Origin of the sequence: Prevotella sp. HJM029 (assembly GCF_000599605.1) — a bacterium.
GTDB lineage: Bacteria > Bacteroidota > Bacteroidia > Bacteroidales > Bacteroidaceae > Prevotella.
The window spans coordinates 26,479-81,448 of record NZ_KK082670.1; the positions used below are offsets into that span (position 1 = coordinate 26,479).

Consider the following 54,970-nt stretch of genomic DNA (forward strand, 5'->3'; position numbering starts at 1 on the left):
TTGTGCTATAGATGAATTTTCATTTGCTTTGGTAGGCGGTATGTACGAACGGCTGGGAGGAACAAGTTGATAGCCTGTATCCGGTTGAGTTTTATTCTTTGCGATCTCGTGCGTCATTATGGAAGCTTTTGTTGTCGTCTCCTTTAATTCGGCTTTATTGTATGATTCAAAGTTCTTTTGCAAGGAACGGTAACCGAATTCCCTGCCGATTTCAGATGCCTTGAACGATTGTCCTGCATATGAGAACTTCAAGCCATATACCTTGCCCTGCTTGTTTTTCAAGCGTTCAATGGTTACACCACTCTTGCTAAGGTCGTAGAGGAACATGGAGTGCCCAGTGATGCCTGTGCCTTTGTACCTATCAAGTAAAGCATAGCATATCTTCTGTACTTGCTGCTTCATTTGTTCTCTTGTCGGATTGGCTTTTGCCTTTTGGTGTGTCCTTTCCGCCTTGACTTCCTTTGCGATGGTCATACCATACTTGCGGCTGAGTTCCTCTGCAACCCTTGCTGCCCTGTTGCTCACAAAGGTGGTGTCATACACTTCTCCGTACAGGCTGATGCGATTGGCAATAATATGGATGTGCATATTATCGGTGTCCTTGTGTGTTACTGCCACCCATTGATGGTTGGCAAGTCCCATGCGTATTGCAAAGTTTGACGCAAGGTTACGGACGGATGCAAGACTCAATCTTTTCTCATCTTGTGGTGCTATGCCGATTTCGATACGCAGGAACTTGTTTCTACACCGTGTATTGTAATCGCTGACCATCTTCATTTCCTCGTAAATCTCCTTTGGCGTAGTGCCGCAGAGATTGTGAAAGAGAAGCGTTTTACCGAGTTTCCCCTCCCTGAAAATATACTCCAGTGCATTGCTGCCATGCGCGATAGCCTTACATTTTCCTATCATTCTCCATCAGATTTAAGAGTTTAATTACCCTTTCCTCAATACGGTATTTGGGATTAAAGAAACGTTTAAAAGCTTCCCTTGCCAGATAGGAAAGGCTTTGGGTAATCAGTACCCACGCATCATCCTTTACCTTGATAAGGTTGGAAATATGCATAAAGAAGTAGGCTGTTCGTCTCAACACCTCTATGGCTTCCTTTTCATTGTCCGTCATCTTGGGAACAGAAACGACCTCTCCACTAAGAAGCATCTCACGGCAGTAATCGGAGAACTTCCGCCCTGCGCTTTCCGCTTTTGATTTGATACGTTGCTTTTCCTCTAAGGTGCATCTTATCTTGATGAACTCCGTCTTGTTCATCCGCAGTTCTTCCTTCTCCTGTTGCTGCCATCGGGCAGTCTTGCTGTTGTATCTGTTCATATAAAAGTCCTCTTTTCTTTGTTTTCAATCTTGCTTAATTCCTGAACACTGACCGATGAGAACGGAGTGATTACGGTCTAATCTCCCCGACAGTCTCACAAGGGGAGCAAGCGCAGTTTGTGGGTACAAACTGACGTCTTGCAATGTCAGTGATAAGACCATTTACGCACGAGGCGTTTTGCAGCCGAAAAGTGAATGCCGTGCATTCTGTGTTTAACTGTGTTCGTGGTGTTCTCATCGTTCAGATGTCTGCTTGCTAAAAATATGATGTCATATTTGCCAAAATATGACGTCTCATTTACGAGAATATGACATCATATTTTAATGCGATAGTAGGATTAGAGCGGGAAATAAATCTTTTGAAATTCATCCCTCGCCCCCCCTCCTGCGGTTTATAACCTCCTCCATTTCTCTATGTCCTCACCGTACTCCTCCAGATGGAGGCGCACGATGTTCTCCACGAAACTTGAGAGGTTGCTGCGCCTGTCACCCAACCTGCGGACGACGAAGTCGGCACGTTCCTGTGTCTCCCTGCTCAGATAAACCGCCTTTCGGTCGTTCAATTTGGACGGAACAAGGAACGCCTGTTTGTAGGCTTCGAGCGTTCCCCGTCTCATCTTGGCACTGATGCGCCGTTGAATGGTTGCATTCTCTGTGTGCAGTGTAGGTTCGGATGGCTCGGAAGCTATTACTTCTCGGCAATCTGTTTCCTTTGATGGCGCTTTTTCCTGTGGTTGTTCTTCCACCTCGTCTTCTGTATCTCCCAAGTAGTATGTAAGACTTCTCCTTTCTGTTCTTTCATTACTTTCCTGTCTGTTCATGTTGAACGCTTCTTTTATGGATTGGTCTATCTCCTCTCTACTTGCTTTCATCTTTTTCATTGCTCTATCGTATTTTTAGTTTGACTTGTTTGGGTTTATTGTTTGTTTTTGGAGCTTTCTCCAGCTTTTTCTGTTGCTCACGAACACGGCTGACATGATACTCGTTGAGGTCTTTGAAGTCTTTGTAATATCGGGATATATCTTCTACCTTAAAACCTGCCTTTATCAGCTCCTGTGTTGCTCTCCGCCCCGCGTCGTCGTTATCAAGGAAAATACGGATAGAAGATACTTGCTGGTTGTTCAGGTAGCTGATACTTCTTCCAATGTTGCTCACAGAGTTTATCACAAGGCAGCGGTTATTCACTTCTTCTTTCATTGAAAGGAAAGAGAGAAAGTCCATAAACCCCTCGAACAGACAGACGGGCTGAGCCTTGTTCTCAAATATCGGAGTGATGTCCTTTGGGGCAATCGTTCCTTTGAACATATTGTCGTCCCGAAGTTCATAACCGCCCGAGAGGTTGACAAAACCGATGGCTTCGTATCTTCTTCCCCTTACCTCATAGCTGATGGATTTGAGAAAGGGCAATGCCTTTTCCAAGTTGATGCAGCGTTCATTTACAAGGTACTCCTGTAAATGTGGCGGCAAGGTGTCTGATACTTCTATCAGTCTCCTTGTCCCATTGGCCATTTTCTCTTTTAGCGGTTTGATACTGCCATTGCTGCTGTATGCCTTCTCCTTTGAGGGTTCGGCATAGTTGCACGCTGTATCAAAGGAAGTGGTCTGCCCCAAACGGCAGATGGCTTCCGAGAGCGTGCAGTTCTCCAATCGCATACAGAGGTCGATGATGCTTCCACCTCTGCCTTCGGCATAGTCTATCCAGAGGTTCTTCTCTGTGTCCACCTTGAAACTCGGATGTGTTTCATCCCTGAGCGGTGAGCGGTACAGCGCATAGGTCGGTGTTCTGCGTACAGGCTTGATGCCTTTCCTTTCAAGATACGCCACGATGGGGTATCGCTTGATAAGTGATAAATCTTCTTCTTTCATTGTCATAAACTTTAAATGGTTGGATAATTCTTATTTGAATAATAATGGTTGGTTTGAATGATATTTGAATGCCGTTTGAATGAAATCCTCTTTTCTAAAGTTTTCCCCTCCAAACTTTTTCATCTTTCTTCTTACTACATACTATTTTAATATAAGTAATTGATAATCAGCAACAGTTAGTAGTATGTGGAGATACTACCCATTCTACTACATTTGGCTACTACAAGTTTGAATGAGTGGACATGGCAAGATTTTTCTAATCTTGTAGACATAGATGGGATTCCCACCGTTTCTTCGCTTACTCACCTTTATATATCCTGCTTTCTTCAAGCTTCGCCCATATGTTTGGCAACAAGTGGCTGGTGGGTATAAATACCCAAATAGGCGAGTATCTCCGTAGTGGTCATTAACAAATAGTTCTCGTCCTCCGTTGGCTTCTCAAAACAACGCAGCAAGAGTTCCATCTCCGTTGTCTGTACTTGGAAGTCCTCGCTTTCCCTGTACAGTTCGGCTATCTCATCATCGTCAAACCAATAGCGAAAACCTGATTTGAGCAAGGCTTTGGCTTCTGCATAGACACTATCCATTGAGATAGCCTTTGCCCTGTTGATGTCAATAGACAAGACCTCAAAGGGCAAAAAACGTCTGCTGCCTGTCGGGTCTGTAAGGAAGTCGTTGCCATTCACCGATGCCACGAAGCTCGCCAAGTGAGGATGTTCCTCCACATATTTGTCATAGGGCATGCGATATTTGACCATCGGACAGGTGATGAGGTTTTTCAGTTCGTTTTCGTCCCGTTTGTTGAGGGCTTTGAGCTGGTCGTCAATGTTTACGATAAGGTTCTGCCCGATATAGGTAAGTGTGTCCTTCTCCTGCGGATATATCTTTCCTGTATAACTGTAACCATGCAGTGCCGGCGGACAGAGTAAGTCAAGGAAGGTCGTCTTGAACTTACCCTGTTCGCCTGTCAGTACAAGGCAGGTGTGGTTGTGGCACTCACGGTCATCCATTGCGTTGGCTACCACTGCCACAAGCCATTTGGTGAGATACGGCAGCCACTTTTGGGAGTTGCGCACGGCAACACAGCTTGCCAAATCGGGAATAGCTTTCAATGAAAGGGAAGCAGGACCATAACCATCTTCACTACCGCCTATATCCATTGATGGCAACCTTTTGAAATACTCCTGTATGGGGTTGATGCGTGGAGAGAAACTGCTCTCGATGATGGAATAGAGATTATCGGAAGATGTGATAATCCCGATGTCGTTGTCTATCTCCCTACGGAGCGTGTTGATTTCATACCGACCGACCTTTACAAAATCGCTGTTAGACTTGCTGTGATATTCAGTTCTTCCCAATACCGTGTTGTATCTGAACTCATAGTGTGTAGAGAGGTAGGCTTCTATCTCTGCATTCTTGGACGAGCTACCCCTGCGATTGTGATTTTGCCTGTCCTTTATATTGCCTGCATCTGCTTCTCTTTTCATTATTTCCTTGAATTGGTTTCCAAGAGTGAAGTTAGGGTGAGAATGCGTAACTTCCAAGCATTCAGAGGCTTCTTGCATAATGTTGCGTCCGTCTGCTGCGAAATTCTTAGGGAAGCAAGCAGAAAAGAAGAGCATTTATTGCCTCATTAAGCAAAAATCGGGAGGTAAGAAGAAAAGGTTGGCTGAAATATCAATGTCGTTGTTTGCTTTCAGATGTAGTATTTTGCCTTGATTATCTTATTATCCTCATTTGTGTAATGGAGAGAATAGCAATCTGTCTCTTTTGTCCCTGCCATAGCGCCACAAGCTGCCAGTTGAATGAAAAGTGATGGAATAAGAAATGTCCTATCTTAATTTTGCAATGAAAGAAAAAAGACGGGGCAGGAAAACGCAAATGCGAACCGATGGAACGGATTGCTCTTTTCCCTATTGTTCCCGACACTTCCCTACTGTCCCCTACTGCTTTGAGAGACGTACATACGCCATTATCTTTGCAGATGTAAACAGGAAGAACCAGAAACAACAAACAATAAAACAAGATAAGATTATGAACTATTACGTCATTACAGAAAGCAATTGGGCAAAGCTGCGAGATGAAATCTTGAGCCTTGCAGAATGTTGCCACCAAGCATTCGGAGAAAAGAGCAAACACACCGATTGGCTACACAACGGAGATGTGTGCAAGCTGCTGAACATCAGCAAGCGCACCTTGCAGCATTATCGTGATACGGGTGTGCTTCCATTTACGCAAATCGGACACAAGTGCTATTACAAGCGCGAGGATGTGAAAGCACTGCTTCTTATGAAGTCGAACAAACCTAAAAACAAAATGATATGATGGAAACAGCAAGAGACTTGAACATGGAGACGGACGAGATGCAGCTGGTTGTCTCGGCGCTAAGAGGTGTGAAAAAAAGAATTTTGGAAGTGGCAGAAACGCACAAGCCGCTATTTGCTGGAGAACTTTTCCTCACGGGTAAAGAAGTGTGCGAGCGGCTGTACATCAGTCCCCGTACCTTGCAGGACTATCGCGACCGAAAGGTTATCCCCTACACGCAGATTGCAGGCAAGATACTCTATAAGGCTTCGGATTTGGAAAAGATGTTGGAGGAGAATTACAAGGATTAGAAAATAATCGTATTCTCTTAGCAGAAAGTTCTGATATTATGCCGATTTCATAGCGGAAATCCGTACCTTTGCAATATTACTAACCCTTTAATTCTAAGCAATATGATAAAGTATGTAATTCAGGCGAAAAAGAATCCGCTGAAGAAGAATGAAGTAAAGTATTAATTGTCCTATAAGACTTTTTGAGAAGTCCTATAAGACAATTTTGAGAGGAATATGGAGAATGGGTATATGATTTTAAAATCATCTACAAAGATATAAAGAGAACCGATATGGATTTTGATGCATTATTAAAACAACTTCAGGATTGGACAAACAAAGTTCCATTACTCGTATTAGGTAGTGGTGCTTCTGTTATGTTTGGACTGCCTTCAATGTGGAAACTTGGCGAACACTTGAAAAACACATTAACTTTTAAAGATGATGCGGATCAAAGACAATTTGAAGCATTTAAGAAAAGTCTTGAAGAGAAAAAAGATTTAGAGAAAACATTATTGAAAATACAGCTCAATGATACTGTCCTAAAATCTGTACTCAAGGCAACTTGGGAATTGATTTCTAAAACAGACCTGGAAGCATACAAACAATTTATTTTGAATGGGGAGAATATGCCATTGGCAGTATTGATGAGGCATTTACTTTCAACAACCAACAGAAAGCTTTCCATAATTACTACCAATTATGATCGTATTGCAGAATATAGTGCAAGTATTGCAAAAGCTTTTATTTGTACAGGATATGCTCACAACTACATTGGACATTTTTCAGACATCATTCATACGAATGCCTTGGCAAATGTAAGAGGATATGACGGACAAATTAATATATGGAAAGTTCATGGGTCATTAGACTGGTTTGAAATACCAAATAAAGGAAATATTCATTTACCTTTGTGTAAAAATATTCCACAAGGTTATAAACCATTGATTGTAACTCCAGGACTGAGCAAGTATGCAGAAACACATAAAGAACCATATAGAACCATTTTCGCACAAGCAGATATAGAAATTCAAAACGCAAATGGTTTTTTGTGTATTGGTTATGGTTTCAATGATGAACACGTTCAGCCAAAACTCATTCAACAGATCAAATCAAAACCAATAATTGTAATCACAAGAGAATTAACACCCAAAACCAAAGAGGCAATCATTTATGGCGAGTGTAAGAATTACATACTAATGGAAGAGAGCGGTGGCAACCATACAAAAATATATTCTTCAAGTCAGGGAGAACAGATTGTTGAAAATAGCTATTGGCAGCTTTCAGAGTACATTAAACTAATAAAATAGAAAATATGGCAATTTTTAGTTTCGAAGAAAACACTTCAATTGGAACAGTTTTCAGTGTTGATACAGCAACGCTTATCGTAAAAGTTGAAGAACTTGATAAGTTAAGAAAGTTACAAGTTAATCATTTAGTAGCAATTCAAAGTTCAAAGGCAGGCCAACACTTAATTGGAATTATAAATCGTATAACCCGTAAGGTTGCTGATGATGAACAACTAGTAGGTGAAGATTTAGGGTTGAATAATTTTCTTTTTACAGAAAATATTCTGAAAGTGAATTTAATTGGGACTTTATTGAATAAGTACGGAGAAAAAGAAAATGTTTTTAAAAGAACGCTTGATACTGTTCCCGAAATTGAGGCCAAATGCTTCGCTATTGACGGAGAGAACATTACAAGATTTATGCAAACTATTTCCACAAAGGAGAATTACGAAATCCCGCTTTCAATTGGAAAGTATTCCATAGATGAAAATGCAGAAGCATTTTTGGATGGAGATAAACTTTTCCAACGGCACGCAGTTATTGTGGGAAGTACAGGTTCGGGAAAATCGTGGTGTGTTGCCAAAATTATTGAGCAGATAGCTAAATTACCAATGGCAAATTCTATTTTGTTTGATATCCACGGAGAATATAGCGGAGAGGACTTTAAGACAGACGGAATACAGCATTTCAGAATTGCCAAGCCTTCTGACTTAGGGAAAAAAGGTAACCTTACAAAGGGCGTTTTAATGCTGCCTTATTGGTTATTGACTTACGAAGAGATGTTAGCAATGTTGCTTGACCGTAGTGACAGCAATGCTCCCAATCAAGCAATGCTATTTTCTAAGGCTGTATTTACAGAAAAACAAAAGTATCTTGATGAAGTGAAAGATACGACTTTCAAAGATAGTATTACTATCGATAGCCCCATTCCTTATAAATTAGAAAAGGTGCTTCAAGAATTGAAACGCCTTGATGAAGAAATGGTGCCTGGAGCAGCAGGAAAAGAAAAGCAAGGTCCTTTCTTTGGAAAGTTGACAAGATTTATTCAACGACTTGAGGCGAAGAAAGATGATAAACGTATCGGCTTTCTTTTCCAAGTTTCAGATGATGAATTACAAATAGAGTGGTTAAATGAATTTTGTAGTGCTTTAATGCTTGGTTCAGAGGTTAATCGTAAAAAGGCAGGTGTAAAAATCATAGATTTCTCAGAAGTACCATCAGATGTCTTACCGCTAGTAATTGGATTGGTTGCAAGAATCATTTTCACCGTTCAACAATGGACAACAAAAGAGAACCAACATCCAATTTGCCTACTTTGTGATGAAGCTCATTTGTACATTCCTGAAAGAACCAATCAAGATGCAGCTTCCGAATTAAGTTTGAAAAGCTTTGAAAGAATTGCGAAAGAAGGCAGAAAATATGGTGTTAGTTTAGTCGTGATAAGTCAAAGACCAGCAGAGGTTAATAGAACTGTTTTGAGTCAATGTAACAACTTTATTTCGTTGCGGCTTTCTAATGCAGAAGACCAAACCGTAATCAAAAGACTTTTACCTGATAATCTGGTAGGATTAACGGAGGTTCTTCCAATTTTAGATATTGGTGAAGCATTGATCGTGGGAGATGCGTCATTGTTGCCAACAAGGATCTTAATTTCAGAACCTAAAATAAAGCCCGATAGTGCGACAGTAAAATTTTGGAAAGAGTGGAGTAATAAGGATGCTAAACAAGATATTACAAATGCTGTAATTGGACTTCGTAAACAATCCAAGTTATGATTATCCTTGTACAGTTTGAAGAACATGTGACCATAGAATTTCGGCTATCAACTAGACCCGAAAAGAACGGATACGGGTGAAGAATAGATTTATAAATAAAAGACAATGGACAAAAGTATCATTCTACAATATAAATCATCGTTTGACAGCATCGCCCGATACATTGAAAGCGACGATGCCAAAGAACAAATAGAAGTGTGGTTTGCCCGCGAACTGCAAGCGATATTGGGTTATGCGCGCTGGGAGAACTTTCTCGTTGCTATACGCCGAGCAGTAGATTCGTGTAAATCGCAGGGAATCAGCATAGATGATCATTTTCGTGAGGCCACGAAAATGATCGAAATCGGTAAAGGTGGAAAACGAGAGGTATCTGACTTCATGCTAACTCGCTATGCCTGCTACCTTATCGCTCAAAACGGTGATCCCAAGAAAGAAGAAATCGCTTTCGCCCAAAGCTATTTTGCCGTACAAACACGAAAGGCAGAATTGATAGAAGAGCGACTAAACCTGCTATCTCGCTTAGAGACCCGCGATAAACTAAGAACAGCAGAAAAACAATTGTCGCAGAATATATATCAACGAGGTATTGATGACAAAGGGTTCGGGCGTATACGTTCTAAAGGCGATACTGCACTTTTCGGAGGGCACACCACCGAAGATATGAAAAACCGTTTGGGTGTGAAATCCAACAGACCGTTGGCAGACTTCCTGCCCACCCTTACCATAGCAGCCAAGAACCTTGCTACGGAAATGACCAACTATAACGTAGAAAACAAAGACCTATATGGAGAACAGCCCATTACTCGGGAACACATACAGAACAACCAAAGTGTGCGCGATATGTTGGGGAAGCGTGGTATCAAACCTGAAGAGCTTCCACCGGCAGAAGATATAAAGAAACTGCAACGCAAGGTTGCCCGAGACGAGAAAAAGCTCGAACAAACTTCACAAAAACTTCCGAAAAACAAGGAATATGAAAGTAATGAATGAATTTATCACTGCTTTGTGTTGCAACACACTAAGCGAGAGAATATCTGAAGAATACGAATTTTGGGGTAGCCTGATAGGTGAATGGAATATTATGTGGAACGACCATTTTGAGGATACCGAACCAAGACGAGTGAAGGGTGAATGGATATTCTCCCGAATTCTGGACGGTACTGCTGTACAAGACCTCTTTATCGTCCCATCCCGTACGGAACGTTTACGAGATAAACAGCCCGATGCCGAATATGGAACGATGCTTCGCATTTTTAATCCCAAGACTATGTCGTGGGATATTTTCTACGGTTGTATGGGCGAAGCTATCCGATTGACTGCTCGTAAGGTTGGCGAAGAAATTATCCTGACCGAAAACACGACAAAGAAGATGAGATATGTATTCTCCGAAATAAAATCTTCCTCTTTTATGTGGAGAAAAGAGCAAAAGAACGAGAACAATGAATGGTTAACTGTAGCGAAAGTAACGGCAGAGAGAAAATAATGGAAATAAGTAACATACTCAATCGAATACTGCAAATAGAGCATGGCTTTCAGCACATCATTGATGGGGCTGATGAAATTCTTTCAGTAGGCTCTAACGAACGATGCTTTGAACTTGCACTCGAACTGTTCAAGAACAAAGCCTATCAAATCCGTATGTTGGCTACGGCAATATTGGGGCGGCTAGCTACGGAAAACAACAATGCTCTCAGTTTTCTCAAAGAGGAGGTGAGTACTGACGGAAATTGGCGTGTGCAGGAAATGCTTGCAAAGGCTTTTGATGAGGTCTGCAAACACAGAGGATATGAAACGTCCTTGCCACTCATCGAAGAGTGGATAAATGACGATAATCCGAATGTTATCCATGCTGTAACAGAAGGGTTGAGGATTTGGACAAGTCGTCCATTCTTCAAAGAAAACCCTTCAATTGCCATTGCTCTAATCGCTAAGCGTAAGGCGCACGAGAGCGAATATCTTAGGAAATCCGTAGGAAATGCTTTGAAGGATATAAGCAAGAAACATTGTGAATTGATACGAGCCGAAGTACTGCAATGGGATTTATCCGATTCACGCGTTCTGTTTACGTATAAACTTGCAACTAAGTTGTTGAAATAAAGATTGCAATGAATAAAGCGATTCTCTTTGTATTTTCTGGGCTACCAGCAGTAGGAAAATCCACGCTTGCAAAGTCTGTTGTAAAGTATTTCGAAGCGGTTTACCTACGCATTGATACCATTGAACAAGGTTTGAAAGACTTATGCCATATCGATGTTGAGGGGGAAGGCTATCGGTTGGCATATCGTATGGCAGCCGACAATCTGCAATTAGGCAACAATGTAGTGGCTGATTGCTGCAACCCTATTGAACTGACAAGGCGAGAATGGGAAGATGTTGCTGTCAATAACAACTGCCGTTTCGTAAACATTGAGGTTGTTTGTTCGGATAAAACAGAACACAAAGAGCGTGCAAAACAGAGAAATGCAGAAGTAGCAAATATGAAACTCCCTGTGTGGAACGACATAGAAAACCGAGAATATCACGAGTGGCACAAAAGCCGCATCATCATTGACACAGCAGGAAAGACCATTAAACAATGCCAAACCGAACTAAAAGAAAAGGTTGCCGATAGTCTTTCGCAAAAAGGAGATGGTCAAGAATATGAAAGCATAGACGATTCGCTGAAAGCAACCATCATAGAAAAGCTCTGTTATACAAAATTTGTGTATGACAGAATAAACCGAAAGCTCGGACTTCATCTATTGCCACAAGAAATAGAAAGTTTTATTTCAGATATTATCAGGCGTACAGACACGAGTCATTTCCTGAGAAAAGGAAAGAACTATTATATAACTAATGATACGGAACATATACGTATCACCGTTAACTCTTGTACATTCAGAGTTATTTCAACTGATAAAATATAAAAAAAACAATGGCACGAGCAACAACAAAAGTGGATTTAATAACATCTGCTAATAGACAATTTGAGAAGATGTGGAAGCTCATAGACAGTATGAGCGAAGAGCTACAGACAGCAACCTTTGCAGAAAAAATGGCTGCAATGGGCAAAGAAGCACATTGGAGCAGGGACAAAAATCTGCGCGATGTACTTGTTCATCTGTATGAATGGCATCAGTTGTTACTGAATTGGATAAACTCCAATCGTGAGGGAGAATGCAAATCTTTTCTTCCTGAGCCTTATAATTGGAAAACATATCCAGTAATGAACGTGGAGTTTTGGAAGAAACATCAAAACACATCACTATCAGATGCAAAGGCAATGTTAAAAGAAAGCCATCAACAAGTAATGGAATTGATTGCAACTTTCTCTGACAACGAACTCTTTAACAAGGGCATATTCGATTGGACGGGCACCTCTACGCTTGGTTCTTATAGTGTTTCAGCAACTTCAAGCCATTATGATTGGGCGATAAAGAAAATAAAAGTACATATTAAAACACAATAAACAAACAATAGAAATCTTATAATAAGGCTAATAAAGAAACGTGGAAAATAAGAAAAAAGTATGGAACTACAAACAAAACGCCTGCTATTGAGAGCATGGAAAGAAAGCGATGCTGAAGCATTATACAAGTATGCACAGAATCCAAACGTTGGTCCGATTGCTGGTTGGACACCGCATACAAGCGTAGAGAACAGTCGTGAAATTATAAAAACAGTACTCTCTGCCCCTGAAACCTATGCAGTTGTGTTGAAAGAAACTGGCGAAGCTGTCGGCAGCGTTGGGATAATGACCGCAAGAAGTGAAATCCACAGTGCAAAAATGGCAGACAATGAGTGTGAAATAGGTTATTGGATTGGTGAACCCTATTGGGGACAAGGCTTGATACCTGAAGCCGTAAACGAATTGCTTCGGTATGCTTTTGAGAACTTACGGCAAACTACGGTTTGGTGTGGGTACTACGACGGAAACAAGAAATCGAAACGAGCACAAGAGAAATGCGGATTCGTTTACAGCCATACAGAAGACAACAAACCTGTTCCATTGCTGAACGAAGTTCGCACAGAGCATTTTACCAAAATCACTTTAGAGGATTGGAAAAAACAACATCGGTAATTTGAAGTAAATAACAAGGGAAGTTATGGCAAGAATAAACTTAATAATGATACTTCTTCCTTTCGTGTTTATGATTCACGAATACGAGGAAATTATTATGTTTAGACATTGGATAGACAGGAATAGGGAAGAATTGAGAAAACGATTCCCTAAAATCGAATCGTTCTTTACCCGACGAGGAGTTTTCGATTATTCCACTTCCACCTTTGCTGTTGGTACTGCTCACGAGTTCATACTTATTTCTGTTGTTTCGTTTTGCTCCGTTTGGACAGGTGAATATCAATGGTGGTTTGCTGCATTGACAGGGTATTCCGTTCACCTTTTAATGCATATCGTGCAGTGGATTGTATATCGAAAATATGTGCCCGTTATCATTACAAGCCTCCTGACATTACCTTACTGCATCTATTCTTTTGCTGAATTCTCAAAAACAACAGTTCTATCCTTCTCGCAAATGGTTCTATGGGCAGCCATTGGCATTGTTCTTACCATACTAAGCTTGTTTTCTGCATTCTTCTTTATGGATAGATTTCAACGTTGGGAAAAAGGTAATAAATAACAAATCAATAAGAAATAAATAATGGAAGATTATTATAAAATAAACAAAGAAACATGGAATGCAAGAACAGAAATTCATCTGCATTCCTCATTTTATGATTTGAATAAATTCAAAAGAGAAGTAAAGTCTGTTCCCGACTTGGATTTATCTTTACTGGGAGACGTTCGAGAGAAGTCTATCTTGCATCTTCAATGCCATTTCGGAATGGATACACTTTCCTTATCAAAGTTAGGAGCTAACGTTGTTGGGGTAGATTTCTCGGAAGAAGCTATACAAACGGCAAAGTCTTTAAACGAGGAATTAGGACTGAATGCGCAATTCTGCTGCTGCAACATCTACGATGCACCTACCGTATTGCAAGGGCAACAGTTTGACATTGTATATACGTCTTATGGTGTTGTCAATTGGTTGCCCGACTTAATCCAATGGGGACAGGTGATTTCACAAATGCTGAAAGACGGAGGGAAGTTCGTTATTGTGGAATTTCACCCCGTATTGTGGATGTTCGATGAAAACTTTTCTCAAGTCCGATATGCTTATTCACGCAAAGAGCCTTACATAGTGGAAGAAGCCACTTATACAGATTCAGAAACCAATAATCGGCAAAAGACCATTACATGGAACCACGGACTGGCTGAAGTTATTAATGGCTTGCTCTGTAACGGCTTGCAGATACAGTCTTTTGGAGAGTATGATTATTCGCCCTTCAATCTGTTTGGAAATATGATTGCCGAAAAGAACGGAACGTTCAAAATAGCAGGAAAGAACGGCGAAATACCGATGCTGTTTTCCGTTGTTGCTGTGAAAAACCTGTAAGAAGATGGTAGCGTGTAGTTAGACTGTAGTAATAGCGATTTCTACTTCCTGACTACACGCTTAACCTTTTTCTTTCACCGTATTTCCTCTCTTTGTAGTTATGTAGTAAGAGAATATCGGTGAAAGAGAAAGAACAGTGTCAACTATCCGTCTTGTCGATTAAGAATATCGGTGTTATGATATTTGCCGGGCGGTGTATTTCCCTGCAAATGTACTTTCTGAACAAATGGGCTTCCGTGCTGTCCAACTGAAAGGACAGGGCAATGATGATTGGAAGCGGGTAAAGCGGTGCATAGCCTTTGGTCGTCCGTTCACGAAAACTTCTTCCTCACCTGCGTCCCTTTCGTCAGGGTGCAGATAAGATGTTTTCAGAAGCAGTTGCAGGTGATAATTGAGTTTCTTCCACGTTACACCGAAGAACCCCACGAGTTCACTCTCCGTCATGGCTATATCGCCATTTCTTTTGCGGACAATTTGCATCTTATCGCCCCATTCGAAATAACTGCGGTCTCTTTTTGCTTGATGGCGATTGACGTTCATATCGCTTCCTCCTTTTGATATTTCCTAATCAGTCTATCCATATCCTCCGAAATCTTATTATCGGTTATCTGTGCATAGATTTGTGTGCTGGCGATAGAGGCGTGCCCCATCATCTTGGCAATACTCTCTATGGGAATACCGGCACTCAGACTCATCGTGCCGAACGTATGTCGCGCCATATGGTAGGATAACCGCTCTCTAATGCCGCAAGCTTTGCCCACAATGCTTAGCTTTGCACTCATCACACTCCGACTGCAATCACAGGGAAAGACAAGGCTGTCTGTCCTTGTTTCAGTTTCACCTTTTTCTTTCACCGATTGAATTCCTCCGTTTCTTTCTTGTTCGGCCTTGCAATGTTTGATAATGACTTCGGCTATCGGATGCAGGGGCACGACAAACTCTACTCTTGTCTTCTGTCGTTCCTTACGGATATATTTCTGTCCGTCCGCTGCCGTTTGGATATGCCCATATTGCAGGTGTTCCATGTCGGCAACAGCCAAGCCTGTAAAGCAAGCGAAGATGAACATCAGTCTTGCCTGTTCCGCCTCCTTGTCGTTTACTTTCAAAGCCATGAGTTTGGCCACATCGTTCTTTTGCAGAAAGCGTATCTTCTGTTCCGTTTTCTCGTACTTGGTATTCTCAAAGGGATTGCAACGAATGAGCCTTTGGCTGACCGCACGGTACATCAACCTACTTAGCCAGCAAAGATAGCGGTTGATGGTTGCAGCTGCCAACCTTTGCTTTTTAAGAAAGAAACGATATTCTTCAAACAAATCTTCCGTAATGACAGTAATGGGTATATCCTCGTTTCCTCTGTCCTTGACAAACTCAGTGAGCATCTTGTCAGAGTAATATAGGTTCTGATAAGTTCCCTCCGTCTTTGACTTCCCCAAGCACTCTTTGACGGATTGCAGTTCCGCCTTGCTCATGGCAAGCATCGTTGTCGGATTTGTGGCAATACCTTGCAAACGGTTCTTGATAAGTTCCACGCTGACCACTCCGTCCCTCGTCAATAAATCCCGATAAGTCTTTTCTACAAGCTCTCTGAGCTCTGTTAACTTTTTGTTTTTTCTTTTGTCGGTAGTCTGTCCTTGTTTGGGGTTCCACTCTGCCGGCAGGCATTCCTCTCCTGTGGTTATGGCGGAACTCTTCCCATCTATGGTAATACGGCAGAGAATGGTAGTCCTTCCGTCTGACTTTGTCTTCTGTCTGTTGATATAGAACAGTATCTTGAATGTACTTCTCATTGTCTTGATGGTTTTGTATGTATATCTTTTATTGAAAATGATGTTGAATGAAAGCAATTGGTCAAATCACCAACTGCAAATCTTCTGTGAAAGAAAGGAAGCGAGCGAACTCCTCAAAGAGTTTTTGCGGTGTCACCTTTGCATAGCGTTCGGTCATACTTACATTCGTATGTCCGAGCATCTTACTCACCGTTTCAATCGGTACGCCTTGTTCAAGCGTGATGAGCGTGGCAAAGGTGTGCCTTGCCGTATGCGTGGTAAAGGAAAACGGGATACCTGCCCGAAGCCGTAGGGCTTTCAGGCAAGATTGATAGGTAGGATATTTGATGAATGGGAGCAATGTTTCCCTTTCATCGCTGTGCATTTTCTCGATTAGTCGGATGGCTTCGGGCAATAATTTGATGCGACAAAGCACCCCCGTCTTCTGCCGATTGAACTTCAGCCATAAATTTCCCTCGTCATCACGGACAAGATAAGATTTGCTTAGTTCCATCAAATCGCAATACGCAGCACCGGTATAACAGGCAAAGAGAAAAATATCCCTTGCCGTTTCCATTTCCTCCTCCAAATCATCAAAGCGGAGAACCTTTAACTTCTCCAAGGCTTCCCTGTTGAGTGCCTTCGGCGTTTTCTTATCTCCTCTTTCTATGTGGGCTTTGTCAAACATCAGCGTATCGGCTATTCCCTCACGGTAAGCCAACCTGCAAACCGTTTTCAAATGTGATGCCACTGCGAAGAAAGAACTTTCTTGGAAGCCACATACCCCCAAGTAGTATTGGCGGAACTCATATATGAAGTTCTCGGTCAATTGGGAGAACGCCATGTCTGAAACATTATACTTCTTCAAAATAAACTCCTGTAATCGTTTTCGAGTGGAATAATAGGCGGACATAGACCCTTTCTTGATGTCTATACCGATATGACTTTCTTTCTCCTTGATGAGCATATCCAATCTTTCGATAAGCATACATCTTGCCTGCACGCTGCCTTGAAACTGCTCCTTTACATCGGTTGCATCAAATGGGCAACCTTTGGTAATCAATAATTGGTAAGCCGATTGAATGGAAAGTAACAAATTCTCCAACTTTCCGTTAATCTCCACTGCCTCACGACTCTTACCGTTCATCCTGCTCTCACGGGGATTCCACAAATCGGGATTACAAGATAGTTTACAACTAAATTGGGTAATGGAACGCCCAATGGTTATTCGTCCCATAATCGGAGCCTTGCCCGACTTGTCCAAACTGCTCTTTTTAAGGTAGAGCAACACCTTCATCTTTTCTGTTTTCATACGCTTTAATATTTGTGGGTAAAGTTACCCGAATTAAAGCGTTCCTCACTTATGCAGAAAACTGCCGGCTACAGCAACAGCCACACGAGCGAAAATAATTCAGTTACCGAATGCTGCACCATCGTTACCTACATCAAAACAAGGTAACACTCTGGCAACTGAACTTCTGCCTAAATCTGCATATTTCTGCCCTTTACAAATAGAGCAGTATTATGCTGATTTATGTATTTCCTCCTCATTATCAGTTAGTTTGCGCCAACTCCTATACTTCTTCATTTTCATTGATTAGTTACGGTGTAAAATGCACCATATTACGGCGTAATATGGATGAGATTATTTTGCAAAAGCGGTGAAATAATTCCCGGTAGGCTGATTATTTCTCCCTATCATCTATCCATTACGCCATTCTTCTAAACTTTTTCTCTAAAATATTTTGAGTGAACAAGAAAAAGTATTAAATTCATCATTGTTAACAAAAATCATTGAATTAACGAACTATTGACGTTATGATGTATTCTAACCTAAAGTGTATTGCACTTGCCATTATGCTTTTTATGACGCTCTCCTCATTCGGACAGCGACAGATTAAATATGGATATGATGGCGCAGGCAACCGTATTAAACGTATGGGGTTTGTAGATAGTATTCCAAAATATGCGCAATCATCACCATTATCACCCTCACCAAGCCTCATCATAGCGGGAGAAAAGAACCCTAACATCCTCGTTTCTACCGATATTACAGGAACAAGCATACAGCTGAAATCGTAAATAAGATCAAGAAACATTACGGGGAATATAGATGAAGATGCAAAAAAGTGTTTGAAGCAAGCTATGATGCGTGGGGTAAACAAACCATTAAACTTAACAAGATTGGTTTACAACGCGGCTATACGGGGCATGAAATGTTGAACGATTTCGACATTATCAACATGAATGGTCGCCTCTATGACCCAGTACTTGGCCGTTTCCTTAGTCCCGATAACTTTGTGCAAATGCCCGACAACGCACAGCGTTACAACCGCTACAGTTATTGTTTGAATAACCCATTGAAGTATACCGATCCATCAGGTGAAGCCTTTGTCATTGATGATGCAACTATCGCCTTTACCATCTTTAGTGTGGCAAGCAGCATGATGCAGGCTGCAGCTACAGGTGGAAACGTTTGGAAAGCAGGTGCGTTTAGCTTGCTGTCATCAGCCGCAAGCTGGGGCATAGGAGGATTGTTCAGCAATGCTACTACGACATTTGGGAATGAATTACTGCGCGCAGGTGCTCATGGTTTAGCCTCAGGTGTGCTCTCCGCTTTAGATAATGGTAGCTTCACAAGTAGCTTTATTGCCGGTGCAGTAGCATCGGGCATAGGGTCTTATGCCAAAGGTATCAAATTAGATAACTCTATTATGATTGCCTCAACCACTGCTATGGGCAGTGTCGTTGCATGGGCAACCGGTGGTGACTTCCTGCAAGGAGCCATGCAAGGGCTGATGATAGGCACATTGAATCATTCCATGCATGGAGATGAGGGAAGTCAACCTGTGAGTGTTTCTGTTGTAACCCATGAAGACGGAACTTATGAAGTTATCGTTGTTGGCGGGCGCCCTGCTTCAAAATTTGGAGTGTTAACGGTTGCTGCTGGTGTAAACACGGTCATAGATGGTATAGGAACATCATTGAAAAAGAATGCAGGAAACTCCACGATTGGTAGCAATGGTCGATTCTATTGGCATGCAGCTAATCAGCAAGGCTTTTATGGTAACCAGTATGTTAGAACAATTCGGTTATCAAAAGCAGGAAGTTCAATTACAAAATGGACGGGGCGAATCGGAGGTTCGATAAATATATATCAAATAGGCTTCGGTGCCTATACAGACTATCAAGACTATACGAACTATGGCTATACGAATGGCTATAATACTATTAGAGCTACAGCAGATGTTGCAAGCGGATGGGCTGGTGCAGCAGCTGGGGGAGCTCTAGGTATGAAAGCAGGTGCAGCTATTGGCATTTGTTTTGGAGGAGGTGGAATTTTCCCTGGTGCTATAATCGGCGGTGCAATCGGTAGTGTTGCAGGTTCTTTCAGTGCAAGTTGGATAGGAACAGGCGCTGTGGATGGCTTATATGGAAGATAAACGTTTTATATGGTATGAATAGAAGTAGGTTTGCATATTTTTTAAATGCAGTACATTACTGTATATGGTTAAATGATATAAAGTTTGGAGACTTTATAGGGCGCATTGTTGATATAGTATTATCACCCATTCCCAAGCTCTTTTTTACAAAAAAATATAGAAAGAAATACGAAAGCCGCTTGCCACAGGCACAAAAAATAATGAATAAGTTTTACTATGATAAAGAAGTGGGCTACCATATCGGTTGGGCAAATCATTGGTTTGGATATTTTTATTCAGGATATCCCGTAGTTTTGTCATTTATCCTGTCGGGTATTGTTTTCCGCTATTGGGGAATGGTTAATAAGATTATAATTTTGTGTATTATAGGTATTCCCATACTTATATGTTATATTCCAGCCTATAAAGCCGTATTTTCAAATGATATTTACCTGAAATATTTCAAAGAATTTGAGAAAGAGGATGAACAATGGCATAAAAAATGGAAACGAAGAACATGGCTATTTTGTATAGGAGGGTGCCTCATGACAATAGTGGGTATCGCTTGCATGTGGGTAGTACTATTAATGTAAAGCCTTCGAAAATAACCTTTAATATATGAATTATTTAGGTTTCGATTTCAAAACCAATGTAGGAAACTTGGGAAATGATAAAATTGTGTTGGCTATCCCAAATGGAGCGGGCGTTTGTGCACCGCCGTGCATGCTTCTTATTGTGTTGTTAATCCTGAATAAAGCCGATGTTTATGCTGCCACGGTGCATATCTCCCGATGTCGCTTTGCCGCAAAGTTAGCCGTTTTCAGTTGAAAATTATTATTATTTATAGCAATGGCTGTTGAAAATCTATTCGTTTTTTTCAATGCGGAGACGCTACTATTAAGGCATAAAATCAAAATACAAAGATTGCACTTAAATAAGTTCAAGGCTCGAACAAATAACATAAGTAATATTTATAAGGATGTATCCTACAGTTAATATTTTTTCTCTTCGTATTTTTTGATGTCTAACCTGCCACAAAAAATAGATTTCTATGCATGTAAGTACGACTACTATCCACAAAAGTATTCCACGAAAATGCATAACCTTGAAATGCTTACTGATGGAGATAACAAGGAAGATGATTATGTTAAGCAGTGATAACGCGTAATAGTTCATGCTATATATATTCAAATTAAAATTCTTGTTTAATATAAAAAATAAAATTGAGCCTCTGCAATTTTTATATTGAGAATGATATTATGAGATTTTTATTGGACAATGCAAAAATAGAATTTTTAATTTTAATTTCAAACAAAAAAAAGGGCTATTTTTATTGATTTTGTAAATATAACAAACAAAATCATACCATTATAATTTTTGTTCTTTAAATTTTTCTTGTTATTTTTGTAAACGGAACTACTCCACTTTCACATCATCATAGGCCGCATCGCGTGCAAACATCTTCACAACATAAGGGCAGACGGCACGCAGTTTCTTTTGATGGAGACGCGCATAGCGTGCCACTTCGTCTAACAACATTTTTGCAATGCCTTTTCCTTGATGGGCTGGTGCTACAACAGTGTGTGTAATTGCCATCACATCACCTTGCCACTCATAGTCGATATGGCCATAGTTTTCATTGTTTGCGCTGATGAAAAAGCGGCCCCCTTGCGGTGTTTCCTCGTGTCTGAACGTCATATTCTTTTTTGTTTGATAATCATTACCTACTCTGTTTTGCAACGCTTGTTTCCACTTTAGTGTTGAAAATGCGTTATTATTTGGGACAAAGGTAGGAAAAGTTCCCTTTCATCAAGCCTTTTTATCGTAGGAATGTGAAACAAGAATGAAATTTATTTCGTACTTTTGCAACATGGACAATAAAGAGGCCACCCTACAGTTAGGAACACAACCCGTTGGAAAATTATTGCTACAATACGCGTTACCCGCTATTGTAGCCATGACGGCTGCATCGCTTTACAACATTGTGGACAGCGTTTTTATTGGCCAACGTTTAGGTCCTTTAGCCATCTCGGGCTTGGCCATCACTTTTCCTTTTATGAATTTGGCCAGTGCCTTTGGTGCAGCGGTGGGCATAGGTGCCGCCACTTCCATCTCGGTGAAGTTGGGACAAAAAGACTATGCTACGGCAGAAAACATCTTAGGGAACACCATCACCTTGAACTTGATTATCGGTATCGCATTTTCGATTGTCACACTTTTATTTCTCGACCCCATACTTTTGTTCTTCGGAGCAAGCCACGCCACGTTGCCTTTTGCACGCGACTACATGGTGATTATCTTAGCGGGTAACGTATTTTCGCACATGTATTTTGGCATGAATGCCATCCTTCGTGCGGCAAGTAAGCCCCGCTTAGCAATGTTTGCCACCATCTTCACCGTGCTGATGAACACGCTGCTCGACTACATTTTTATCATTCTTTTTGACTGGGGCATCGCCGGAGCGGCCTATGCCACGATATTGGCACAGATTATTGCGTTGGTGTGGCAGATGAAAGTGTTTAGCAATTCCAAGGAGTTGCTGCATTTGAAGCGCGGTATCTATAGGCTACGCCGCGACTTAGTGAAGAATATCATCAGCATAGGCATCTCGCCGTTTGCCATGAATGTGTGTGCTACCGTGGTGGTTATCTTCATCAACTTGCAGTTGGTGCATTATGGCAACGACCTCGATGTGGGTGCATTCGGGATCGCCAACCGCATCATTATCATTTTTGCGATGCTCGTAATGGGTGTGACACAAGGCATGCAACCGATTGCTGGATATAATTATGGTGCGCAGAAGTTAGATAGAATGTTGCGTGTGGTGAAGCTATCGATGGTTGCAGCTACCGCCATTATGACCGCCGGATGGCTCATTGCCATGTTTGGCCCCTATTATTGCGCACGCGCATTCACGAAAGACCCCACGCTCATTCAATTGGGCATCAAGGCCATTCGTCTCGCCATGTTGGTTTATCCTATCGTGGGCTGCCAGATGGTCATCACAAACTTCTTCCAAAGTATTGGCAAAGTGAAGGTGAGCATCTTTCTCTCTTTGTCCAGACAATTATTGATTTTACTTCCTTGTTTGGCCATTCTGCCCCTGTTTTATCATGTGGATGGCGTGTGGTATGCCATGCCGACGAGCGATTTTATTTCAACCGTTATCGCTGCATGGATGATGAAACATTATATGAAGAAATTCCAACAACAACAGCTACAATAAACACATGGAGAACAAGAACATCATCCTGAACATTGGAAGGCAGATTGGGAGCGGTGGACATATCATCGCAACACAACTCGCTACTTGCTTTGGTTATCAACTCTATGACCGCGAGTTGCTCAACTTAGCTGCCAAAGAAAGTGGATTTAGCGAGAAGTTTTTTGAACAAAACGACGAGAAGACGGGCTTTTTCCGCACGCTGTTCCACGCTAACGTGCCGCTCATCGGCGAAAACAACTTCTATAAAAACGACCTATCCCAAGAGAGCTTATATCAGTTTCAAAGCGATGCGATTTTAAAAGCCGCAGCCGAAGGCAACTGTATCTTTGTGGGAAGGACCGCTGATTACATCCTCCGCGAGCACAAAAACAGGCTCGATATCTTTGTGACAGCCGACCTCAACGACCGCATAGCACGCGTGATGGAACGCAGAAATTGCAACGAAGAAGTGGCACACAAGTTTATTACGGCAAAAGAAGAGGCACGCGCCACCTATTATAATTACTACACCGGTAAGCGATGGGGCGCGGCCAACAGCTACGATCTCTGCGTGAACAGCAGCCGATTGGGTTTAGAGGAGACGGCAAACTTCATTGCAGCCTTCGTTCGACAACGCTTCAACCTATGAAGAAAATCGGCATCATCAGTGACACACACGCTTATTGGGACGACAAATATGAGCAATATCTATGCGAATGTGACGAGATTTGGCATGCAGGTGACATCGGTTCCTTGGCGTTATGCAATCGCTTCGAGGCGATGGGGCCTCAGTTCAGAGCGGTCTATGGGAACGTTGATGGATATGATATTCGCGCTCGCTACCCCGAAGTTTTGCGCTTCAAATGTGAGGAGGTTGACGTGCTGATGAAACATATTGCCGGCTATCCCGGGCGTTATGATAGTAGCATTCGACAGACGATATACGCCAATCCGCCGCAGCTTTTCATCTCAGGACATTCGCATATCTTAAAGGTGATGTCGGACAAAAACCTCCATCTGCTCCACATCAATCCCGGTGCGGCAGGCTTGCAGGGCTGGCATCAGCAACGCACACTCGTGAGGCTCACCATCAACGGCAATAAGTTTGATGATTGCGAAGTGATTACATTAGGAACAAAACAAATTAAATGATAGTTTATGAAAACGTATCTTGTAACAGGAGCTGCCGGCTTTATCGGCGCTAATTTTGTGAAGTATTTGCTTCATAAGAAGTATAAAAACGATGAAAATGTGAAGGTCGTGGTGCTCGATGCCTTGACCTACGCCGGAAATCTCGGTACGATTAAAGATGACATCGACGGTAAACGCTGTGTTTTCGTGAAGGGAGACATTCGCGACAGCCAACTCGCCGAACAGCTCTTTGCGGAACACAACATCGACTTCGTGGTTAACTTTGCCGCCGAGAGTCATGTTGATCGCAGCATCGAAGACCCACAACTTTTCTTAAGCGTTAACATCTTAGGCACGCAGAACTTGTTAGATGCGGCAAAGAAAAGCTGGATGACGGGAAAGGATGAGCAAGGTTATCCCACGTTTAAGGCCGGAAAGCGCTATCATCAAGTATCTACCGACGAGGTTTACGGTTCGCTGGGCGCCGAAGGTTACTTTACAGAGCGCACGCCACTATGTCCACACAGCCCATACAGCGCGAGCAAGGCCAGCGCCGATATGATTGTCATGGCTTATCACGATACCTATCATTTGCCCACCACGATTACGCGCTGTTCCAACAACTACGGCCCCTACCACTTCCCGGAGAAGCTCATTCCGCTGATGATCAACAATATCTTAGAAGGGAAACCGCTCCCCGTCTACGGGCAAGGTTTAAACGTGCGCGATTGGCTCTATGTTGAAGACCATTGCAAGGCGATTGACTTAGTTGTGCGCAAGGGACGCGATGGCGAAGTGTATAATGTTGGCGGACACAACGAGATGACGAATATCGACATCGTGAAACTCACCATCGAAACCATCCGCAACATGATGGCAACGCAGAAAGAACTTCGCGCGGTGTTGCGCAAACAAGTTAAGGATGCGCAAGGCGATATCGACATCAGTTGGATTAATAATGACCTCATTACTTACGTTGCCGATCGATTGGGACACGACCAACGCTATGCGATTGACCCAACAAAAATCAAACAAGAGCTTGGTTGGTATCCGGAAACGAAGTTCGCAGATGGTATCGTGAAAACCATCGAGTGGAATCTTGCTCATCAAGAATGGATCAAGGAAGTTACCTCGGGGGATTATCAACGCTACTACGAGGAAATGTACGGAAAGAAATAGAAACAACAAAAAGGTGTCTATCGCAAGCAACTTTCTGCATAGACACCTCTACTAACCTCAAACCGCAACAACAATGAAAAAGATTATGCTATTAGGGTCGGGTGAATTAGGCAAAGAATTCACCATCGCGGCCAAGCGGGCGGGTCTCTATGTCGTGGCCTGCGACAAATATCCCTTTGCGCCAGCCATGCAAGTGGCCGATACGTGTGAAATATTCAATATGCTCGATGGCGCAACCTTGGCGCAAGTTGTCGACAAGCATAAGCCCGACATCATTGTCCCCGAGATTGAAGCCATCCGAACCGAGAAGCTCTTCGATTTCGAAAAGCAGGGCATCCAGGTGGTTCCGTCGGCACGCGCAGCCAACTTTACGATGAACCGCAGAGCCATTCGCGACTTAGCATCGCGCGAACTGGGCATCCGCACAGCCAAGTACCACTATGCCAAGACATTTTCCGAGTTTAAAGCCGCAGCCGAAGACATTGGATTCCCATGCGTCGTTAAGCCACTCATGAGTTCAAGCGGTCACGGACAAAGTTACGTGCATAACGAAGCTGAATTAGAACAGGCTTTCCATGATGCCATGGAGGAAGGCCGCGGCGATGTGAAGGAAGTGATTATCGAAGAGTTTATCGACTTCGATTCCGAGTTTACTTTGCTCACCGTCACCCAGAAACATGGTCAAACGCTCTTTTGTCCCCCTATCGGACACACGCAACAAGGTGGCGATTACCGTGAAAGCTGGCAACCCTATGCGATTGACGCTTGCGCGCTCAAGCAAGCCGAAGCCATGGCTGGAAAGGTGACCGAGGCACTCACCGGCTACGGCATCTGGGGCGTAGAGTTCTTTAAGACCAAGCGCGGAGAGATTATCTTCTCAGAACTTAGCCCACGTCCTCACGACACAGGCATGGTGACGCTCGGCCACACCACCAATCTCAGCGAATTTGAATTGCATCTCAGAGCCATCATGGGATGGCCCATTCCCGCCATCCATCTGGAGCATTGCGGCTGCAGTGCGGTGGTCTTAGCAAAGAAGACGACCGACAGCGCGCCCGAATATCACCTCGACACAGCCCTCAGCGAGGATAGAACGCGCGTGAGGATATTCGGAAAACCCACGCAGCACATTGGCCGCCGCATGGGGATTGTGCTCTGCTATGACGAAGTGGGGAGCGACATCGATGCGCTAAGGAGCAAAGCCAAGCGCCTCGCCCAAACCATCATTCCGTAGACCTCCACAACGAAAATGACCCCCGTAACCCCGCAAGAGATGCGTGGCGCAAACGAAGCCCCACGCATCTATTTCAACAAGATTGCCGACGAACGCGGCAATCTTTTTGTCGCTGAAGTGGCGAAACAACTCCCCTTCGCCATTCAGCGCGTCTTCTTCATCAACCATGTGCCCACAAATGCCACGCGTGGTGGTCATGCCCATTTGCAATGCAGCGAAGTGATTGTGCCCATTTGTGGCTCGTTTGTGGTGACCTTAGACGATGGCACGCAACGTTGCGACTACGTGCTGAACCGCCCCCAACAAGGCTTGCTCATCGAAAAAGGCATGTGGAGCCAGCTCAGCCACTTCTCGCCCGACGCCATCTGCCTTGTACTGGCCGAAGATCTCTATAATACCGAGGGCTATATCAACGATTATGCCCACTTCAAGGCCTATCGACAATGTTTGAAGTAAGCGCCTATCAGCCCAGCCAAGCCGCCGAGTGGGATTCCTTTGTGCACACGGCTAAAAACGGTCTTTTCTTGTTTCTTCGTCCTTACATGGACTATCACAAGCAACGTTTCACCGATCATTCCCTCATGGTTTATCGCCACAACCAGCTCTATGCAGTGCTCCCTGGCCATGCCGTGGGGCGCACGTTTTATTCCCATCAGGGACTCACTTTCGGTGGACTGCTTTTGCAACCTTCGGCCACGTGCGCGCCTGTCGTCGATGTGTTCACACAAATTCTGGCTCATCTAAAAGCTTGTGGCTTTCAGAAAATGGTCTATAAACCTGCGCCATGGCCTTTCCACAGCCTTCCCACCGAAGAAGACCTTTATGCCATCTTTCGCACGGCACATCCACAACTTGTTGCTCGAGAGGCCTCTACCGTTATTAACTTGCAACAGCCTCTCGCCTGGCGGAAAGACCGCCGCACGGGGGTTCGCAAGGCTACAGCCGAGGGTATTATCGTCGAAGAAAGCCACCGCTGGGAAGATTTTTGGCTGCTACTCACCGAAAACCTGCAACAACGCCACCACACCCTGCCGACACACACCATAGAAGAGATGCGCTTGCTGCACGCACGGTTTCCACAAAACATTCAACTCTTTATCGCACGACAAACTGCAACGCTACTTGCTGGGGCTGTCGTCTACGACTATGGCGCCACCGTGCACACGCAATATCTTGCCACGAGCAAGCTTGGTCGCCAGCAGCACGCCCTCGATGCGCTGTTGCACAAACTTATTACCGAACGTTATGTGCATCGCGACTATTTTGACTTTGGCAAATCAACCGAGCACGAAGGTCGCTACCTCAATACAAACTTAATTTACCAAAAGGAAGGTTTTGGCGGACGAACAATCTGCTGTGACACCTATGAATGGACACTATGAATATTGAATATCTTCCCTTGCGCCAACTCAATGCACGCTTCCGCGACACCATCAACCATGCAACCCAGCAGCTTCTAAGCAGCGGACGTTATCTTAAGGGCGATGCCACCGCGCAATTCGAAAAAGCCTATGCTCGCTACATCGGCACGCAACATTGCATAGGTTGCGGCAATGGCTTCGATGCCTTGCAGCTCATCTTCCGCGCTTATATCGAATTGGGAAGGCTGCAACCGGGCGACGAAGTGCTTGTGCCAGCCAACACATTCATCGCCTCAATCCTCGCCATCACCGAGAACGGGCTCACACCCGTGTTGATTGAACCGCGCATGGCCGATATGCAAATCGATGATAGCTTGCTCGAGTGCGCCATCACATCGCGCACCCGCGCAGTGTTGTTGGTGCATCTCTATGGCATTTGTGCCTATACCGACACCATCAAGCAGCTTTGCGACAAGCATCAGCTGCTGCTCATCGAGGACAATGCGCAAGGCCACGGCCTATTGTTCCGCGGCCAACACACGGGCAGTCTCGGCGACGCCGCTGCGCACAGTTTCTATCCCAGCAAGAACCTCGGCGCGCTGGGCGATGCAGGTGCCGTCACCACCAATGATGAGCGATTGGCGTTTGCGGTGCGCAGCATAGCCAATTATGGGGAGCGAAAGCGCTATGCGAATGACTATCGCGGCCTTAATAGCCGCATGGATGAATGGCAAGCGGCTATTCTCTTGGATAAATTGCAACAGCTTGACGCCGACAATGCACTCCGCAAAGAGGTTGCACGGCAGTATCAAGCCCATATCAATCACCCACAAATTATTTTCTTACCTGCGCTAAACTCGGTCTATCATGTTTTTCCTATTTTCTGCACACAACGCGATGAGTTACAACGCTATCTTGAGGAAAACGGCATCGAAACCCACATCCACTACCCTATTCCTCCTCACAAACAACGCTGTTTCTCGGCATGGAACAGCCTCCACTTGCCTATTACAGAGCGCATTGCACAAACGGAACTAAGCTTGCCCTGCCATCCACTCATGACTGAAGAAATGACAAGCTTCGTAACGAATGCGCTCAATCGATTTCCCTTTGCGCATTAACCTTTTTGCGTTATTCGATATATTTTTTTTCTTTTTCTAAGCATTTTTCTTGGTTTTTTAGATGTAAACCTTTATTTTTGTGGTGGAGGAATGAACCTTCCAACTAAAAAACCAAAGTGTATGCAAGAAAAGACAACAAACCTAACAGCCTCTATGCAAGGAACCTTGTATGAAGCAAATTTCAAAAATCGGCATCCTTGCGGAACACTCCGCAAGTCATTCCTGAATGGAAACACGTTTGCGGAACACTCCGCAAGTCAATTCCCGAATGGAAACACATTTGCGGAACACTCCGCAAGTCAATTCCCGAGTGGAAACACGTTTGCGGAACACTCCGCAAGTCAATTCCCGAGTGGAAACACGTTTGCGGAACACTCCGCAAGCCAATTCCGAGTGGAAACATGTTTGCGGAACACTCCGCAAGTCAATTCCGAGTAGAAACACGTTTGCGGAACACTCCGCAAATAAGTCTAAAAATGAAAATCTATTGAATAAATTATTTTTTAACTATTTTATAAACGAAAAAATATGAATATGAAAAAAATCCAGAATGTTGATTTAGCTCACCTAAACAATGGAGCTCATTTTTTATTTATTACTGACGCGGTGAAACGTGTTACAGCCGACACAAAGGTAAAGGCGAAAGTCACTGCAGAGTTGACAACCTTAGAGAACGCTTTGAAAGCTGAGGACAAGGCTTTGAAGCTTTCCCAAGCAAGTGCGCTAAGCCACGACATCAAAGCGGCCGACAAATTGCGTGGGAAATACTATCGTGCCTTACAAAGGGCTATCGAATATTATAAGAACCACCCCAATGCCGAGCTTGAGAAGCATGCCAAACGCTTGGGAATGTTGGTAAAGGAGTATGCGATTGACCCCAAAATGCAGTTAGACCGTGAAACAGGCCTATTGCTCAACCTCATTGATGATTTGCAAAACAAATTTACGACAGAGGTGACTGCCCTTAACTTGGTCGAGGTGGTAGATGCATTGAAGCAGGCCAACGACAAGTTGCGCACACACTCCGAGTTGCGTGCGAACGAGCGCGCAACGAAAATGACAGGGCAGTTGCGCACTGCGCAAGACGACGCAAACAAGGCCTATCGCATATTGGTGGACAAGGTGAATGCCTTTATCTTAATTGAGGGCGATGCCGAGTATGCGGATTTTGTCGATAAGATAAACGAGCAAGTAAGCCACTACAAGAAAGAGGTATTGCCGAGCAATAAGAAAAAGGACGAGGGCAAGAATCCTGCCCCTGACAAGAAACCGGGAGGCGACAAGAAAAAGCCGGATGACGCAGGCAAGAAACCTGATGGCAAGAAACCTGAGGATGGCGGAAATCCAGAGGATAAGAAGAAGAACGGTGGAAAGGATCATGGCGAGGTGGAGATTACACCTAAAAAATAGCTACGTAGCTGTGTCGCAATGTTATCGCCGCATGGCAACTGAATAGCGGCACAATGTCTCTCGATTAAACAAATGCGGATAGACTTCATGAGTCTATCCGCATTGTTCTTTAAACATTGGTTCCACTTTGAGGAGACATGCGCAAGTCGCAACCACTACTGTTTTTCGTCGTCGTCAATCAACACAATCGTAGCCGAACGGCTCGCCTGCGCTCCCATGACCAACGCTTGCTCGATGTCGGCCGTCTTGCTGGGACCGCTGATAAACGTACCGAAGCCGTAGTCGGTCATTTTGATGCGGCGATAGGCCTCGTGCATGTTGCTCACGAGCGCCTTGCTTGAGAGCAAAATCACAAGGTTCTCGGCGATGAAACACACGGCTTTCTCCTTCATCGTTTGTGGCACCCAAATGCAACCATTCTCTGCGACACCCAGCGCACCTTGCACGATGCCCACATCCGTACCATCTAAATCGGCCGCTTCGGCCACGCTGTCGGGATTTACATCGGCTTCGATGCCCGCCACGTTGCTGGCAAAGCGCTTGGCATTGGGGTAGTCCTTCCGAATGATAGCGTTGAGATCGTCGCCGACTGCGGCCTCAATCACTTGCCCGCCGACAGCTTCCGAGGTCTCAATGAACTTGCGCTTAACGTCGTCGAACGTGAGCGGATTGATGTCGATAGCTGGCATATCGAACGGCGTCACCTGCTTGCTGTGCAGGCGTTTCAGAAATTCTTCCTTTTTCATCGGTTACTTCTTTTTGTGTTTCATCCCATCCACCTTTCCTTCTTTCCACAACTGATGGAAGGACTTCTTAGCAAACTCGGGCTTCGTATGCCCAATGCCCCAAGGGTTCAATCGCGTGAAATGGGTCATCGACTCGGGCACGAGATTGGCCAAAGGTGCCATGCGCAACGCCGCCTGATAAAGGTCGGGGTGCTCAAAGAGCACATCCATCCCAACGGACATTTCGCGCTTCAGCGGATCGGCCTTTCCAATCTGCGACAAGCTTTGGCGCCAGATATAGATTTGGCTTCCGGGCGCCACCTTGGCTGGGCAGACGCTATCACAGCTCAAGCAGAGCGAGCAGGCGCTTACGTTGTTGTACTCAAACGTGGGATTGTGCATCATGCCAAGACTGACGCCTATCGGCCCTGGAATGACATAGGTATAGCTGTGTCCGCCACTGCGCCGATAGACGGGGCAGGTGTTCATGCAGGCTCCGCAACGAATACATTGCAGGATTTGCTGGTGCTCCTCGCTTTCTAAGATGTTACTGCGGCCGTTATCGACCAGCACCACATGCATTTCTCCTTCCGGACGTGCCTGTCGGAAGTGCGAGGTGAATGCGGTGGCGGGCTGTCCTGTGCCGCAACGCGCCAACAGACGATGGAAGACCGCCAGACTCTCATAGTTGGGCACAAGCTTCTCTATGCCCATCGCCACAATGTGGAGTTTGGGTATCGAGGTGGCCATGTCGGCATTCCCTTCGTTGGTGCACACCACAATGTCGCCTGTGTCGGCCACCCCAAAGTTGCATCCTGTGAGGCCGGCCTCTGCTTCCATGAACTCATGGTGCAAACTGAGACGCGCACAATGTGTGAGATAGCTCGGGTCGTCGTTTCCCTTCTCGTGTGAGATGCCCTCTTCCTCGAAAAGGTCGCCCACCTCTTCGCGCGTTAAGTGGAGCGCAGGCATGACGATGTGACTGGGGCGTTGCTTCTTGAGTTGCACAATGCGTTCGCCTAAATCGCCTTCAACAACATCGATACCCTGTCCGATGAGATAAGGATTCATCGCACATTCCTCGGTGAGCATCGACTTAGACTTGATGAGCTTCTTCACGTTGTGTGCGCGCAGAATATCAAGCACGATGCCATTGAATTCGTTGGCATCGGCCGCCCAATGTACGATGACGCCGCGCGATTCTAAGTTTGCGGTGAACTGCTCTAAGTAGTGGGGAAGATGCGTGATGGTGTGTTTCTTAATCTTACTGGCCAAGTCGCGCAGCGCTTCCCATTCGGGTAGTTGCGCAGCTGCGGCGTCGTGGTCCATGCGCACCTTCCAGAATGTCTTGTCGTGGCGCGTCACCTTCTCGGGGTTTTTGTTGAATGCCGCAGCATTCTTTGCATGTAGTGTACTCATTGCTCGTTTCTTCTTGGTCTACATTCTGTTATAATCCAGCGGCCAGAATCTGGCTGACATGCACAAACTGTATGGGGTTCTTCTTGCGCTTTGCAATACCAGCCATGTGCATGAGGCAACTACTATCGGCACCGGTGACATATTCAGCTCCCGTAGCGATATGGCGTTCAATCTTGTCTTCGCCCATACGAATCGACACAGCGGTTTCCTCGATAGCAAACATCCCACCAAAGCCGCAGCACTCATCCTTGCGTTCGGGCTCGCGCACAGTGATGTCCTTCATCAGTTTTAAGAGATCGACAATCTTATTATAGGGCGCGATGTGCTCCTCGGAAGGTGCGGAGAGGCGCAATTCGCGCACGCCGTGACAGCTGTTGTGCACGCTGACCACATGTGGGAAGCTTCCAGGCAGCGCTTTAATCTTGAGCACATCATGCAGGAACGCGACGATGTCCATGGTCTTTGCGGAGGCAAGACAGGGGTGCTCGCCCTTGAGCAAGCGCGGATGGAAGAACTTCACATACGAGGCGCACGATGCGGATGGGGCTACAACGTAGTCGACATCAGTAAACATATCGTTAAACTTCTTGGCCAAGGGCTCGGCCATGTCTTCAAACCCGGCATTACCCATGGGCTGACCGCAACAAGTTTGTTTCTCGGGGTAAACCACCTCGATACCAAAGTGCTTTAATAATTTGAAGGTTGCGATGCCCGCTTCGGGATACATCGCATCGACGTAGCAAGGAACAAACAGTCCTACTTTCATAATGTTTTGTAAAAAATCAATCTTCTTGCGCTATTTTCGCATATTCTCATCGACAAAGGCGAAAGGCATGAGGTCTTTGACGCTCTTAAAAACGTAGATTCCGGCGGTCCCATAGAGCAAGACGCGCAGATTTTGCTTGTAGCGATCCTCCATTTCGAGCATGACTTGTCGGCAAGCGCCGCACGGAGAGATGGGGTCGTTGAGAAAGGCTTCTTCGTTGTGTGCCGCCACTGCGATAGCATCAATCGCCTGCTCGGGAGCTTGTGACTGTGCTGCAAATATGGCGGCACGCTCTGCACAAAGTCCTGACGGGAATGCGGCATTCTCTTGATTGGCACCGATGACGATGCGCCCATCGTGAAGCAGCAACGCCGCGCCCACATGAAAATGGCTATAGTTGGCATAGCTGTTGCGGACAGCTTCTTTGGCATGTTTAATCAGCTGTTTATCCTGTTCAGTTAGTTCGCTCCATTGACAGAAATCGTAATCTATTTCTATCTTCAATTTGCTCATGATGCTCCTACCTTATTTATGATTGGGATACAAAGGTACAAAGTAAATCTTAAGTAGGTGCAAAAGTCGGTTCTTTTTTCAAGCAATGCGCCAATTTGCGTGGAAATATCGCGCATATTCGCCACGAAAATGATAGAAATCGCGCGGCAATTTCGCGGCTATTCTTGTCACGCGACAACTTTATCAACAATTCTTCGTAACTTTGCAAACCTAAGTACGAAAAGAAATATGATTGTTTGTATCGCCGAAAAGCCCAGTGTGGCAAGGGATATTGCACACATTCTTGGCGCTAATCAAGCGAAAAATGGCTACATGGAAGGGAATGGTTACCAGGTGACCTGGACCTTCGGGCACCTGTGTGAGCTGAAAGAACCCAATGATTATCAAGAGAACTGGAAGCATTGGAGTTTGGGTGCATTGCCCATGATACCGAGCAGATTTGGCATTAAGCTCATTCCCGACGATGGTATAGCCAAGCAATTTGCTATCATCGAGAAACTATTTGCAGCCGCCGATCAGATTATCAACTGTGGTGATGCGGGACAAGAGGGTGAACTCATTCAACGTTGGGTCATGCAAAAGGCTAACGTCAAATGCCCCGTGAAACGACTTTGGATTTCATCGATGACCGACGAAGCCATCAAGCAAGGCTTTGCTTCGCTTAAGGATCAGCAACAATATGAACCGCTTTATCTTGCCGGATTGAGCCGTGCCATTGGCGACTGGCTGCTGGGAATGAATGCAACGCGCCTCTACACGCTGAAGTATGGACAGAACCGACAGGTGCTCAGCATTGGTCGCGTGCAAACCCCCACGTTGGCATTGATAGTGAACCGACAGAAAGAGATTGACAACTTCAAGCCAGAGCCTTATTGGGTGTTGGCCACGATTTATCGCGATGTGCAATTTACGGCCACCTCGGGCAAGTTTCTAAGTCGCGAGGAGGGCGAGCAAGCTTTCGCAACCATCGAAGGGAAGCCCATGCAAATCACGAGCGTACAAAAAAAGAAAGGCACCGAAGCGCCGCCGTTTTTGTATGACCTCACCTCGCTGCAGGTGGATTGCAACCGCAAATTTGGCTATTCCGCAGAAGACACGCTCAACCTCATTCAAACACTTTACGAGCGCAAATTCACCACCTATCCGCGTGTCGACACACAATACCTCAGCGAGGACATCTATCCCAAGTGCCCGCAGATACTGAATGGACTCAGCCAGTCGAAGATAGATAGCCAGCCCAAATACAAAGCACCCATTCGTCAGTTGGCGGCCATCAGCAAGCAATTGCCGAAGAGCAAAAAGGTGTTTGACAGCAGCAAGGTGACCGATCACCACGCCATTATACCAACGGGCGTTCCCGTAATGGGACTGACGCAGCGCGAACAAAACGTCTTCGACCTCATTGCCATGCGTTTCATCAGCGTGTTCTATCCCGATTGCAAATTTGCTACCACGACCGTTCAAGGTGAGGTAGATGGCATTGCGTTTAAAACTTCGGGCAAAGAAATTCTCGAACCCGGCTGGCGCGCGCTCTATCAGCATGCCGACGGGAAAGAGAATTCCGACGGCGAAACACCTGAGACGGGCGTACTTCCTGCGTTTAAGAAAGGGGAAAGCGGTCCACACACGCCCACCTTGACTGAGAAACAAACCACACCACCAAAGTTCTACACCGAAGCAACACTGCTGCGTGCCATGGAGACGGCGGGCAAATTTGTCGACGATGAGGAACTGCGTTTGGCGCTCAAGGAGAACGGAATTGGTCGTCCATCGAGCCGCGCAAGCATCATTGAGACGCTCTTCAAACGCCATTTCATTCGCCGCGAACGCAAGAATTTGGTCGCGACCGCCACGGGTATCGAACTTATTGACATGATTCATGAAAAGCTACTCACAAGCTGCGAGCTAACGGGTATTTGGGAAAAGAAGCTTCGTGACATTGAGCATCAGCGCTATGATGCCGCGCAATTCATTGCCGAACTGAAGCAACAAATCACCAACATTGTGACCGACGTGCTGCGTGACAATAGCAATCGCCGCGTCACCATCATCACAGAAGAAGAGAAGAAAAAGCCGACTAAGAAACGTTCGACAAAAAAGGAATTATCTGTTGCCACAAAGAAAAAGACCACCACACTAACGCCCTCTGACAGTCTCATTGGGCAGCCCTGCCCCCTTTGCAGCAAGGGACAAATCATTAAGGGGCGCACTGCCTACGGATGTAGCCAATGGCAAGCGGGTTGTAAGTTTGTTTTGCCTTTTAAAACCGACGCAAAAGTATAGCTCATGCCCACCATACGCACATTGCTTTCTCTGCTGCTAATCAGCATTTTCAGCGCCTGCGGTGTCGACCAAACGCTGCGAAAGGCTGATAAACTTTGGCAAATAGGCGAATATGCTGATGCGGCGGCTGCCTATCGCAAAGTCTATCAGCAGCTACCGTCCAAGGAGAAGGCACGCAAAGGCGCAGTTTCATTGCAAATGGCGCGCTGCTATAACCGGCTCAATGCTACACCACGCGCACTCGCTGCCTACCAAACGGGCTTGCGTTACGGACAACCAACATTGCACGACCGCCTCACTTTCGCACGTCTTTTGCTCAAGGCTGGCCAATATCAAAACGCCACACGAGCGTTCGAAGCCTTGAGAGACTCACTACCTAACGACCCGCTTTGGCACAACGGCCTGCTGTCAGCACAACAAGCGGCAGCGTGGAAAGCGCAGAAAAGCCACTACCGCGTGAAGCCAATGGCATCGCTCAATTCGCCGCAAGCCGACTATGCGCCCATGCTGTTGCCGGGCGATACCACCCAACTTTATTTCACTTCGTCGCGCAAAACGGCTTTAGGCAATGAACTCAACGGCGTGACGGGCACTAAAAGCTGCGACATCTTTTTCACAAAACAAAACGACAAAGGCACATGGAGCCGCCCAGAGCCAGTGGTTGGCACGGTCAATTCGACCTACGAAGATGGCACTTGCACCTTTTCAACCGATGGGCAAACGATGTTTTTCACGCGCTGCACCACTCATCCCTCGCAACCGCGTTACGCACAGATCTGGACAGCCCAGCGCCACGATGCTACCTGGAACAATCCCCAACCACTACGTCTCTCACATGACACGCTTGCCACGTTTGCCCATCCTGCCATTTCACCCGATGGGAAATGGCTCTATTTCGTGTCGGATTTACCAGGCGGACAGGGCGGACTCGACTTGTGGCGTGCACAGCTAACGCCCACGGGCATCGGCTTTATCGAAAACCTCGGCACCCCCATCAACACGCCGGGCAACGAAATGTTCCCCACCTTTCGCGCCAATGGCGACCTTTATTTCTCTTCCGATGGGCACCCGGGCCTGGGCGGATTGGATTTATTTTGCGCCACGTTTAAACCGCACCATGAAATAGAAATCAGCCGTCTGCCCGCGCCCGTCAACAGCTCGGCCGACGATTTCGGCATGACTTTCGAAGGCCACCACATGCGCGGTTTCTTCGCCTCCAACCGCAACGATGCGCGCGGCTACGACCATCTCTACCGCTTCGAATGTCCCGACGTCACGCAAACTATTCAGGGATGGGTCTACGAGCGCGATGGCTACGAACTGCCACAGGCACAAATCTACCTCGTGGGCAACGATGGAACGAACGAAAAGTTGAGTGTAAGCGGCAACGGGGCGTTCACCAAAGTAGTGAAACCCGGCGTCGACTATCTGCTGTTAGCCACCTGCGATGGTTTCCTCAACCACCAGGAAGCGCTGCATATCGACACCATCGACAGCGCAAAGGTCTACACGCTGCAATTTCCCTTGGCCTCCATCCAAGCGCCCGTGCTCATCGACAACATCTTCTACGCTTTCGACAAAGCCACCCTGCTGCCTGAATCTACTGCCGCATTGGACCAATTGGTGGCTCTACTGAATGAGAATCCACACGTCACCATCGAACTCTCAGCCCACTGTGACGACCGTGGTTCGGCACCCTACAACCAACGCCTGTCGCAGCAGCGCGCCGAAAATGTGGTACACTATCTCGTTGCACATGGTATCCAAGCAGACCGACTAACGGCCGTGGGCTATGGAAAATCGAAGCCAAAAATCGTTCCGCTGAAACTCACCGAGCGCTATCCGTGGCTCAAAGCAGGCGATGTGCTCAGTGAAACCTTCATCGCCTCGTTGGACAAAGCGCAGCAAGAAGTGTGCAATCAGCTCAACCGCCGCACGGAGTTCCGCGTGTTGCGCACAACTTACGGCCTATTTGATGCGCAGGGAAAGTCAAAAGAAAGTGCAACGAAACCCATTAAAAAGCTTACTAACAGCAACACCACCGAGAAAACTTTCTAACGGAATGCCGCTATAACATAAAGCCCATTACACCTTTCCATCATCCCCTGCGAGCAATCCACCCAAGCGAAACGCATAAGAGGAAATACTCCAAGAAAATATTCTGCTAACCAACATTCCATCACACACATTGGGAGCGAGAAAGCATCATGCACTCCCGCCCCACAAGTCTAAATGAATCTCTTTATATTTTTGGAATTGCCATAGCCGAACCATGATGCCACGTTCTCTGTCCTAATGCCTACATAAGCTATGCAGGTATTCTCTTATGGTAGTTCTCGTTAAAACAGAATTCCTATATAAGCTAAGAGGGAAGCAATATAGCGACAATAATATCTAAGACATATTTTTATTAATATAATCCAAACTACCTCAAAAACTTAATTTGAAATCCTGCTGTTCATTTCTACTTGACAACGTATAGTGCTATGAATAAAGATTGACTTCATAATTCACAGCTTTATTCTGCCAAAAGAATACATGATTTATAATCACGCCTTAGTGAATAGGGCATTTTCATTCCATAGCCCAACCTTATCAGAATAGTCGGATGTTCATTGGGGATTTGAAGCCGCGCTACCATATCTTTTGCAACATCACTTTCTTCATTAGGTTGATTAAGATAAGCATTTGCAATGCCCATCGCTGTAGAACACAATAGTATCCGTTCCAGAACTCTACCAAGTCCAATCCATTGTTCAACTGTATCATCTTTTGTTGTAAAAAGAACGAAGTGAGATGATGAGGCTATCTTTTTCCGATCTTCTTTATTCTGTGCTTTCTCATTGATTGCTTTCGACATAACAAATTTTGCTATAAAACGGGGAACATTCGGAGCACCGAAAGTTGCATAACTTAAACCATCTCGCGTCTTATTCTGATGCTTCTTATTATACCGCATCCACGTTGTAAGTTCTGTTTTAAAAGCCTCATTATTCATTTGCAAGCTATTACCACGATAAACCATATCAGCGAGTCTTTCATAATCAACACTTCCCCGCTTATAAAAATAAATAGAGATAGATGGTTCAATAGGAATATTTTTCAGTATCTTAATACTATCTTCTGGAATTTCTCTCCCCTCATAAACGCTTCTATTGGTTTGTCTCAAAGCAATTTGTGGAAATAAAGAGTCAGATTGCTTTTTCTTATCTTTTGTAAGTAGAACCCGAATAAAAGAATCCTTAATAACTTTGACTTCGGTATGATACCCTTTCTCCCGAGCTGCGACACAAAGATTCTCTACTGCACATCCTAAACTAACGAACAATTCACGATGATTATGATCGACAACAGGTAATTCTTTTGAAAAATCTGGATATATATCTATTTCTGCCTCTCTTATCTTAAATAACCAAGGCTGTGTATTATGCCCAGAAGGTGCCTTACAAGCATTCTCTATCATAAAGAGATAGTCTGAGTTCTGCGTCATTATATTATTCATAACTCCCATAAAAATAACTCATACAACAATTAATTTTATCACTTGTGAATACTTTTTATCCATAAGTCAACTATAATCTCTACTCCTTGCATAATTTGGTTCCACCCTCCATCTGTTTGCAAACAAATACCATTATATGTCGGACATTGATCTTCTATCAATGTTAAATAACTGATTGAAGCCGATAGTATACTTGCTAATGAGGCTACTTCTGTATTGGGGCAACCTGTTAATGTACTTATCATTTTGATTAGTTCGCATCCGTTTTCTTCTCGTTTAGTCCTAAGCTGATCAATATTTGTGTTATAACAAGACAATTCCCACCGATACAAACGCCTTAAAATTACATCATTTCGCATTTGATCAATCTGATTGCGGAACATTTTTATTATGCTATCCTTTACACACTGAGAATTAATCATAATCGTATCAGCATTAGCCCAATAATCCTTTTGCATTACAAACTTTACAATAAGCCCTTCAAGCCCTCCAAAATATCTATAGATAAGCATCTTGGAAACATTAGCTTTTAAAGCTATTGTATTAATACCAAGCTTCTCAAAGCCTTCGCTTTCTACAATACTCCTAACAGCTTCGAGTATCTTCTCTTCTGTCTTTTCTCTATTTTTCACTCAATTCTTGACATTTATGTTGCCAAATAGTAACCACAAAGTTACGTTACCTATTGGTAACATTCAGACGATTCCCTAAAAATAACACTCTTATTTTATATTATTTAAGTATCTTAGGGCACAAAATAACGATTTTAAAAGAAAAAGGCTCAGCATAATACGTCATATGTTTGTATAGTTCCTTCGATATTGAAGAGAGAATAAAAAGGACGTATAGCAAAAGATAATTCAGGATTGTATATGATAATGGGGAAAATATTCGTTGCCCACAAGTAATAAGAAGGGTGGACTGAACTTTACTCCACCAACCCGATATCAGGGTAGAACGGATAGCTATTCAAGATAAGTTAACAGAGCAAACGGACAGTTTAACTATCAACCGCGCCTCTCTCATTAGATCTAACAAACAGCTGAGATAGCAAAGAAACCTTATGGAGGGCACTCACTATTTTGGAATGGGTTGAAACTATTTAAAAGTAACAAAAGGTTATTGCTAAAAGGCTCATATTACAGGATAAAATTTCAGTATGAATAACCACATCTACTATTGTGTACTTTTGCGTGATAAAAGCACATCCGAGGCCAAGCACAAGCCTTTTTGCAGATGTCATAGAGAATCAAATCATACGCCGCTCTATGGGATACACAATGTAGAGAAGGACAAAAAGCCCCAAAAGAACACCTACATAAACAGAAAACATCGTAAACACATCCCAACAAAGTCTGTGCAAAAAGAATATACAACTGAGTATCTCCTTCAAAAAGAGCTCCCGCAACAGCGACCATATGGGTGTTAATAGCACATAAACCACAATGGCTATACTACATAACATTGTCCACACTGCCGACAACCAACCCTCACGCGAAGGCGGAAGATGCTGTATCACTCGTGAAGAAAAGCCTTCGTTGACTACCGTTTGAGGCACCCGTTCTGTGAGAAATTGCTTCAATAAGCGTTCGTTTTGTTCGTTATCCATCATATCCATTTTGTTTTAAATAGGCCGTTAATTTATTCTTTCCACGCGACAAATGGCTCTTGATTGTTCCTTGCGCCATACCTGTTATCGTTGCTATCTGCTCAATGCTCTGTCCATCCACCAACTGCAAGGTGATGCAAAGGCGCTCGTTTGCAGAGAGCACCTGCATAGCCTGTTGCAAATCTAACCTCAATCCAGTGTGCAACGTTTCGCTACGATGCTGTGCTACGACTGAGGTGTCAATATCTTCTGTCATTTTTCGGCGCCGCACATCATCGTAGAATGTATTATAGGCAATGCGATAGAGCCAAGTTGAGAAACGCGAAAGTCCCTGAAAATGCGTGATGCTCACATAGGCTTTCACAAACGTTTCTTGCGCTAAATCGTCGCTCAGCGCCACGTCGCCACCCGTTTGCAGCAAAAAGAAGCGTCGAATAGGTGACTGGTATTTCACAACCAACTGATCAAAAGCCCGCCGGTTGTGAAACACAGCCACCTGTGTCACAAGTGCAATATCGTCGAAAGCCTTCACCTCGTTTTATATTTGCGGGTCAAATGCATCCTCTCCTTTTACCTCTTCGGCAGCCTTAGGGGTAGCATCGACAGGTTTTTCAGCAACAGGCGTCTCTGGCATACAGCTTTCAGCTTCATGTTGTCTCCGCGTACTACGTGCAATAACCAACTGACCTATACCCATAAACATCAACAAAGCGCCCACACCTGCCAATGCATCAATATTCAGACAGATAAATAAAACCATCAAGCCTGCACCAATACAGATTTGCCGCACGCCTTTTTCCCATTGCCTTTGATTATAATGCCGATTCCACTTCTCAACGGTACCCATCGAACTTAAAGGATACCCTTTCTCCATTGCCATTTCTGTCAAACGCACATTGTCATTATGTCGTTTAATAAGATAGCGGATGATGAGGATGATAACTACAAATGGCAACACAAAAATCATGCAGAAAAGAAAGATGGCAAACAATGTCTCACCCAAATTATTACTCGAGAAAACGTCAGATGGGAATCCTAAATCATACAAAAGGCTGCCCGTATGGTCAACATTCGCGTCTTTGCTCGTCTGCATTTTTGCTACAGCAAGCAAAGAATCCGATTCGTCCTCGGCTACATCAGTCGTGTCGGAGCAAGCTTCAACGCCCTCATCTTGCACTGCCTTAGCCTGTTTATTTACCATCTCTTGCTGCGGTGCCTTGTGATGCTTATGCGAGAAAGCCATCGCCATCGAAGCACATCCAAAAGCCAAAAAGGCTACAAATAAAATCTTCTTCATACCATTTTATTTTTGAGTTTCTTTTTGCTGGTTTGACGAAACCTATGAATGTTTAGTTGCAAAGGAACGAAAAAATTTTTAATTTTGCATGCAATAGCAACACAATGAAGATGCAACTTCCCTACGATTTCATTCATTCTACTCGCCAACTCATTGGTGAAACGCTCTATGCCACATTAGAAGCTGGGCTCAGCACCAATCCCTTAGTGAGCATTCGCCTCAACCCTTTCAAACTCAAAACGGGTACTTTTGCTGTGCATGGCGCTGAAAGTCCTGTGCCATGGTGCCCCAATGGCTTCTATTTGGCCGAGCGACCCAACTTCACTTTCGACCCCATGCTGCATCAAGGGCTTTACTATGTGCAGGAGGCGGCTTCGATGTTTATCGATTATGTGGTGCGCAATGTGGTTCAACAACCCATACGCATGCTTGACCTTTGTGCGGCACCTGGTGGAAAATCGACCTGCGCCTATAGTGCGTTGCCTACGGGAAGCGTGCTCTTCAGCAACGAACCAATGCGCCAACGGGCACAGGTATTGAACGAGAACATCCTGAAATTTGGCGTGCCCCATTGCTTCGTTACGAACAACTATGCACGCGATTACCAAAAGAGTCGTTTACTGTTCGATGTCGTTTTAGCCGATGTGCCCTGCTCTGGAGAAGGCATGTTTCGCAAAGATGCGGGTGCCATTGCCGATTGGACCCTTGCAAAAGTAGCCGAATGTACGGCTTTACAGCGCAAAATCATCACAGACATCTGGCCCTGTCTCAAGCCCAATGGCCTGCTAATCTACTCCACTTGCACCTTCAATGCACACGAGAACGAGGAGAATGTGGCGTGGATTGCCGAACACTTAGGGGCTGACTTCATTTCTATTCCTGTACCTAAAGCATGGCACATCACGGGAAGTCTCATCGACAACCATCCTGTCTATCGTTTCATTCCTGGTAAAACCCAAGGTGAGGGGTTGTTCATGGCCATCCTACGCAAACGCAACACATCCGAAACAGAGGGTGTCTTTGCCGAAAGTTATGCGCAACAGCCCATTTCTCCTAAAGCCTTAGCTGCCCTCAATGTGCTCTCACATGGTACGTTGCCCGATGAAATCAAGGGAAAGACGGTGCTACCTCATCAGTCGAAAGCACTTTCAATACAATTCGACACTGCGGCATTCCCACAGATTTCGGTGTCTTATGCCCAAGCCATTGCTTATCTCCGAGGCGAGGCACTCACTCTTCCTACCGATACACCGCGCGGCATCGTGGTGCTTTTCTACGAAAATTGTCCTTTAGGGTTCGTAAAAAATGTGGGCAACCGCGCCAACAATCTCTATCCACAAGCGTGGAAAATTAAAAGCACACACCTACCCGACACGCCGCCATGTATCATTCAACACAGGTAAATCTGATTGCTGCTGTGGCTAAAAACCGCGCCATCGGCTATCAAAATCAATTATTGTTTCATATCGAAGCCGACTTGAAACGCTTTAAAGCTCTCACCCTTCACCATCCCATCATCATGGGTAGACACACCTTTCTCTCGCTACCTCACGGACCACTTCTGCAGCGAAAAAACATTGTTTTAAGCCAAACAGTTCCTGCTTTTGACGGCTGCGAAGTGGCAACCTCATTAGAAGCTGCACTGCAACTATGTGCTCATGCCCCCGAAGTGTTCATCATTGGCGGCGCATCTGTTTATCAACAAGCCATGCCCTTTGCCGACAAACTCTATCTTACAGAGGTCGATGTCACTCCAAAACAAGCCGATGCTTTCTTCCCTTCCTTCACCGATTGGGTGCTCATCAACCAAGAATATTTCCCTAAAACACCCACATCACCAGCATTCTCCTTCAACATTTATAAAAAATAAGGGCGTTATTCTATCTGCTATTTCATAATTTTATTCGTATAGGTTTTATCTCCATAAATAGATTCATCTGAGTCTAAATACGATTATCGCTAATCACCTGCACAACACAAACTATTCTTTAGCATGATTCTATAGAAATAGCCATTCGAAAGACTATGCGTTTTGCACATTAACCTTTCAAATGGCCACTCATACGATGCCCCATTCGCCTTCTTTTTGCTATAATAGAAGGTGGACAGGAGATAATTGATTAAATCTTATTCTGCTACTTCATCTTCACCTTCTTCTGCTTCGTCGTCTACTTCCATTTTATCAACGGGCAACTGACGATCAAAAATCACATCAAAAGAAATAATGGTTTCACTACGTTGCAAGCCCAATGGTTGCAATTTATCGTGAATAAGTTGCATCAGATGCTGATTATTATGAGCATAAAGCTTAATGAAAAGATCCATTCCACCTGTAGTGGTGTGACATTCCACTACCTCTGGAACCTGTTTTAACGCCTCCACAACAGCATCATGACGCTCGGGTTCGCGCAAATAAAGTGCCACATAGGCACAGGTTTCATACCCTATTTTCACAGGGTCAACAACAAACTGTGAGCCTTTCAGTACGCCTAAAGTCGTCAGTTTCTGCACACGTTGGTGAATAGCTGCACCACTCACATTACAAGCACGCGCTACTTCAAGAAATGGTGTACGCGCATCCTCCGAGATTAGCTTGAGGATTTTCTTATCTAATTCGTCTAAATAATGATGTGACATAAGACCTATTAATTTGCATGCAAATATAATCATTTTCTTTGATTATTACAAAGAAAACAATATTTTTGTATTAATCTATCACCAATTTTACTTTTTTCGTAGGACTTTCTGTTGCCGAATAGCTTACTTTTAACGCTTTAGCTTGCCGCAAAGCTTGCTTTACCGCTTGGACAACTACCATTTTCGTATCTCGATCGGCCTTAATAGAAACAACCATCCGCTGCTGGTCTTCAGGCAACATACGTGCCCTATCGGCTGAAATATAATCCACTATATCTGCTGGAGATATATACTTGTCATTCATCTGAATACACGATCCCTCAAAAATCAATGCAGAAGGGGGCGTCTTTCCTGGGACTGGTTTCCCGATATGAATATAAATCACTGCCGACTTCTTTACTAAACGCGACAACTCTCGCCCTTGTGGCACCCGATAAGTCACCTTAAGGGTTTCTGTACGCATATGCGTAACAATCATAAAGAAAAACAAAACTGAGAAAATCAAATCAGGAAGTGAGGCCGTGTTAAGTCCTGGAACTTCGTGTTTTGATGGGTGGAATCTACTCATAGCTGCTCCTCCTTCACTTTGTTCTGATAGGTTTCACTCACACGTTGCGGGCAAAGTTCACGAATCTTTTCCCGTTGTGGCGGTGTCAACAAAGCGTAATGCTGATGAAACAAACGTAGAGCGCTGTCATCACGCCATTGCTTATAAGCCTCAGCTAAGGCATCTTGCAATTGAAAATAAGCATCATAGGTGGCCGATGCGGGCACTTCTATGGTAATAAGGTGTGCAGCACCACGCGACGAGATAAATTGATAAATATGTTGTTGCAACAATCTTTGCTCCACAACCTTTCCATCCAACGACACCTTATTTTCGGGAGTTAATACCACCTGTAGCAGTCTTTCACGCTGAATGGGCGTTTCATCTTGCTCTTTTTCCACAGCCAAAGGTGGTAATTGACGTGACAAACCTTTGTCGATATCCATTGACGATGCCACCAAAAAGAATATCAACAACATAAATGAGATGTCGGCTGTTGACGTGGTATTGAGCCCCGGAACTTGATGTTTTCTGCGCCTGAACATTAGCTTCTTTTTGCCTTTCGATAATATTTCGTCGCCCCATAGATGACACATCCCACAGCAACAAGCAACAATATCGCTGCAGAATAAACAAACATATCGGCTACCTTGAGCCACCACCAATCATGGAAGGGCTCGCCATTGATACGCATTGATTGAGAAGACCCCACAACAAACGATAAAACTACAACTGCGAGTGTGCCATAGACGACGCACTGTTCCAGCCGACGCACAGGCACATTGTTCTCCAATCCATTGGCTTTACCTCGATGAAGGCGCAAACTACGTCCTATGGTTACAATGGAAAGCACAACCGACAAGACCACCAACAAGCCCATCAACAACAATAAGAGATTGGTAAAGAGCGGTGCATTGAAATCGGCATTCTCTTCAAATGGTTGATGAAACCCCACCAAATAGAAGAGTGCAAACACGACGACAGCAATGCCAATAAACCCATAGAGCACACGCTGTGTGAGCCATTCCGTGGGCTTTTTGCGCAACGTTTGAAAGTTAAAGCGACCCATGTTTGACTTTATATTTCACCAAACTATCTAATAACGAAATAGCACTCTCCTCCATCTGTGCGGTGAGATGCTCAATCTTCGAGAGGATATAATTGTAGAAAATCTGCAAAATCAAGGCTACAATAATACCAAAGATTGTCGTGATGAGTGCCACTTTCATACCCGATGCCACAATAGTTGGACTAATGTCGCCTGCCATTTGAATCTGGTCAAAGGCCATGACCATACCAATCACCGTACCCAAGAATCCCAAAGATGGTGCCATTGCAATGAAAAGCGTAATCCACGAACAGCCTTTTTCTAGATTAGCGGCCTGCACAGAGCCATAAGAAACAATAGAACGCTCGATATTATCGATGGATTCCTCCACTCGCTCTAACCCCTGATAGCAAATGGATGCTACCGGGCCACGCGTCTCTCGGCATAATGTTTTTGCTCCTTCTACATCGTCTTTGGCAATCATTTCATCCAAACGCGCCATAAACCTCTTGGCATTAATTTCAGAAAGGCTCAAATAAAGGATACGCTCTATGCAGAAAGCTAAACCGATGACCAAAGCCAAAGCCACTAAAGACATGAAACCAGCATTACCTTCAATGAACTTTGTTTTCAACGATTGATGAAAGCTTTCACCATCGCTCGTGTCAGCCACTAACGCATTTTCCTTCGCGGTAGCGGTATCAAACTGTGCCGAAAGTGAGTCGTCGGCTGCATCAACACTGTCTTTTTGCGCGGCACTCACTCGATGAGTAACCGGCTTTGCAACAGATTTCGTGGGGTTTTGTTGTGCCCATCCTGTGGCCACACCAACCAATATCAACAACCATAAAAGGGCCATTCGTGCCCTAAAGAATCTTTTTATCATGATTTTTCTTTTAATTTCTGAAACAAACGCTGCACATTTTCCTCTGTCACAGCAGCCACTTCTTCGGGCGAAACACCATAACTTGCAGCCAACTGCAACAACACTTCCCGCACAAAAGCACTTTCGTTGCGCTCACCACGATGCGGAACAGGCGCCATATAAGGGCTGTCGGTCTCTAAGACAAGACGATTAAGCGGAACAGCAGCGGGCAAATCTTCCCGCAGATGGCTACTCTTAAAGGTCAATACCCCTCCAATACCCAACAGGAAACGATCAAACTGCAGCAATTGTTGCGCCTCTTTTTGATTGCCCGTGAAGCAATGAAAGATACCACCCACCAAGTCCTTCTCATACTTTTTCAAGATAGGTACCATTTCATTTTGCGCCTTCCGACAATGAATCACCAAAGGCAACTGCCATTCTACAGCCCACTCCACTTGCGTCTCGAAGGCCAACAGTTGCTCCTTTTCATAGGTTCTTTCCCAATAAAAGTCAAGTCCTATCTCGCCAACGGCAATAAAAGGGGCATCATGAAAGCGCGCTTTCAATAACGAGAGCTGCTCCTTCCAATCACTTTTCACCGCTTCAGGATGCAAACCTATCATCGGAAAAGCATAACCTTTATAGGTGTTGCACAAGGCAATGATGCCACCAATGGAGGACAAGTCAACCGCAGGAATGAGCACACGTGCCACACCTGCAGCTTTTGCACGGCTGATTACATCGGGCAAATCGTTGCGAAATTCCTCGCCATCTAAATGGGTATGTGTGTCTGTAAAGTGCATTTTTGTATTTACTCCCTACATCTTAATAAGCACGATTCATCATTTGCAAAGCATATTGGCGCAGCTCTTGCTTGCGTTGCTCATCGACATTGACCGCATCTAAATATTGCTTGCTCCGCTGAAAATATTCGTTTATCTTGGCTTGTGCCAACTGATCAATACCTATTTCATTATAGAGTTGTGTCACAGCCGCCACCTTTTCTGCTGGCTGTGCATCGGGATGGTGCACCCATTGCTGCAACTGCGCCCGCTGTTGTGCATTGGCTCGGCTAAACGCATTAATCAACATATACGTTTTTTTATTACTCATGATGTCGCCGCCAATGGTCTTCCCAAACACTTTGGGGTCGCCATAGACATCTAAATAATCGTCTTGCAACTGAAAAGCCAAACCAATTTGCTCGCCAAATTTATAGAGATTTTCCTGGTCTTCCGTGGGAGCTTCGCCCAAGATGGCACCCATCTTCAGCGCACAAGCCAAAAGAACACTCGTTTTGAGCCTGATCATCTCGATGTATTCTGCCTCGGTTACATCATCGCGTTGCTCAAAATCCATGTCATATTGCTGTCCTTCGCCAATCTCTAAAGCCGTTTCTGTAAACACTTTCAGCACCGATGCCAAATGCTTTGCAGGACATTGTGCAATACGTTCATAAGCCAACACCAACATCGAATCGCCGCTTAAGATGGCCGCATTGGCATTCCATTTACAATGAACCGTAGGCTTTCCACGCCGCATTTCGGCATGATCCATCAAATCATCGTGCAACAAGGTGTAGTTATGATAGGTCTCTATGCCACAAGCGGGCATCAAAACTTGCTCGTAATCCTCGCCATACAGCCCATAACCCAACAACATCAACACGGGTCTGATGCGCTTTCCGCCCATGGATAACACATATTTCACGGGTGCATAAAGCTCGGAAGGTTTGCGCTCATAAGGCAAATGGTCAATGAATTGATTTACCTTCGTTAAAAGTTCTGCTGCATTCATCTTATAACTTAAAGTTTATGGGTATCGCAAAAAGCGTGCGACACGGTTTATTTTTCTCTAATCCCGGTTTCCATTTCGGCATCAAACGCACCACACGCAATGCCTCTTGGTCGAGCAAAGGGTCGACACTATGCTCCACCTTTGCTCCCGAAATGCTACCATCTTTATTGATAATAAACGACACCACCACCTTACCTTCGATGTGTTGTCGCTGCGCCATCAAGGGATAACGCAGATTGCTTGTAATCCATTTCATAAAGGCAACCATGCCCCCGGGATATTCAGGAAGCTGTTCAACAATGCGGAAATGTAATGGGTTGTCATCTTCATTCACAGCCACAGGCGATTGTGCGGCGGTGTTCTCTCCCCCATCCTGTTCGTTGATGCGAGTGGCTTGTCCACCAATGCCCTGTGTCATATCGCCATTATTCGGACTAATTTGTTGTGCTATGGTGGTAGAATGATCTACCGCTTTCACCCTTTCGGTCACCGCATGGACTGCCGATGCAGGAGCAGCAGCTATCATATCGTGCGTATCCATCGCAGGCATCATCTCCACGTCTTGGCTCATATCGTCCGTAATCGTGCTCTCCTCGCCATCAGAAGTAGAAGAGGTGGTCCACTCCAGCCCCACATAAAGCAAAGAAAGTGCCAACACCAGTCCTAACAAGAACCCTGTTAATCGGCGATGCTCCAAATCTGCTTGATATGATTTTTTTATATCCACACGCGTTACTCTCGTTCTCTTTCTACCCCTATTCGAGATAGGTGCTATCATCCTCTCGTTGTGACATGTCACCAAACACTATGCTTTTAATGTGGAAAGACTACCATTTTGTACTACAATCTCTACCACTTTACGCTGCAATAGCTATGCTTTTTTTGTAAGCTTGCCACACCTTGTCGCGACAAGTCTGCTACATCTTGTTTGCAAGCGCCACTTCAAAGTCTTGTCAAAACAACGACACACACTATTTCCTGGCGCATAACTCCATAGCCCCTCACGCCATCAAGAATGACATTACCGCGCAAAAGTAATGTTTATATTTGGAAAAATCAGTATCTTTGCCGAATAATTAGGAATTTTAAATGAAAGTCATTGTCATCCTGTTCATGCTCTTTGGCATGGTCGGTGCAACCTTTGCGCAAACCCATCAGACGGCCTATCGTTTCTTGGCGCTGCCAGTTTCTGCGCATGCTGCAGCGCTCGGTGGCGACAACATCAGTTTGATAGAGAGCGATGAGACATTGATTTTTAATAATCCTGCCCTGCTTTCGTGCGTAGGAACCAACACGTTGAACTTCAATTTGATGAACTATGCGCAAGGAAGCAACATGCTCAGTGCCGCCTTTAACAGGGTTGTCAAAGAGCGGATGTCATGGGCTATCTCGGCACAATACATGCATTACGGCGAAATGCAACGCGTCAATGCGCAGCATGTGGCGCAAGGTACGTTTCAAGCCAACGACATCAGTTTGGCGGGTTACCTGTCTTACATGCTCACCGACAAGCTCGCCGGCGGCATAACAGCCAAGTTAATCACGTCCTATATCGGTGATTATCATTCCATCGCTGTGGGTGTGGACTTAGGTTTAAACTATTTTGACGATGCGCACAACCTGTCTTTATCGGCTGTGGCGAAGAATTTAGGAGGCCAACTCAAAGCCTATGATGAAACGAAAGAGCCCATGCCTTTCGACCTTCAAGTGGGACTCACCAAACGATTTGGCACCTCTCCCTTTCGCATCTCGGCCACACTCATCGACCTCACCCACTGGAATGAGCGATTACTAAACCATGCTGTGGCAGGATTGGACGTCATTTTATCAAAGAATGTGTGGGTGGGTGCGGGCTATAGTTTTCGTCGTGCCCACGAGATGCACCTGCAATCGGCCAGCGATGACAGCAGCAGCTTTGGCGCAGGACTAAGCTTTGGCGCAGGTTTATACCTCGACCAGTTCAGCATCAACCTGTCGTATGGCAAATATCACGTGAGCAATCACGCTATTCATATAAATGTATCTTATTGTTTATGAAGAAAATTATTATTGCAATTGATGGTTTTTCATCATGCGGAAAGAGCACCATGGCCAAGGCGTTAGCGCGCAAATTGGGCTATATCTATGTCGACACGGGCGCGATGTATCGTGCGGTCACACTTTATGCCATGCGCCATCAGCTCATCAACGAGACGGGAACGGTGGACGAAACCGCATTGGCAAAACACATGAAAGCCATTCACATCAGCTTCAAAATAAATGAAACCACGGGGCGCCCCGACACCTATTTAAATAACGAATGCGTGGAGAACGACATTCGAACCTTAGCCGTTAGTCAGCAAGTGAGCCACATTGCATCCATCGATTTCGTGCGCGAAGCGTTGGTAAAGCAGCAGCAGGCTATGGGCAAAATGAAAGGTATTGTGATGGATGGTCGCGACATCGGCACCACCGTTTTCCCACAAGCCGAGCTAAAAATTTTCGTAACAGCATCGGCAGAGGTGCGTGCTCAACGCCGCTTTGATGAGCTGAAAGCCAAAGGAATGCCCGCCGATTTCGATGCCATATTAAAGAATGTGGAGGAGCGCGATTATATCGATAGTCACCGTGAAGTGAGCCCTTTGCGGCAAGCAGACGATGCATTGGTGCTCGACAACAGCCACATGAGCATTGAAGCGCAAAACAAATGGCTGTTGGAACAAGTGGAAAAGGTTGTTGGAACGATGGATTGCACACCCGCATAAACAGCGTATGTACATGAAACGACGATACATTTTCTGCACCATCACACTTCTTCTTTGTGCGCTAACGGCCTTGGCCGGCATCACGCGCACAGAGAAAATAGCCTATCCGGGTGGGAAATGTTATTTGTTTCGGGTGACCTTGAAAGATAAGAACACACCTGCAAACCTCAGAAACAACCCTACTTTATTTCTATCGAAGCGTGCTCTTGAGCGCCGAATACAACAGCATTTGCCTATCGACTCAACCGATTGGCCCATCAATGCGAAATATCTGGCTGCGGTGCGTGCCCTGAAATCGGTACAAGTGGTGGGGAAAAGCAAATGGAACAACACGCTCTTGGTGAAATGTAACGACGTGGGAAAAGCCTATAAATTGTCGCAGCTTCCATTTGTAAAGAGTATTCTTCAGGTGTTTTCTTCGCCCGATTCCATCAACACCAGCGAACGCACAAACTTCAGAAAAGAATTCAATCGTTGGGACACGCTGTCTTCTACCGACCCCTATGGCTTAGGGAAAGCACAGATTGCAGCACTCAACGGCACACTGTTACACAAGATTGGCTATCGAGGACACGGCAAAATAATTGCGGTGTTGGACGCCGGATTCATGAATATTGATCGCATTCCCTGCCTGCAACAAATCAAGATTGCCGCTCAACACGATTGCGTCTTCCCGCCCTCGAAAAATATCTTTGCCGAGAGCGACCACGGCACGATGGTGCTTTCAACCATGGCTATGGATGCCAATGGCATCTTTATTGGCACTGCACCCGAAGCCTCTTATGCCCTCATTCGCTGTGAAGACAGGCAGTCGGAGAGCCTTGCCGAGGAAGACTTTTGGGCCGAAGCGGTGGAATATGCCGACTCGATTGGCGCAGACATCATCAACTCATCGTTGGGCTATCACGACTTCGATGACGCCTCAACCAATCACAAATACAGCGACATGGATGGCGAAAAGACCCTCATTTCGCATACGGCTTCGATGATTGTGAACAAAGGAATGATACTCGTAAGCAGTGCCGGAAACGACGGAATGGGCACGTGGAAAAAGATTAATTTCCCTGCCGATGCCAAGCATATCCTCACCGTTGGTGCCATCATGCCATCGGGTGTGAATGCCGCTTTCAGTGCGATTGGTCCCACAGAAGATGGGCGCGTGAAACCCGACGTGATGGCTTATGGCAGTCCAACGACGGTGGTTTCGGGGCGCGGAACCATTATTGACGAGATGGGAACATCGTTCTCCTCGCCCTTAGTTGCGGGGCTGATGGCTTGTTTGTGGCAAGCCCTTCCCCAAAAAACGGCGCGTGAATTAATCGATTTAGTGATTGCCAACAGCAGCAACTTTGCACAGCCCAACAACATTTATGGCTATGGTATTCCCAATTTTTGGAACGCTTATAACAACGCGAAACCATGAAGACAGTCACCCTTTTTGAACTCAACAACCTCGTCAGAGAGGTGATTTCATCCATGCTTTCGGAAGAATATTGGGTGGAAGCCGAGCTTTCTGAGGTGCACGAAGTGCGCGGCCATTGCTACATGGAGCTGATACAAAAAGAGCTATTTAGCAACACACCCGTGGCCAAGGCGTCGGCAAAATGCTGGAAGAGCAAATGGACCTTGCTGCGCGAGAAGTTTGAAAAGGTGACGCACGAGGGGCTCAAACCGGGCATGAAAGTGTTGCTCAAGGTCTATGCCGACTTCCATGAAGCCTATGGTTTTGCGTGGATTGTGACCGACATTAACCCCGAATTTACGATGGGCGACATGGCTCGCAAACGGCAAGAGATTATCGACACGCTCAAAAGGGAGGGCGTTTTCGAACTGCAAAAAGAGCTTGTCTTACCCCAGTTTGCACAACGCATCGCGGTCATCTCGAGCGAAAATGCAGCGGGGTATGGCGACTTCTGCCACCAGCTGGCCGACAATCCGCAGCAACTGAAGTTCTACACGTGTCTGTTTCCGGCGGTGATGCAAGGCGAAGGTGTGGAGAAAAGCGTCATCGCCGCGCTCAACAGCATCAACGAAAACATCGAAAAGTTCGACGCAGTGGTCATCATTCGTGGGGGCGGAGCAACGAGCGATTTAAGCGGTTTCGACACCCTTCGGCTGGCCGAGAATGTGGCCAACTTCCCCATTCCCATCATCACCGGCATCGGACACGACAGAGATGAGTCGATTGTTGACATGGTGGCCCACACGAAAGTGAAGACGCCCACGGCTGCAGCAGCCTTGCTCATCGACCACCTGAACCTCGTTTTAGAACGCCTTTTAGACGCGCAAGCCGAACTGATTGCCGCCGTGCGCCACCGAAACGAGTTGGAACAAGCACGCATAGTGCGCATGAGCGAGAAAATTCCGGTGCTCTTTTCGTTGGTGAAAACGCGCCAAGAACAGCGCATCGAGCGCCATCTTGCCAACATCACAACTGCACTCAACGACAAGCTCTCACGCGAGCATCACCGGCTATCGCTCATCGAAAGCCAGCTCGCCCCCACCCTCTCGCAGCAGCTGACAAGAGAAAACTATCGGCTGCAACTGCTGCAACAGCGGCTCGAAGCACTCAATCCGCAACGCCTGTTGCAACGCGGTTACAGCATAACGCTCTGCAAGGGAAAAGTGGTGAAGGATGCCCAGCAACTGAAAGCTGGCGATGAGATTGAAACCAAATTAGCAAACGGAAAAATAACATCGATTATACAATAAAATTATGGCTAAAGAAGAATTAAAATATGAAGAGGCAATGGCCACTTTAGAACAGATTGTTGCACGCATGGAAAACAATGAGCTCGATCTCGACACGATGAGCGAACAACTGAAAAAGGCGCAACGCCTCATTAAACTGTGCAAAGACAAGCTCACGAAGACCGACCAGGAAATTCGGAAGATTCTCAACGAATAGCGGGCACAACGCGGCCGGGAAAGGTGGAGGTGCGCCCAGCTTTTGCATGCCCCATTGCAAATAAAGGCTCGAAACAGACGCCTTTTGAGGTGCGCACCCCAAAAAACATCAAGAAAAATTTTTTCGCGTTGGAACGACCCTCAGAACCAACGAGAAATTTTATTTTCGCGTTGGAACGACCCTCAGGACCAATGA

59 protein-coding genes and 2 pseudogenes are annotated in these 54,970 nt (G+C 45.1%); 34 read left to right on the plus strand and 27 right to left on the minus strand.

Features of this window, described 5'->3' with window-relative positions:
- From X919_RS15305 to X919_RS15310, 5 genes and pseudogenes are all read right to left on the minus strand, one after another.
- Positions 1-909, minus strand: a 909-nt coding sequence (locus X919_RS15305) for a relaxase/mobilization nuclease domain-containing protein (RefSeq protein WP_253270133.1), incomplete at its 3' end; no start/stop codon positions are given.
- On the minus strand, positions 893-1,324 hold the full coding sequence (locus tag X919_RS0110690; RefSeq protein WP_028900095.1) for a plasmid mobilization protein: 432 nt from the start codon (positions 1,322-1,324) through the stop codon (positions 893-895). The genes X919_RS0110690 and X919_RS15305, both read right to left, overlap by 17 nt.
- A 392-nt stretch (positions 1,325-1,716) precedes the next feature.
- On the minus strand, positions 1,717-2,205 hold the full coding sequence (locus X919_RS0110695) for a DUF3408 domain-containing protein (protein WP_028900096.1): 489 nt from the start codon (positions 2,203-2,205) through the stop codon (positions 1,717-1,719).
- Between the two features lie 4 nt (positions 2,206-2,209).
- Positions 2,210-3,190, minus strand: coding sequence for a toprim domain-containing protein (locus X919_RS0110700; RefSeq protein WP_028900097.1), 981 nt, complete (start codon positions 3,188-3,190; stop codon positions 2,210-2,212).
- Positions 3,191-3,397: 207 nt separating this feature from the next.
- Positions 3,398-4,812, minus strand: a pseudogene (locus tag X919_RS15310) (VapE domain-containing protein).
- Positions 4,813-5,224: 412 nt separating this feature from the next.
- Here X919_RS15310 and X919_RS0110710 point away from each other — a divergent pair.
- The 12 genes from X919_RS0110710 (at position 5,225) to X919_RS0110765 (ending at position 14,283) form a co-directional block, all read left to right on the plus strand.
- Positions 5,225-5,515: a helix-turn-helix domain-containing protein gene (locus X919_RS0110710; RefSeq protein ID WP_028900098.1), complete on the plus strand. Its 291-nt coding sequence runs from the start codon at positions 5,225-5,227 to the stop codon at positions 5,513-5,515.
- Positions 5,512-5,805 (plus strand): helix-turn-helix domain-containing protein, encoded by a 294-nt coding sequence (locus X919_RS0110715; RefSeq protein WP_028900099.1) that lies wholly within the window; start codon positions 5,512-5,514, stop codon positions 5,803-5,805. The genes X919_RS0110710 and X919_RS0110715 overlap by 4 nt, the downstream gene beginning before the upstream one ends.
- 272 nt (positions 5,806-6,077) lie before the next feature.
- Entirely contained in the window at positions 6,078-7,094 is a 1,017-nt protein-coding gene (locus tag X919_RS0110720) for an SIR2 family protein (RefSeq protein WP_028900100.1), read from the plus strand.
- A gap of 5 nt (positions 7,095-7,099) precedes the next feature.
- Positions 7,100-8,848 (plus strand): ATP-binding protein, encoded by a 1,749-nt coding sequence (locus tag X919_RS0110725; protein ID WP_028900101.1) that lies wholly within the window; start codon positions 7,100-7,102, stop codon positions 8,846-8,848.
- 105 nt (positions 8,849-8,953) lie between these two features.
- On the plus strand, positions 8,954-9,838 hold the full coding sequence (gene dinD, locus X919_RS0110730) for a DNA damage-inducible protein D (RefSeq protein WP_028900102.1): 885 nt from the start codon (positions 8,954-8,956) through the stop codon (positions 9,836-9,838).
- Positions 9,831-10,331 carry a hypothetical protein gene (locus tag X919_RS0110735; RefSeq protein WP_028900103.1) on the plus strand — a complete coding sequence of 167 codons (501 nt, stop codon included), beginning with the start codon at positions 9,831-9,833 and terminating at the stop codon, positions 10,329-10,331. Before dinD ends, X919_RS0110735 begins: the two co-directional genes overlap by 8 nt.
- Entirely contained in the window at positions 10,331-10,945 is a 615-nt protein-coding gene (locus tag X919_RS0110740; protein WP_028900104.1) for a DNA alkylation repair protein, read from the plus strand. The genes X919_RS0110735 and X919_RS0110740 overlap by 1 nt, the downstream gene beginning before the upstream one ends.
- A gap of 8 nt (positions 10,946-10,953) precedes the next feature.
- The gene (locus tag X919_RS0110745; protein WP_028900105.1) at positions 10,954-11,754 is read left to right on the plus strand and encodes a DUF3781 domain-containing protein; all 801 of its coding nucleotides are present in this window, start codon (positions 10,954-10,956) and stop codon (positions 11,752-11,754) included.
- Between the two features lie 8 nt (positions 11,755-11,762).
- A complete protein-coding gene (locus X919_RS0110750; protein ID WP_028900106.1) occupies positions 11,763-12,296 on the plus strand; it encodes a ClbS/DfsB family four-helix bundle protein in 534 nt (177 codons plus the stop codon).
- A 60-nt stretch (positions 12,297-12,356) separates the two neighbouring features.
- Positions 12,357-12,908: a GNAT family N-acetyltransferase gene (locus X919_RS0110755; protein ID WP_028900107.1), complete on the plus strand. Its 552-nt coding sequence runs from the start codon at positions 12,357-12,359 to the stop codon at positions 12,906-12,908.
- Positions 12,909-12,933: 25 nt separating this feature from the next.
- Positions 12,934-13,467, plus strand: a complete 534-nt coding sequence (locus X919_RS0110760; protein ID WP_028900108.1) for an HXXEE domain-containing protein — start codon at positions 12,934-12,936, stop codon at positions 13,465-13,467.
- Between the two features lie 21 nt (positions 13,468-13,488).
- Positions 13,489-14,283 (plus strand): class I SAM-dependent methyltransferase, encoded by a 795-nt coding sequence (locus X919_RS0110765; protein ID WP_036917900.1) that lies wholly within the window; start codon positions 13,489-13,491, stop codon positions 14,281-14,283.
- A gap of 139 nt (positions 14,284-14,422) precedes the next feature.
- Here the strand turns inward: X919_RS0110765 and X919_RS15315 are convergent.
- The 3 genes and pseudogenes from X919_RS15315 to X919_RS0110780 all read right to left on the minus strand — a co-directional run bounded on the left by X919_RS15315 (position 14,423) and on the right by X919_RS0110780 (position 17,361).
- Positions 14,423-14,823 (minus strand): annotated as a pseudogene (locus tag X919_RS15315) (hypothetical protein).
- Entirely contained in the window at positions 14,820-16,070 is a 1,251-nt protein-coding gene (locus X919_RS0110775) for a site-specific integrase (protein WP_028900110.1), read from the minus strand. The pseudogene X919_RS15315 and the gene X919_RS0110775 overlap by 4 nt, the downstream one beginning before the upstream one ends.
- A gap of 61 nt (positions 16,071-16,131) precedes the next feature.
- Entirely contained in the window at positions 16,132-17,361 is a 1,230-nt protein-coding gene (locus X919_RS0110780; protein WP_028900111.1) for a site-specific integrase, read from the minus strand.
- Positions 17,362-17,906: 545 nt separating this feature from the next.
- Between X919_RS0110780 and X919_RS0110785 the strand changes: the two genes are divergently transcribed.
- The 4 genes from X919_RS0110785 to X919_RS0110800 are packed head-to-tail and all read left to right on the plus strand — an operon-like array spanning position 17,907 to position 20,299.
- The gene (locus X919_RS0110785; protein ID WP_216592160.1) at positions 17,907-18,131 is read left to right on the plus strand and encodes a hypothetical protein; all 225 of its coding nucleotides are present in this window, start codon (positions 17,907-17,909) and stop codon (positions 18,129-18,131) included.
- A gap of 47 nt (positions 18,132-18,178) precedes the next feature.
- Entirely contained in the window at positions 18,179-19,492 is a 1,314-nt protein-coding gene (locus X919_RS15705; RefSeq protein WP_051502511.1) for an RHS repeat-associated core domain-containing protein, read from the plus strand.
- A gap of 14 nt (positions 19,493-19,506) precedes the next feature.
- Entirely contained in the window at positions 19,507-20,064 is a 558-nt protein-coding gene (locus X919_RS0110795) for a hypothetical protein (RefSeq protein ID WP_028900113.1), read from the plus strand.
- A 25-nt stretch (positions 20,065-20,089) separates the two neighbouring features.
- Positions 20,090-20,299: a hypothetical protein gene (locus tag X919_RS0110800; RefSeq protein ID WP_028900114.1), complete on the plus strand. Its 210-nt coding sequence runs from the start codon at positions 20,090-20,092 to the stop codon at positions 20,297-20,299.
- Between the two features lie 588 nt (positions 20,300-20,887).
- Here the strand turns inward: X919_RS0110800 and X919_RS0110815 are convergent.
- Positions 20,888-21,169, minus strand: coding sequence for a GNAT family N-acetyltransferase (locus X919_RS0110815; RefSeq protein ID WP_028900115.1), 282 nt, complete (start codon positions 21,167-21,169; stop codon positions 20,888-20,890).
- Between the two features lie 172 nt (positions 21,170-21,341).
- Between X919_RS0110815 and X919_RS0110820 the strand changes: the two genes are divergently transcribed.
- The 9 genes from X919_RS0110820 (at position 21,342) to X919_RS0110865 (ending at position 30,112) form a co-directional block, all read left to right on the plus strand.
- Positions 21,342-22,697 (plus strand): MATE family efflux transporter, encoded by a 1,356-nt coding sequence (locus X919_RS0110820; protein WP_028900116.1) that lies wholly within the window; start codon positions 21,342-21,344, stop codon positions 22,695-22,697.
- 4 nt (positions 22,698-22,701) lie between these two features.
- On the plus strand, positions 22,702-23,325 hold the full coding sequence (locus X919_RS0110825) for a cytidylate kinase-like family protein (protein WP_028900117.1): 624 nt from the start codon (positions 22,702-22,704) through the stop codon (positions 23,323-23,325).
- On the plus strand, positions 23,322-23,828 hold the full coding sequence (locus X919_RS0110830; protein ID WP_028900118.1) for a metallophosphoesterase family protein: 507 nt from the start codon (positions 23,322-23,324) through the stop codon (positions 23,826-23,828). Before X919_RS0110825 ends, X919_RS0110830 begins: the two co-directional genes overlap by 4 nt.
- Positions 23,829-23,834: 6 nt before the next feature.
- Positions 23,835-24,986: a dTDP-glucose 4,6-dehydratase gene (rfbB, locus tag X919_RS0110835; RefSeq protein WP_028900119.1), complete on the plus strand. Its 1,152-nt coding sequence runs from the start codon at positions 23,835-23,837 to the stop codon at positions 24,984-24,986.
- A gap of 73 nt (positions 24,987-25,059) precedes the next feature.
- On the plus strand, positions 25,060-26,220 hold the full coding sequence (gene purT / locus X919_RS0110840) for a formate-dependent phosphoribosylglycinamide formyltransferase (protein ID WP_028900120.1): 1,161 nt from the start codon (positions 25,060-25,062) through the stop codon (positions 26,218-26,220).
- A 15-nt stretch (positions 26,221-26,235) separates the two neighbouring features.
- Entirely contained in the window at positions 26,236-26,676 is a 441-nt protein-coding gene (locus X919_RS0110845) for a sugar 3,4-ketoisomerase (RefSeq protein ID WP_371212592.1), read from the plus strand.
- Entirely contained in the window at positions 26,664-27,602 is a 939-nt protein-coding gene (locus tag X919_RS0110850; protein ID WP_028900121.1) for a GNAT family N-acetyltransferase, read from the plus strand. Before X919_RS0110845 ends, X919_RS0110850 begins: the two co-directional genes overlap by 13 nt.
- Positions 27,599-28,702, plus strand: a complete 1,104-nt coding sequence (locus tag X919_RS0110855) for a DegT/DnrJ/EryC1/StrS family aminotransferase (RefSeq protein WP_028900122.1) — start codon at positions 27,599-27,601, stop codon at positions 28,700-28,702. The genes X919_RS0110850 and X919_RS0110855 overlap by 4 nt, the downstream gene beginning before the upstream one ends.
- A 528-nt stretch (positions 28,703-29,230) precedes the next feature.
- Positions 29,231-30,112 (plus strand): DUF6261 family protein, encoded by an 882-nt coding sequence (locus tag X919_RS0110865; protein WP_371212593.1) that lies wholly within the window; start codon positions 29,231-29,233, stop codon positions 30,110-30,112.
- A 155-nt stretch (positions 30,113-30,267) separates the two neighbouring features.
- Here the strand turns inward: X919_RS0110865 and X919_RS0110870 are convergent, their stop codons facing one another.
- Genes X919_RS0110870 through cdd form a run of 4 tightly spaced genes read right to left on the minus strand, consistent with a single transcriptional unit; the run spans position 30,268 to position 33,535 of the window.
- The gene (locus X919_RS0110870) at positions 30,268-30,858 is read right to left on the minus strand and encodes a LutC/YkgG family protein (protein ID WP_028900125.1); all 591 of its coding nucleotides are present in this window, start codon (positions 30,856-30,858) and stop codon (positions 30,268-30,270) included.
- 3 nt (positions 30,859-30,861) lie between these two features.
- Complete coding sequence (locus X919_RS0110875; protein ID WP_028900126.1) at positions 30,862-32,256, minus strand: lactate utilization protein B; 1,395 nt, start codon at positions 32,254-32,256, stop codon at positions 30,862-30,864.
- 28 nt (positions 32,257-32,284) lie between these two features.
- Positions 32,285-33,022 carry a (Fe-S)-binding protein gene (locus X919_RS0110880; protein ID WP_028900127.1) on the minus strand — a complete coding sequence of 246 codons (738 nt, stop codon included), beginning with the start codon at positions 33,020-33,022 and terminating at the stop codon, positions 32,285-32,287.
- Between the two features lie 30 nt (positions 33,023-33,052).
- Positions 33,053-33,535, minus strand: coding sequence for a cytidine deaminase (cdd, locus tag X919_RS0110885; protein WP_028900128.1), 483 nt, complete (start codon positions 33,533-33,535; stop codon positions 33,053-33,055).
- A gap of 228 nt (positions 33,536-33,763) precedes the next feature.
- Here cdd and X919_RS0110890 point away from each other — a divergent pair, with 228 nt between their 5' ends.
- Both X919_RS0110890 and X919_RS0110895 read left to right on the plus strand, forming a co-directional pair.
- Positions 33,764-35,818: a DNA topoisomerase 3 gene (locus X919_RS0110890; RefSeq protein ID WP_028900129.1), complete on the plus strand. Its 2,055-nt coding sequence runs from the start codon at positions 33,764-33,766 to the stop codon at positions 35,816-35,818.
- Between the two features lie 3 nt (positions 35,819-35,821).
- Positions 35,822-37,876 carry a PorE family type IX secretion system protein gene (locus X919_RS0110895; RefSeq protein WP_028900130.1) on the plus strand — a complete coding sequence of 685 codons (2,055 nt, stop codon included), beginning with the start codon at positions 35,822-35,824 and terminating at the stop codon, positions 37,874-37,876.
- Positions 37,877-38,336: 460 nt separating this feature from the next.
- Here the strand turns inward: X919_RS0110895 and X919_RS0110900 are convergent, their stop codons facing one another.
- From X919_RS0110900 to X919_RS15710, 5 genes are all read right to left on the minus strand, one after another.
- Positions 38,337-39,329, minus strand: coding sequence for an Acg family FMN-binding oxidoreductase (locus X919_RS0110900; protein ID WP_028900131.1), 993 nt, complete (start codon positions 39,327-39,329; stop codon positions 38,337-38,339).
- Between the two features lie 29 nt (positions 39,330-39,358).
- Positions 39,359-39,952, minus strand: coding sequence for a TetR/AcrR family transcriptional regulator (locus tag X919_RS0110905; protein WP_028900132.1), 594 nt, complete (start codon positions 39,950-39,952; stop codon positions 39,359-39,361).
- Positions 39,953-40,569: 617 nt separating this feature from the next.
- Positions 40,570-40,932 (minus strand): DUF5056 domain-containing protein, encoded by a 363-nt coding sequence (locus X919_RS0110910; RefSeq protein ID WP_172642734.1) that lies wholly within the window; start codon positions 40,930-40,932, stop codon positions 40,570-40,572.
- Entirely contained in the window at positions 40,922-41,461 is a 540-nt protein-coding gene (locus tag X919_RS0110915; RefSeq protein WP_028900134.1) for an RNA polymerase sigma factor, read from the minus strand. The genes X919_RS0110910 and X919_RS0110915 overlap by 11 nt, the downstream gene beginning before the upstream one ends.
- A 6-nt stretch (positions 41,462-41,467) precedes the next feature.
- Positions 41,468-42,226, minus strand: coding sequence for a DUF6249 domain-containing protein (locus X919_RS15710; protein WP_155949715.1), 759 nt, complete (start codon positions 42,224-42,226; stop codon positions 41,468-41,470).
- Positions 42,227-42,336: 110 nt separating this feature from the next.
- Here X919_RS15710 and X919_RS0110925 point away from each other — a divergent pair, with 110 nt between their 5' ends.
- Positions 42,337-43,629 carry a methyltransferase RsmF C-terminal domain-like protein gene (locus X919_RS0110925; protein ID WP_028900135.1) on the plus strand — a complete coding sequence of 431 codons (1,293 nt, stop codon included), beginning with the start codon at positions 42,337-42,339 and terminating at the stop codon, positions 43,627-43,629.
- Positions 43,608-44,096 (plus strand): dihydrofolate reductase, encoded by a 489-nt coding sequence (locus X919_RS0110930; RefSeq protein ID WP_028900136.1) that lies wholly within the window; start codon positions 43,608-43,610, stop codon positions 44,094-44,096. Before X919_RS0110925 ends, X919_RS0110930 begins: the two co-directional genes overlap by 22 nt.
- Positions 44,097-44,353: 257 nt before the next feature.
- On the opposite strand, the gene X919_RS0110935 is transcribed toward X919_RS0110930, so the two are convergent.
- From X919_RS0110935 to X919_RS0110970, 8 genes are all read right to left on the minus strand, one after another.
- On the minus strand, positions 44,354-44,863 hold the full coding sequence (locus X919_RS0110935; protein ID WP_028900137.1) for an Lrp/AsnC family transcriptional regulator: 510 nt from the start codon (positions 44,861-44,863) through the stop codon (positions 44,354-44,356).
- A gap of 70 nt (positions 44,864-44,933) precedes the next feature.
- The gene (locus X919_RS0110940) at positions 44,934-45,431 is read right to left on the minus strand and encodes an ExbD/TolR family protein (protein ID WP_028900138.1); all 498 of its coding nucleotides are present in this window, start codon (positions 45,429-45,431) and stop codon (positions 44,934-44,936) included.
- Positions 45,428-45,955 carry an ExbD/TolR family protein gene (locus X919_RS0110945; RefSeq protein ID WP_028900139.1) on the minus strand — a complete coding sequence of 176 codons (528 nt, stop codon included), beginning with the start codon at positions 45,953-45,955 and terminating at the stop codon, positions 45,428-45,430. Before X919_RS0110945 ends, X919_RS0110940 begins: the two co-directional genes overlap by 4 nt.
- Entirely contained in the window at positions 45,955-46,479 is a 525-nt protein-coding gene (locus X919_RS0110950) for a hypothetical protein (RefSeq protein WP_051502513.1), read from the minus strand. The genes X919_RS0110945 and X919_RS0110950 overlap by 1 nt, the downstream gene beginning before the upstream one ends.
- A complete protein-coding gene (locus X919_RS0110955) occupies positions 46,466-47,344 on the minus strand; it encodes a MotA/TolQ/ExbB proton channel family protein (protein WP_051502514.1) in 879 nt (292 codons plus the stop codon). Before X919_RS0110955 ends, X919_RS0110950 begins: the two co-directional genes overlap by 14 nt.
- A complete protein-coding gene (locus X919_RS0110960; protein WP_028900142.1) occupies positions 47,341-48,129 on the minus strand; it encodes a TatD family hydrolase in 789 nt (262 codons plus the stop codon). Before X919_RS0110960 ends, X919_RS0110955 begins: the two co-directional genes overlap by 4 nt.
- A 22-nt stretch (positions 48,130-48,151) precedes the next feature.
- The gene (locus tag X919_RS0110965; protein WP_028900143.1) at positions 48,152-49,123 is read right to left on the minus strand and encodes a polyprenyl synthetase family protein; all 972 of its coding nucleotides are present in this window, start codon (positions 49,121-49,123) and stop codon (positions 48,152-48,154) included.
- A gap of 1 nt (position 49,124) precedes the next feature.
- Complete coding sequence (locus X919_RS0110970) at positions 49,125-49,850, minus strand: energy transducer TonB (protein ID WP_028900144.1); 726 nt, start codon at positions 49,848-49,850, stop codon at positions 49,125-49,127.
- A 362-nt stretch (positions 49,851-50,212) separates the two neighbouring features.
- Here X919_RS0110970 and porQ point away from each other — a divergent pair, with 362 nt between their 5' ends.
- Genes porQ through xseB form a run of 5 tightly spaced genes read left to right on the plus strand, consistent with a single transcriptional unit; the run spans position 50,213 to position 54,775 of the window.
- Positions 50,213-51,160 (plus strand): type IX secretion system protein PorQ, encoded by a 948-nt coding sequence (gene porQ, locus X919_RS0110975; protein WP_028900145.1) that lies wholly within the window; start codon positions 50,213-50,215, stop codon positions 51,158-51,160.
- Positions 51,157-51,867: a (d)CMP kinase gene (gene cmk, locus X919_RS0110980; protein ID WP_028900146.1), complete on the plus strand. Its 711-nt coding sequence runs from the start codon at positions 51,157-51,159 to the stop codon at positions 51,865-51,867. Before porQ ends, cmk begins: the two co-directional genes overlap by 4 nt.
- 13 nt (positions 51,868-51,880) lie before the next feature.
- On the plus strand, positions 51,881-53,290 hold the full coding sequence (locus tag X919_RS0110985) for a S8 family serine peptidase (RefSeq protein WP_028900147.1): 1,410 nt from the start codon (positions 51,881-51,883) through the stop codon (positions 53,288-53,290).
- Positions 53,287-54,579, plus strand: coding sequence for an exodeoxyribonuclease VII large subunit (gene xseA, locus X919_RS0110990; protein ID WP_028900148.1), 1,293 nt, complete (start codon positions 53,287-53,289; stop codon positions 54,577-54,579). The genes X919_RS0110985 and xseA overlap by 4 nt, the downstream gene beginning before the upstream one ends.
- A 4-nt stretch (positions 54,580-54,583) precedes the next feature.
- Positions 54,584-54,775, plus strand: coding sequence for an exodeoxyribonuclease VII small subunit (gene xseB, locus X919_RS0110995; protein ID WP_028900149.1), 192 nt, complete (start codon positions 54,584-54,586; stop codon positions 54,773-54,775).
- Here the strand turns inward: xseB and X919_RS17130 are convergent.
- Positions 54,765-54,970: hypothetical protein (locus tag X919_RS17130; protein WP_028900150.1), on the minus strand; the 206-nt coding region annotated here is incomplete at its 5' end. The genes xseB and X919_RS17130 overlap by 11 nt on opposite strands.

Bases quoted from the DNA above. Each gene is read 5' to 3' on its own strand.
- X919_RS0110765 (WP_036917900.1), top strand. From the start codon at position 13,489: ATGGAAGATTATTATAAAATAAACAAAGAAACATGGAATGCAAGAACA.
- X919_RS0110740 (WP_028900104.1), top strand. From the start codon at position 10,331: ATGGAAATAAGTAACATACTCAATCGAATACTGCAAATAGAGCATGGC.
- X919_RS0110955 (WP_051502514.1), bottom strand. From the start codon at position 47,344: ATGATAAAAAGATTCTTTAGGGCACGAATGGCCCTTTTATGGTTGTTG.
- X919_RS0110865 (WP_371212593.1), top strand. From the start codon at position 29,231: ATGAATATGAAAAAAATCCAGAATGTTGATTTAGCTCACCTAAACAAT.
- X919_RS0110760 (WP_028900108.1), top strand. From the start codon at position 12,934: ATGGCAAGAATAAACTTAATAATGATACTTCTTCCTTTCGTGTTTATG.
- X919_RS0110855 (WP_028900122.1), top strand. From the start codon at position 27,599: ATGAATATTGAATATCTTCCCTTGCGCCAACTCAATGCACGCTTCCGC.
- X919_RS0110820 (WP_028900116.1), top strand. From the start codon at position 21,342: ATGGACAATAAAGAGGCCACCCTACAGTTAGGAACACAACCCGTTGGA.
- X919_RS0110875 (WP_028900126.1), bottom strand. From the start codon at position 32,256: ATGAGTACACTACATGCAAAGAATGCTGCGGCATTCAACAAAAACCCC.
- X919_RS0110850 (WP_028900121.1), top strand. From the start codon at position 26,664: ATGTTTGAAGTAAGCGCCTATCAGCCCAGCCAAGCCGCCGAGTGGGAT.
- X919_RS0110965 (WP_028900143.1), bottom strand. From the start codon at position 49,123: ATGAATGCAGCAGAACTTTTAACGAAGGTAAATCAATTCATTGACCAT.
- X919_RS0110910 (WP_172642734.1), bottom strand. From the start codon at position 40,932: ATGATGGATAACGAACAAAACGAACGCTTATTGAAGCAATTTCTCACA.
- X919_RS0110700 (WP_028900097.1), bottom strand. From the start codon at position 3,190: ATGAAAGAAGAAGATTTATCACTTATCAAGCGATACCCCATCGTGGCG.
- X919_RS0110845 (WP_371212592.1), top strand. From the start codon at position 26,236: ATGACCCCCGTAACCCCGCAAGAGATGCGTGGCGCAAACGAAGCCCCA.
- X919_RS0110745 (WP_028900105.1), top strand. From the start codon at position 10,954: ATGAATAAAGCGATTCTCTTTGTATTTTCTGGGCTACCAGCAGTAGGA.
- X919_RS0110750 (WP_028900106.1), top strand. From the start codon at position 11,763: ATGGCACGAGCAACAACAAAAGTGGATTTAATAACATCTGCTAATAGA.
- purT (WP_028900120.1), top strand. From the start codon at position 25,060: ATGAAAAAGATTATGCTATTAGGGTCGGGTGAATTAGGCAAAGAATTC.
- X919_RS0110710 (WP_028900098.1), top strand. From the start codon at position 5,225: ATGAACTATTACGTCATTACAGAAAGCAATTGGGCAAAGCTGCGAGAT.
- X919_RS0110825 (WP_028900117.1), top strand. From the start codon at position 22,702: ATGGAGAACAAGAACATCATCCTGAACATTGGAAGGCAGATTGGGAGC.
- dinD (WP_028900102.1), top strand. From the start codon at position 8,954: ATGGACAAAAGTATCATTCTACAATATAAATCATCGTTTGACAGCATC.
- X919_RS0110800 (WP_028900114.1), top strand. From the start codon at position 20,090: ATGAATTATTTAGGTTTCGATTTCAAAACCAATGTAGGAAACTTGGGA.
- X919_RS0110940 (WP_028900138.1), bottom strand. From the start codon at position 45,431: ATGAGTAGATTCCACCCATCAAAACACGAAGTTCCAGGACTTAACACG.
- X919_RS0110720 (WP_028900100.1), top strand. From the start codon at position 6,078: ATGGATTTTGATGCATTATTAAAACAACTTCAGGATTGGACAAACAAA.
- X919_RS0110690 (WP_028900095.1), bottom strand. From the start codon at position 1,324: ATGAACAGATACAACAGCAAGACTGCCCGATGGCAGCAACAGGAGAAG.
- X919_RS0110950 (WP_051502513.1), bottom strand. From the start codon at position 46,479: ATGGGTCGCTTTAACTTTCAAACGTTGCGCAAAAAGCCCACGGAATGG.
- porQ (WP_028900145.1), top strand. From the start codon at position 50,213: ATGAAAGTCATTGTCATCCTGTTCATGCTCTTTGGCATGGTCGGTGCA.
- X919_RS15710 (WP_155949715.1), bottom strand. From the start codon at position 42,226: ATGAAGAAGATTTTATTTGTAGCCTTTTTGGCTTTTGGATGTGCTTCG.
- xseB (WP_028900149.1), top strand. From the start codon at position 54,584: ATGGCTAAAGAAGAATTAAAATATGAAGAGGCAATGGCCACTTTAGAA.
- X919_RS0110830 (WP_028900118.1), top strand. From the start codon at position 23,322: ATGAAGAAAATCGGCATCATCAGTGACACACACGCTTATTGGGACGAC.
- cdd (WP_028900128.1), bottom strand. From the start codon at position 33,535: ATGAGCAAATTGAAGATAGAAATAGATTACGATTTCTGTCAATGGAGC.
- X919_RS0110870 (WP_028900125.1), bottom strand. From the start codon at position 30,858: ATGAAAAAGGAAGAATTTCTGAAACGCCTGCACAGCAAGCAGGTGACG.
- X919_RS0110935 (WP_028900137.1), bottom strand. From the start codon at position 44,863: ATGTCACATCATTATTTAGACGAATTAGATAAGAAAATCCTCAAGCTA.
- X919_RS0110815 (WP_028900115.1), bottom strand. From the start codon at position 21,169: ATGACGTTCAGACACGAGGAAACACCGCAAGGGGGCCGCTTTTTCATC.
- X919_RS0110960 (WP_028900142.1), bottom strand. From the start codon at position 48,129: ATGCACTTTACAGACACACATACCCATTTAGATGGCGAGGAATTTCGC.
- X919_RS0110900 (WP_028900131.1), bottom strand. From the start codon at position 39,329: ATGGGAGTTATGAATAATATAATGACGCAGAACTCAGACTATCTCTTT.
- X919_RS0110985 (WP_028900147.1), top strand. From the start codon at position 51,881: ATGAAACGACGATACATTTTCTGCACCATCACACTTCTTCTTTGTGCG.
- X919_RS0110725 (WP_028900101.1), top strand. From the start codon at position 7,100: ATGGCAATTTTTAGTTTCGAAGAAAACACTTCAATTGGAACAGTTTTC.
- rfbB (WP_028900119.1), top strand. From the start codon at position 23,835: ATGAAAACGTATCTTGTAACAGGAGCTGCCGGCTTTATCGGCGCTAAT.
- X919_RS0110925 (WP_028900135.1), top strand. From the start codon at position 42,337: ATGCAACTTCCCTACGATTTCATTCATTCTACTCGCCAACTCATTGGT.
- X919_RS0110780 (WP_028900111.1), bottom strand. From the start codon at position 17,361: ATGAAAACAGAAAAGATGAAGGTGTTGCTCTACCTTAAAAAGAGCAGT.
- X919_RS0110930 (WP_028900136.1), top strand. From the start codon at position 43,608: ATGTATCATTCAACACAGGTAAATCTGATTGCTGCTGTGGCTAAAAAC.
- X919_RS0110755 (WP_028900107.1), top strand. From the start codon at position 12,357: ATGGAACTACAAACAAAACGCCTGCTATTGAGAGCATGGAAAGAAAGC.
- X919_RS0110735 (WP_028900103.1), top strand. From the start codon at position 9,831: ATGAATGAATTTATCACTGCTTTGTGTTGCAACACACTAAGCGAGAGA.
- X919_RS0110880 (WP_028900127.1), bottom strand. From the start codon at position 33,022: ATGAAAGTAGGACTGTTTGTTCCTTGCTACGTCGATGCGATGTATCCC.
- X919_RS0110945 (WP_028900139.1), bottom strand. From the start codon at position 45,955: ATGTTCAGGCGCAGAAAACATCAAGTTCCGGGGCTCAATACCACGTCA.
- X919_RS0110895 (WP_028900130.1), top strand. From the start codon at position 35,822: ATGCCCACCATACGCACATTGCTTTCTCTGCTGCTAATCAGCATTTTC.
- X919_RS0110715 (WP_028900099.1), top strand. From the start codon at position 5,512: ATGATGGAAACAGCAAGAGACTTGAACATGGAGACGGACGAGATGCAG.
- X919_RS0110775 (WP_028900110.1), bottom strand. From the start codon at position 16,070: ATGAGAAGTACATTCAAGATACTGTTCTATATCAACAGACAGAAGACA.
- cmk (WP_028900146.1), top strand. From the start codon at position 51,157: ATGAAGAAAATTATTATTGCAATTGATGGTTTTTCATCATGCGGAAAG.
- xseA (WP_028900148.1), top strand. From the start codon at position 53,287: ATGAAGACAGTCACCCTTTTTGAACTCAACAACCTCGTCAGAGAGGTG.
- X919_RS0110695 (WP_028900096.1), bottom strand. From the start codon at position 2,205: ATGAAAAAGATGAAAGCAAGTAGAGAGGAGATAGACCAATCCATAAAA.
- X919_RS0110890 (WP_028900129.1), top strand. From the start codon at position 33,764: ATGATTGTTTGTATCGCCGAAAAGCCCAGTGTGGCAAGGGATATTGCA.
- X919_RS0110795 (WP_028900113.1), top strand. From the start codon at position 19,507: ATGAATAGAAGTAGGTTTGCATATTTTTTAAATGCAGTACATTACTGT.
- X919_RS0110785 (WP_216592160.1), top strand. From the start codon at position 17,907: ATGCTTTTTATGACGCTCTCCTCATTCGGACAGCGACAGATTAAATAT.